Below are 53,627 nucleotides of genomic sequence, written 5' to 3'. Positions count from 1 at the left end.
TACGAGGAAGTCGTCATGGCCGTCGAGTCGGTGTACGGCGTCGACACGGGCATCGACACGACCCGGATCACCAAGCTGGCCCGGATCGTCGAGGAGGCCTCGGACATCCCGGTGCCGGCGAACAAGCCGATCACCGGGCGGAACGCGTTCGCCCACGAGTCCGGCATCCACGCCGCGGGCGTCATCGAGAACGCCGACACGTTCGAGACCGGCGTGATGGCCCCGGAGATGGTGGGCGCGGAGCGCGAGTTCGTGCTGGGCAAACACACCGGCACGCACAGCGTGCGCAAGCACTTGGTGGAGGCCGGCTTCGACCCGACGGACAGCGAGGTCCGGAAGATAACCAAGCGGGTCAAGGAGTACGGCGCCGGCAAGCGGCAGGTGACCGCCGGCGACGTCGAGCGGTTCGCCGAAGAGGCGGGCGTCGCGCGCGAGGAGGAGGTCCGGGTCTGATGGACCCTGCCCCGGCCGGAGCGCCCCCCGAGCGACCGCGAGGACGGTCGCGGGAGCACCCGACCGAGGGGCCGCGCGCCGCCCGGCGCCGCGTCCCCCGACAGGAATTTATACCCCGGCCGCGTTGCCTCGGGCGAGATGCGACGGCGTTCCACGGCCGCGGCGCGCGCGAGCGTCCCGGGAGCCGTCGCGCCGATCATCGTAGGGGTCTGACCCCCTACACTACCCCTTCCTCACCGACGCGACGCACCGCCGAACGCCGGCGGCCGGACCGTTCCCGAACCCCGGAGTGCCGCGCTCGACGGGTCGAGGCCGCCCCCGGCCGCCCCGCGTTCGCAGCGACCGACACGACAACCCGCCAGATGCAACACCGCACACCACCACGACAATGAGCGACACAGCAGCACAGCCGCGATCCGACGTCGACGAGTCGGACGACGGCGCGACCGAGGAACCGACCGACCCGGACGACGGACCGGCCGCGGGCGCCGTCTCGACCGGCGCCGAGTCGGTCGTCGCCGCCCTCGAGGCCGCGGGCGCGAAGACCGCCTTCGGCGTTCAGGGCGGCGCGATCATGCCCGTCTACGACGCCCTGTACGACTCGTCGATCCGGCACGTGACGATGGCCCACGAGCAGGGCGCGGCCCACGCCGCCGACGCGTACGGCGTCGTCGCCGGCGAGCCGGGCCTCTGTATGGCCACGTCCGGCCCGGGCGCGACGAACCTCGTCACGGGCATCGCCGACGCCGACATGGACTCCGACGCGATGGTCGCGCTGACCGGCCAGGTCCCGACGGAGTTCGTCGGGAACGACGCGTTCCAGGAGACGGACACGATCGGGGTCACCCGCCCCATCACGAAGCACAACTACTTCGCGGGCGGGGCCGACACCGTCGGCGACACCGTCGGCGAGGCGTTCGAGCTGTCGCGGGCCGGACGCCCGGGGCCGACCCTCGTCGACCTCCCGAAGGACGTGACGCAGGACGAGACCGATCGGACGCCCGGGCCGGCGACGCCGCCCGCGGGGACCGACCCCGACCCGAACGCCGACGCCGACGCGGTCGAGGCGGCCGCGCGCGCCATCGAGGCCGCCGAGCGTCCCCTCTGTCTGTTCGGCGGCGGCGTCATCAAGGCCGACGCGAGCGACGAGGCGCGGACGTTCGCCCGGAGCTACGGGATCCCCGTGACCACGACGATGCCGGGGATCGGGTCGTTCCCCGAGGACGACGACCTCTCGCTCTCGTGGGCGGGGATGCACGGCACCGGCTACGCGAACCTCGCGATCACTCACACCGACTGCCTGATCGCGGTCGGGACGCGGTTCGACGACCGCCTCACGGGCGGCATCGACACGTTCGCGCCCGAGGCCGAGGTGATCCACGTCGACATAGACCCCGCGGAGATCAGCAAGAACGTCCACGCCGACTACCCGCTGATCGGCGACGCCGGGCGCGTGTTGGACCAGCTGACGGCGGCGGTCCGCGAGGCGCCCGACGCCGCCGCGTGGCGCGAGCGTTGCGAGGAGTGGAAGGAGACGTACCCGCTCACGTACGCGACGCCGGACGACGAGCCGCTGAAGCCGCAGTTCGTCGTCGAGGCGTTCGACGAGGCGACCGACGACGACACCATCGTGACGACCGGCGTCGGGCAACACCAGATGTGGGCCTCGCAGTTCTGGACGTACACGGAGCCTCGCACGTGGGTCTCCTCGCACGGGCTCGGCACGATGGGGTACGGCGTGCCCGCCGCGGTCGGCGCGCGCGTCGCCGCCGACACGATGGGCGAGGAGGACCGCGACGTCGTCTGCTTCGACGGCGACGGCTCCTTCCTAATGACGATGCAGGAGCTGTCGGTCGCGGTCCGGGAGGAGCTAGACGTCACCATCGCGGTGCTGAACAACGAGTACATCGGCATGGTGCGGCAGTGGCAGGACGCCTTCTACGAGGGGCGCCACATGGCGTCCGACTACACGTGGATGCCCGAGTTCGACAAGCTCGCGGAGGCGTTCGGCGCCCTCGGGCTGCGCGTCGACGACTACGACGAGGTCGCGCCCGCGGTCGAGGAAGCGCTCGACTACGAGGGGCCGGCCGTGGTCGACTTCCACGTCGACCCCGGGGAGAACGTCCTGCCGATGGTGCCGAGCGGCGGCGCGAACGGGAAGTTCGCGGCCGCGGAGGACCAGCTATGAGCGGCGACTCCCCGTCCGCCGGCGCGCCGGAGGCCGACTCGCGGCCCCTCCCCGACGAGCAGCCCGGGCCGGACGAGCGCGACCACCCCGAGGGGCGCCGGAATCTGGAGGGGATCCGGATCGACCCGGTCGTCGAGGCCGAACACGAGTCGCGGCGCGCGGTCATCTCGGCGCTCGTCGAGGACGAGCCCGGCGTGCTCGCGTGCGTCTCCGGACTCGTCTCCCGCCGGCAGTTCAACATCGAGAGCCTGACGGTCGGGCCGACGACCGTCGACGGCCACTCGCGGATCACGATGGTCGTCGAGGAGACGGACCCCGGCATCGACCAGATCGAAAAGCAGATGGCGAAGCTGAAGCCGGTCATCTCGGTCGGCGAGGTCGCGGGCGACGCGGTCACCTCGGAGCTCGTCCTGCTGAAGGTCGAGGCCGACGACCCCGCCGCGGTCCACGCCGTCTCCGAGATGTACGACGGCCGGACGGTCGACGCCGGCCCGGACACGATCACGGTCGAGCTCACCGGCGACAAGGCGAGCGTCGACAGCGCGATAAGCGCCTTCGACCGGTTCGGCATCGTCGAGATCGCGCGGACGGGCCCGACCGCCCTCGCGCGCGGCGACACCCCCACGGCGCCAGGAGAGAAACCCGGAACGGCCGGCGAGCCGACGACGCACGACGACTGACACGCGGACCCACGCGGACACAACACGATACACATGACCGAAGACGACACGCAGACGTTCGACTCGACAGTATACTACGACGACGACGCGGACGAGGAGGCCATCGCGCACAAGACGGTGGCCGTCCTCGGCTACGGCTCGCAGGGCCACGCCCACGCGCAGAACCTCGCCGACAGCGGGGTCGACGTGATCGTCGGCCTCCGGGAGGACAGCTCCTCGCGGGCCGCCGCCGAGAGCGACGGGCTCCGCGTCGAGACCCCCGCCGACGCGGCCGCCGAGGCCGACGTGGTGAGCGTCCTCGTCCCCGACACCGTCCAGCCGGACGTGTACGAGAACGCGATCGAACCGAACCTCGACGCGGGCGACACGCTGCAGTTCGCGCACGGGTTCAACATCCACTACAACCAGATCCAGCCGCCGGAGGACGTCGACGTGACGATGGTCGCGCCCAAGTCGCCCGGCCACCTCGTGCGCCGGAACTACGAGAACGACCAGGGGACGCCCGGCCTGCTCGCGGTGTATCAGGACGCGACCGGCGACGCCCGCGACGAGGGGCTCGCGTACGCGGCCGCCATCGGCTGTACGCGCGCCGGCGTCGTCGAGACGACGTTCCGCGAGGAGACCGAGACCGACCTGTTCGGCGAGCAGGCCGTCCTCTGTGGCGGCGTCACCTCGCTCGTCAAGCAGGGGTACGAGACGCTCGTCGACGCGGGCTACTCCCCCGAGATGGCGTACTTCGAGTGCCTCAACGAGCTGAAGCTCATCGTCGACCTGATGTACGAGGGCGGGCTCGGCGAGATGTGGGACTCCGTCTCCGACACGGCGGAGTACGGCGGGCTCACGCAGGGCGACGCGGTCGTCGACGAGCACGCCCGCGAGAACATGGAGGCGGTCTTAGAGAAGGTCCAGAACGGGCAGTTCGCCCGCGAGTGGATCGCCGAGAACCAGGCCGGGCGGCCCTCCTACACGCAGCTCCGGACCGCGGAGAAGAACCACGACATCGAGGCCGTCGGCGACGAGCTGCGCGGCCTGTTCGCGTGGGAGGAGTCGGCCGACGAGGACGAGGAGGAGTCGGCAGAGGTGACCGCCTGATGAGCGAGGGGACGCTGTACGACAAGGTGTGGGACCGACACAAGGTCACCGAACTCCCGAACGGGCAGGACCAGCTGTTCATCGGGCTCCACCTCGTCCACGAGGTGACGAGCCCGCAGGCGTTCGGCATGCTGCGCGAGCGCGATCTCGACGTCGCGTATCCCGACCGGACGTTCGCGACGACGGACCACATCGCGCCCACCGAGGCCGACAAGCGCGAGCGTCCCCTCGCCGACGACCAGGCCGAGGAGATGCTCTCCGCGCTCGAACGCAACGTGAGCGACAGCGGGATCACGTTCTTCGGCTTCGAGTCCGGCAAGCAGGGGATCACTCACGTCGTCGCCCCGGAACTCGGGCTCTCCCAGCCCGGGATGACCGTCGCCTGCGGCGACAGCCACACCGCGACCCACGGCGCGTTCGGCTCCATCGGCGTCGGCATCGGGACGAGCCAGATCCGCGACGTGCTCGCGACCGGCTGTATCGCCGCGGACAAGCAGAAGGTCCGCCGGGTCGACGTCGAGGGCGAGCTCGGCGAGGGCGTCTACGCGAAGGACGTGATCCTGAAAGTGATCCAGGACCTTGGCGTCGACGGCGGCGTCGGGCACGTGTACGAGTACGGCGGCCCCGCCATCGAGGCGCTCGACATGGAGGGCCGGCTCGCGGTGTGTAACATGTCCATCGAGGGCGGCGCCCGCGCCGGCTACATCAACCCGGACGAGACCACCTACGAGTACCTGAAGGGCCGCGAGTACGTCCCCGAGGGCGAGGCGTTCGAGGAGCGCAAGGCGTACTGGGAGTCGATCGCCTCCGACGACGACGCCGAGTACGACGACGTGGTCACCGTCGACGCCGACGGGCTCGACCCGCTCGTCACCTGGGGGATCAACCCCGGACAGGTGATCGAGATCTCGGAGCCGGTCCCGCACCCGGACGACTTCGAGGCCCGGACCGACCGCGAGGCCGCGGCGCAGGCGCTCGACCACATGGAGATCGAGCCCGGCCAGTCGATGCTCGGCTACGACGTCGACGTGGCGTTCCTCGGCACCTGTACCAACGGCCGCCTCTCCGACTTCGAGGAGGCGGCGAAGATCCTGGAGGGGAACACGGTCGACGAGGACGTCCGCGCGCTGGCCGTCCCCGGCTCCGAGACCGTCCGCCAGCAGTGCGAGGAGCGCGGCATCGACCAGACGTTCATCGAGGCCGGCTTCCAGTGGCGCCGCGCCGGCTGTTCGATGTGCCTGGCGATGAACGACGACGCCCTGGAGGGCGACGAGGTGTGCGCCTCCTCGTCGAACCGGAACTTCATCGGGCGGCAGGGGTCGAAGGACGGCCGCACCGTCCTGATGAGCCCCGCGATGGTCGCGGCCGCGGCCGTCGAGGGCGAGGTCGCCGACGCGCGCGAGTACCTCGACGACGGGCCGACCGGGGGCGCCGGCGGCGTCGAGGAGGTGGCCGACTGATGAGCGCGAACGACGCGGACGACTTCCGTCGCACGACGGAGTCGCGCGACGACGCCTTCGCCATCGGTCTCACCGGGGGTGAGACGCGATGAGCGAAGACCAGCACATCACCGAGGTGTCCGGCACGGGGGTCCCGATCCCCGGCGACGACGTCGACACCGACCAGATCCTGCCGGCGAAGTTCATGAAGGAGGTCACGTTCGACAACATGGCGGACTACCTCTTCTACGACGCCCGGCGGGACGACGACGGCGAGTTCAACGACCACCCCCTCAACCGCTTCGAGGGCGCGTCGATCGCGGTCGTCAACTCCAACTTCGGTTGCGGCTCCTCCCGGGAGCACGCGCCGCAGGCGATGATGCGGTGGGGGATCGACGGCGTCGTCGGCGAGTCGTACGCGGAGATCTTCCGCGACAACTGCAAGTCGCTGGGCATCCCGGCGGTCACGACGGACCACGAGACGGTCGTCGAACTCCAGGAGTGGATCGAGGCGAACCCCGACGGCGACATCGACGTGGACGTCGAGAACGAGACCGTCACCTACGGCGACACCGTCATCGACGTCGACGTCGACGACGCGATGCGCGAGGCCTTGGTCGAGGGGATCTGGGACACGACCGCGCTGATGTACTCGAACCGGAGCAAGGTCGACGAGACGGTCGCCGACCTGCCGTACGTCGAGGGGGACGACTGACCGGATGCCCGACGAGATAGTCGTCATCGAGGGCGACGGCATCGGCCGCGAGGTCGTGCCGGCCGCCGTCGAGGTGCTGGAGTCGCTCGACGTCGAGTTCGAGTTCGTCGCCGCCGACGCGGGCGACGCGACGAAGGCGGCGACCGGCGAGGCGCTCCCCGCCGAGACGTACGACCGCGTCGCCGGCGCGGACGCGACGCTGTTCGGCGCGGCCGGCGAGACGGCCGCCGACGTCATCCTCCCGCTGCGCGAGGCGGTCGACTCGTTCGTCAACGTCCGGCCCGCGAAGGCGTTCCCGGGCGTCGACGCCCTCCGCCCGGAGACGGACGTGGTGTTCCTCCGCGAGAACACCGAGGGCGTGTACTCGGGCCACGAGGACCGGCTCTCCGACGACCTCTCGACGCTGACGCGGGTCGTCACGTCGTCGGCCTCGCGCGAGCTAGCGGAGTACGCCTGCGAGTTCGTCCGCGACGGGCGCGGCCCCGCGGGCGACCCCGACGAGGGGTTCACGGTCGCGCACAAGGCGAACGTGATGCGCGAGACGGACGGCCGGTTCCGCGAGGAGGTGCTCGACGTGGCCGCCGACCGCGGCGTCGACGCGGACGAGGAGCTGATGGACGCGTTCGCGACGAAGCTCCCGCTCGACCCGAGCGGGTACGGCGTGGTCGTCTGTCCGAACCTCGCGGGCGACGTGCTCTCCGACCTGGCCGCGGGCCTCGTCGGCGGGCTGGGCCTGCTCCCCTCGGCGAACGTCGGCCACGACAACGCGCTGTTCGAGCCGGTCCACGGGACCGCGCCCGACATCGCCGGCGAGGGGGTCGCGAACCCCACGGCGGCGATCCTCTCGGCGGCCATGCTCCTGGAGTACCTCGGGCACGTCGAGGAGGGCCGGCGGGTGCGCGACGCGGTGGAGGGCGTCCTCTCCGACGGGCCTCGAACCGGCGACCTCGGCGGGTCGGCGACGACCGACGAGGTCACCGCGGCGGTCGTCGACCGCCTGTAAGGCGCGTTTCGCCGCCGATCGGTCCGGCTTCAGCGCTCGCGCCGCCGCGGGCGAACCACAAGACAAGAAACCCTGCGGCCCATCCGGCCGGATATGAGCAACTACGAAGTCGCGATGGAAGCCGCCTGGTTGGTCCGTGACGTCGAGGAGACCGACGACGCCATCGGCGTCGCGGTCAGCGAGGCCGGTAAGCGACTCAACGAGACGGACAAGCAGTACGTCGAGGTCGAGCCCGGCGTCACCGGCTGTCCGGCCTGCGGCGAGCCGTTCGACGCCGCGTTCCTCGCGGCCAACACGGCCCTCGTGGGACTCCTCTTGGAGATCGACATCTTCAACGCCGACAGCGAGGAGCACGCCGAGCGGATCGCGAAAAGCGAGGTCGGCGGCGCGCTCCGGGACGTGCCCCTCGAAGTCATCGACGTCTTCGAGACGGAGGCGGACGAGGACGAGGACGCGCCGGAGCGGTAAACGCGAGCGCGAGATCGGTCGGTGCCGAAAGCTTTTCTAATAACCTCGGGTAATTTAGCGGTATGGAACTGCCGACGCCCCAAGACCTCCGCGAGCGCCGGACCGCGCTGGAGCTGACCCAGAGCGAGCTCGCCGACGCCGCGGACGTCTCCCAGCCCCTCATCGCGCGGATCGAAGGCGGCGACGTCGACCCGCGGCTCTCGACGCTGCGCCGGATCGTCAACGCCCTCCAGGAGGCGGAAGGCGAGGTCGTCCGCGCGGCCGACCTGATGAACGAGACGGTGATCAGCGTCGCGCCGGACGACGCGGTGAGCGGGGCGGTCGAGCTGATGGAGGCGGAGGCGTACTCGCAGCTCCCCGTCCTCCAGAACGGCGTGCCCGTCGGGTCGATCAGCCAGGGCGACGTCGTCCACGCCGGCGAGAACGTCGGCGACCACCCCGTCAGCGAAGTGATGAGCGAGTCGTTCCCGACGGTCGCGCCGTCGGCGACCGTCGACGAGGTCCGGAACCTCCTCGACCACTACAAGGCCGTGATGGTCACCGACGGCGGCGAGACCGTCGGGATCATCACCGAGGCCGACATCGCCGCGCAGCTGTCGTAAGGCCCCGACCCGCGGCCGCGTTCACGACACCAGACGCGGGGCCGCGCTCACTCCTCCCGGCGCTCGGAGAGCCGCTCCCAGATCTCCGTACAGCCCGCGCCGTCTTCCACGTCGTCGAGGTGTCCCCGGTCCGGCTCCTCCTCGTCGCCGTCGCGCTCGTCGTCCCGTCGGGAGCCGCCGCTTCCGTCTCCTCCCGTCTCGTCGTCCGCGGCGCCCCCGTCGGTCATCGTCATGAACTACGCCGACGGCGGTGATAAGGCGTCATTCGGCGGCACGCGACGCCGCCGCTCCGGGGCGGCCGCAACGCTCGCCGGTACCTCGGACGCGACCGTTCAGAGCTCCAGCCCGCGGATCGCGACCGTCGCGTCGCCGTCCGGGGCGTCGACTCCGGCCTCGACGCGGCCGATCACGCGGCCGTCCGTCTCCGCCGCCAGCGACTCCGCCGCGTCCGGCTCGACGGCGGCGACGAAGCCGGTCCCCATGTTGAACGTGCGGTGCATCTCCTCGTCGGAGACGTTCCCCTCGCGCCGAACGAACTCGAAGACGGGTTGGGGGTCGAACGCGTCCTCGACGACGTAGCGGCGGTCGCCGAGGCGTTCGAGGTTCGTCCAGCCGCCGCCGGTCACGTGGGCCGCGCCGCGCACGCCGTGGGCGCGCATCGGGTCGAGGAGGTCGGTGTAGACGGCGGTCGGTTCGAGCAGCGCCTCGCCGAGCGTCTCGTAGCCGTCGAACGGGCAGGGGTCGGCGTACTCGTGGTCGCGCGTCACGGCTTCTCGGGCGAGCGTGAGCCCGTTCGAGTGGATCCCCGACGAGCGCCAGCCGACCAGGGCGTCGCCCGGCTCCGCTCGCCCGTCGAACACGCCGTCCTTCGCGGCGAGGCCGGCGCAGGTGCCCGCCAGGTCGAGCCCGCTGACCACCTCCGGCATCACGGCCGTCTCGCCGCCGACGAGTTCCATGTCCGCGAGCTCGGCGCCGCGGGCGAGCCCCTCGCCGACCTGCTCGGCGAACCGCTCGTCAGGCTCGTCGACCGCGAGGTAGTCGACGAACGCGACGGGGCGGACGCCGGCCGCGACGAGGTCGTTGACGTTCATCGCGACGCAGTCGATGCCGACCGTCGAGTAGTCGCCGAGCGCCTCCGCGACGAGCAGCTTCGTCCCGACCCCGTCGGTCGCCAGCGCGAGGTAGCGGTCGCCGATGTCGAGCAGGCCGGCGTACTCGCTCCCGGAGCCCTCCGCCTCGGTGTCCGCGCCGACCGCGCCGATCAGCGCCGCGGTCGCGGCCTCGCTCGCGTCGATGTCGACGCCCGCGTCCGCGTAGGTGAGTTCGTCGTCGGCGTCCGGTCCCCCGTCGTCGCTCCCGTCGCCCTCGGTCATGTCTGTGGGGGCACGCCCGCGGAGCAAAAACGCACCGTTCCGCTGGGCCCGTCGCGGGCCGGTCGCGTCGCCCGTCAGAACGGCCCGCCGAACCCGAGGCCGAGGACGAAGACGAGCCCGAACGCGAGCAGCGCGGAGGGGACGAAGACGGCGGCCCACACCGGCTTGCTCCACGACAGCACCGTTTTCCCGTCGAGCGGGCCGTACGGGACGAGGTTGAACGCCGCGAGGAACGCGTTGATCGCGATGCCGCGCGCGCCGAGGACCGTGACGATCTCGCTCCCGACGATCCCGCCGAGCGCGAACAGCGGGAAGAAGACGGCCATCAGCCCGAGGTTCACGACGGGGCCGGCCAGCGCGATGTGGCCGTGCTCGCGGGGCGTCAGCCGGCCGCGGTGGTGGACGGCGCCCGGCGCGGCGAAAATGAACCCGAGGAGCGAGCTCATCACGGCGAGGAACAGCATGCTGTTGTCCGCGCGGAACTCCGCGACCTGGTCGTAGTGGACGGCGACGACCTTGTGCGCGACCTCGTGGAGGAGGAAGGCGACCCCGGCCGTCGAGAGGGCGACGAACAGCGGCGGGACCACGCCCGCCGCGAGGATGCGACCGATCCCGCCCGAGCCGCCGACGAAGAACAGCGTGAACGCCACACCGAGGGCGAGCCACGCGACGAGCAGGTCGCGGAGCTCGGTCCCGCTGAAGTACAGGCCGGCGATCCGGCGCCCGGAGACCGCGCTCCCGCCGCTCATGCGATCCCCCCCACGGCGCCGCGGACGAGGTCCGCGCCGTTTATCGCCCCCTCGACGAGCAGCCGGCCGACGTCTTCGACGCCGCCGACCTCGGCGCCGAACATCGCCGGGATGACGTACGCCGCGAACAGGAAGCTGGCGACGATGCTCCCGACGTTCGTCATCGCGACGACGACGATGAGCCGGAACAGCGGCACGTCGAGCATCGCGGAGACCAGCTCGGCGGCCGACCGCGTCTCGTCGGCGAGCAGGTCGTTGAGCGCGCCGATGTCGGCGACGTTGACCGTCAGGCTGCGCAGCTCGACGTAGCCGGTGAACCAGCCGGGCGCGAGCAGCGGGTTGATCGAGGTCAGCCACGCGACCGCGCCGCCGACGCCGGCCGAGAGCCAGCGCGCGCCCGCGACCTTCGCGAACGCGAACGCGAAGACGCCGTTGATCAGGAACCACGCGCCGAACAGGCGGAGCAGGAAGGCGTTCCCGGCCCCGCCCAGCGCGAGCAGGAGGAAGAAGCCGACGAAGCCGACGGTGATCGCGTAGCCGATCGCCTTCTTCCACGGGAGCCCGCGCCCGGACTCCTGGCCGACCAGGCTCTCCATCGGCGGGAGCGTCGCGGGGTCGGCGAGGTAGCCCTCAATTCCCGCCTGATGGCCGGCGCCGACGACGGCCACCACGTCGTGGCCCGCCTCGCGGAGCGCGACGAGCCGGTGGGCGATGAACGCGTCGCGCTCGTCGATGAGCGCCTCCGCGCCGCCCGGGGAGAACTGCCGGAACTCCTCCATCATCATCGTCACCACGTCCGTGTCGGTGAGGTCGGCCTCGTCGAGCTCCTCGATCCCGCCGGCATCGGGGTCGACCTCGCCGCCGGCGAACGCGCCGACCGCAAGCGCGAGGACGGCCCCGACGACGAGCCCGAGGCCGATCCCGATCCCGAAGCCGCCGATGGCGGCCACGGGGAACCCGCCGAGGTACGTCGAGACGAGGCCGTTCGCGACGCCGGTGACCCCGGCCGCGACGCCGGCGGCCAGCCCGGTGCCGGCCGCGGCGTAGAGCCGCTGGTCCGGCGAGAGCGCGAGCGTCCCGACCTGATCGACGGCGATGCCGACGACGAGCGCGACGAGGACGCCCGCGGCGACGCTCGTCAGCACCCCGGTCGTGATCCCGACGGCGCCGCCGAAGAGCCCGATCGCCGGGCCCGCGAGGATCCCGACCATGAGCCCGCCGATCACCCCGGCGACGCGGGGGTCGCTGACGCCGAACGCCAGCCCGCCCACGAGCCGGAGCTTCTCGGGTATCGTCATGCGCGCCCAGAACCGTTGGATCGTCGTCTGGATGTCGCGGTCGACCAAGGCGACGTCGATGCCGAGCGACTCGGCGACGTCGACGGCGGCCTTCATGTCGGCGCCCGGCTCGATGTCGAACCGCTCGCCCAGCTGCGTCTGGACGTACGAGAGCATCCAGTACGCTAGGAACTGGAACACGGTGTTCCCCTTCAGCAGGTCGCCGGCGTCGAGGTCGTCCGGGGTCTCGCCGTTGAGCTGCCGGTAGCGCCCCTCGTCGAGTTCGACGGCGACGACATCGGGCCGCTCCCGCTCTATCGTCTCCTCGACCTCGTCGACGGAGCGCTCCGACACGTGCGCGGTCCCGACGACCGTGACGCTCCCCTCGCCGCCGGAGCGCGCGCGTCGCGTCGCCCCCTCCACGTCGCCGCCGTCGGCCCGCGGGGACCGGTCGGTCGACGGGGGCGCGTCGCCGCTCCCCCGTGACGTCTCTGTCATCACCCGTCGTACTCGGTCGCCGCGTTTAGGGTTTGTGAGTCGATCGCGGGATCCGCCCCGCGAGCGCCGACTCGTCCCCGACGATCCAACAAGTTTGTATCCTCACGCGCCCCATGAGAGCGTATGTCTCGGCTGTTGCCCTCCCTGCCGGACGCGACTCCCGAGGAGCGCGAACCCCGGGTCGTCGGCGTCGACGACGACGAGGCCGACGACCTCATCGCCGCTCTCGGCTCCGAGACGGCGCGGGCCATCCTCTCGACGCTCCACGACCGCCCGGCGACGAAGTCGGAGATCGCCGACGAGGTCGACACCTCGCTCCAGAACGTCCAGTACCACCTCTCGCGGCTCGACGAGGCCGACCTCGTCGACGTGGTCGACACCGCCTACTCGGAGAAGGGCCGCGAGATGGACGTGTACGCCGCTGCGGACGAGCCGCTCGTGCTGTTCGCGGGGGGGTCCGAGGAGTCGACCGGGATCAAGACCGCGCTCATGCGGCTGCTCGGCGGCTACGGGGTCATCGGGCTCGCGGCGGTCGCGGTCCAGCGCCTGCTCGCGGTCGGCTCGCTCGGCTCGCAGTTCACCGCCCGCTCCGGCGGCGGCGACGTGGGAACCGCCACCGCGGACGGCGGCGACGGCGGCGGTCCGACGGTCGAGAGCGTCCCGGACCAGAACACCGCCGCGGAGGGAGCCGACGGCGCGGTCGAGCTCGTCGGCGACCCGGTCGCGCAGTACGCCGTCTCGCTCGTCGAGCCGGGGGCCGTGTTCTTCCTCGGGGCCGCGCTCGTGTTCACGCTCGCGTGGGCGTACTGGTACCGCGCGTCGAACTGAGGCCGCGCGTGGGACAGCTATTCAAGCCGCCGCCACCACGTTCCCGTATGGAACACGAAGCCGAGGTCGTCGGGGTCGGTGCGGGCTCGGCGCCGAGCGGCGACGTCCCGGCGGTGATCCTCTCGGCGCGCGGCGAGTACGTCCCGATATTCGTCAGCGGCGACCAGGCACGGTCGATCGGAATGGCGCTGGAGGGCGAACCGTTCGACCGACCGCTCACGCACGACCTCCTCGTGGACATCCTCACGGAGTTCGGGGGCGCGATCGACCGCGTCCGCGTCGACGACCTCCGCGACGGCACCTTCTACGCGAAGGTCGACGCCGAGCGCTACGACGACGGCGAGCCGGAGCGGTTCGTCTTCGACGCCCGCCCGTCGGACGCGCTCGCGCTGGCGGTCCGCGTCGACTGTCCGATCGTCGTCACCGACGAGGTGATAGACGAGGCGGGTCGGCCGCCGGACTCGATCCGGTTCGACGACGACGGACCCTCCGAGGAGCGGTAGCGTACTCGCGCCGCGTCCGCCGGCCGCCGCCCGTGCCGGAAGCCGGCCGTTCAAGTCGCCGGCCCTCCCACGACTAGCATGGACGAGACGGCCACGCTCGCCTCTTCGCACACCGAGATGACGGAGATGCTGCTCCCGAACGACACGAACAACCTCGGCCGCGCGCTCGGGGGCGCCGTGTTGCACTGGATGGACATCTGCGGCGCCATCGCCGGCATGCGCTTCGCGAACCGGCAGGTGGTCACCGCCTCGATGGACCACGTCGACTTCATCGCGCCCATCGAGATGGGCGAGGTCGCCATCGTCGAGGGGTACGTGTTCAACACCGGCCGGACGAGCGTCGACGTGAAGGTCGACGTGCGCGCCGAGAATCCCCGCACGGACGAGACGCGACGGACGACGACCTCCTACTTCACGTTCGTCGCGCTCGACGACGACGGGCGCCCCACGCCGGTCCCAGACCTGGACTGTCCCACCGAAGACGAGGCGGCCCTCCGCGACGACGCCATGGAGGGGCGCGAGGAGCAGCTCCGGCAGGTGGTCGACCGGTACGACCTCTGAGGGGAGCCGCCCGGCGCCTCACTCCGCGGAGCCGTCGACCACGTCGACGGTCGCGTCCGGGTCCCCGGACGACGCGACCGCGGCCTCGTGCGCCGTCAGCGCGCGCTCCGCGAGGGCGTCGAGCGCCTCGGGGCCGGCCAGGTGAGCCCCGCAGCCGCAGTCGGAGGCGCCGAACCCGTCGATCGGCCCGGGCGGCAGGCGCTCGGCGACCGCGCACTCGACGTCGACGCCGACGCTCCGCACGACGCGGTCGATCCGCGCCGCCGGGCGACTGAGAAGGTAGTCGACGTGCCAGTGTTGGGTCTCGCTGTCGCCGCGCGCGGTCCGGCGGTGCCTGTCGACCCGCGAGAACCCGCCAGGGCCCAGCGCGCTCCCCGTGTAGGCGTACGCGCCCGCCGGGAGCCGGTGGTCGCCGAGCGCCCCCGCCGTCACCGTCGCGTCCGCAGCGAGGCCGACGACGAGCGTGTAGCTGCCGCCGGTCGCGTCGCTCATCGGTCGCTCCCCGTCGCGGCCGCTGTCGGCGCCCCGGTCACGACAGCGCGGCCGGCGCCTCCGAGGCGGCCGTCCGGAGCGATCCCACCAGGTCGCCCGCCTCCTCGTCGAGGCGGTAGGTGTCGTGGAAGTCGTCCGGGTCACGGGCGCGCCCCGACAGCGTCCCGACCACGTCGGCGATGCGGTCGTAGTTGTCGCGGACCAGCCCGCCGACGATCCCGGGGGTGCCCGCGCGGTCGGCCAACTCCTTCGCGGCCGAGCGGCCGGCGTACACGCGGCGCTCTGCGGGGTCGACGAGCACCATCGCGAACGGCCGGGAGCCGAACTGCGCGTCGAGGAACGGCCCGACTGGGTCGGCCTCCCACGGGACCGCGACCACGCCGTCGAGCCGGCGCAGCGCGACCGCCGCGACCGAGCAGTACGGGCAGTCGCCGTCGAAGATCAACACCGGCGCGTCCGCGCCGGCCGGGTCGGTAGACATACGAAAACGTAGGGACTCGACCGGCTTAAGCGGCCGGTCGGGCGAACTCGTTCGGGCGCCGAGCGGCGCCGACTCCGCTCAGTGCGAGTGGCCGAGCGCGTCTTCGAGCGACTGCCCGAAGCGCTCCTCGAACAGCTCCGCGGCGGTCTCCTCCATCTCCGCGATGTCCTCGGGCACGTCGCCCTCACTGTGGTGGACGATGACGTGCGCCTGCTGGGCCATCGCCTGGACGACCACGTCGGAGACGACGGCGGTCGAGGGCTCGCCCTGCTCGCTGAGCACGTCGACGAGGCCGGCGGGCAGTTCGAACGACTCTTCGTCACCGTCGGGGCCGGTGACCGTGTAGGTCTCGGTGTCTCCCATGGACGTGCCTGGCGGCCGGGACATAAGGGTCTGTGGAAACCGGACGCGAACCGGCTCACGCGACGGGAACGTCGGCCGCTCGCCGTCAGCCGTGCGCCGACACGGGCGTTCCGGAGGTCCCGGCGACGAGGACGCTCGCGAGGTACACCGCGATGGCCGTGACGACGATCGATCCCCCGGAGGGCAGCCCGAACCCGATCGAGATCGCGAAGCCGCCCAGCACCGACAGCTGTCCGAAGATCACGCCGAGGTACATCGTCTCGCGGAAGCTCCGCGCGACCTGCGAGGCGGCCGCGACGGGGACGACCAGCATCGCGGCGACGAGGATGACGCCGAGCACCTGCATCGCGCCGACGACGACGACCGCGGTCAGCACCACCAGCAGGGTGTTGTAGCCGGTGACGTTCAGCTGGGCGACCTGCGCGGCCTGCTCGTCGAAGGTGATGAAGAGGAGCTGTTTGTACGCCAGCGCCACGCCCGCGACGACCGCGAGCGAGAGCGCGCCCATCAGGCGCGCGCCCTCCGGCGTGACGACCGCGAGGTTCCCGAACAGGTACCCCTGAATGTTGACGCCCGTGAGCCCGTCGCCGTAGCTGATGATCAGCGTGCCGACCGCGAAGCTCCCGCTGAGCATGATCGCGATGGGCACGTCGCCGTAGGCGTCGGTGCGCTCCGTGAGCCACTGGACCGCGAGCGCGCCGAGGACGCCGACCGCGAGCGCGACGAGCAGCAGCGACCCGTTCCACCCGGTCGAGGAGGTGACGAGGATGCCGACCGCGACGCCCGCGAACGCGGTGTGCGCGAGCGTCTCACCGATCAGCGCCATCTCGCGGTGGACGAGGAACGACCCGACGAGCGGGGCGACGATCCCGACGAGCACCCCCACCGCCATCGACTGCCACATGACCGGGTGCCGGAACACGTTGGTGCCGAGCGCGGCGTCCATCCCCCGACCGACCGAGCGGAACGCGGCGTACAGCTCGCTCGCGACCGGGAGGTCCTGCGCCCAGTAGAGCAGGAGGAACCCGAGCATCCCGACCGCGACGACGGCCGTGATCCCGACGCCCGCGAGCTCGGCGGTCCGGCGTCGGCCCCGACCGCGGGAGGCCGCGTCGCGCGCGGAGCTCTCGCCGTCCGCCGCCGCGGACTCTCCGCTCATCAGTGGTGGTGGTGGACGACCTGTCCGGTCGTGCCGTACGCCTCGGCGAGAGCGTCGCTCTCGACGAACGACTCGGTGTCACCGTGGTGGTACAGCTCGGTGTTGACGCAGGCGATGCGGTTCGCGCGGTCGGTGACGACGCCGATGTCGTGCTCGATGAGGATGATCGTTATCCCGTCGCCGTTGAGCTCGTCGAGGAGCGCGTAGAAGGCGTCGCGCGACTCGGCGTCGACGCCGACGGTCGGCTCGTCGAGCGCGAGCAGGTCCGCGTCGCTCGCCAGGGCGCGAGCGATGTACGCCCGCTGCTTCTGGCCGCCGGACAGCTCCGAGACGAGCCGGTCCGTCAGGTCATCGATGCCGACCGTCTCGATGGCGTCCGCGACGGCGGCGCGGTCGGCCGCGGAGAGCCGCCCCCGCCCGGCGTGCGCGAACCGGCCCATGGTGACGCACTCGCGGACGGTGACCGGCATCGCGCCGCCCCGGCTGGTCGCCTTCTGAGAGACGTAGCCGATCCGGCCGCCGTCGTCGAACTCCTCGACGGGGCGACCGAACAGCTCGACCGACCCCGCGTCGGGCTCGTTGAGCCCGAGCATGAGGTGGAGGAGCGTGGTCTTCCCGGAGCCGTTCGGCCCGACGAGCCCGAGGAACTCCCCCTCTTCGACGGTGAGAGAGACGTCTCTCACGGCGACGGTGTCGCCGTAGGCGAACGTCACGCCGTCGAGGTCGACGATTGCGCTCACTGCGTGTGCCGGATCTGGGTCGGCCGCACGTTTAGCTCTTTTACTCCGCCGCCGGCGCCGTCGGCGGGCCGCGCCGCGGGCGGAGCGAGCGGCGACCGGGTCACTGCGCGCCGAACGCCCGCTCGAAGGCGGGGACGTTGATCTCGGTCATCTGGTCGACGTACCCGTAGCCGGCGTCGTTCCACTCCCGCGTCGTCCCCCCGGCGGGCGTGACGGGGACCGCCTCCGTCGCGTCGCTGTTCTCCACGATCGACTCGGCGAGTCGGGGCGACTGGAAGCGGTCGTACAGCACGACCTCGATCCCCTCGCTGTCGACGATGTCGATCGTGTCGGCGACCTCGGACTGTGTCGGCTCGTTCTGCGGCGAGACCCCGACCGGCGAGTGGAGCCGGAAGCCGTAGCGCGCCTCCAGGTACTGGAAGGAGTTGTGGCCCGCCAACACCGCCACGTCGCGCTCGGCGCGCTCGGCGATCGACTCGAACGCGTCGTCGACCGCGCCGAGTTCCTCGGCGTACGCCTCGGCGTTGGCGGCGTACGCCTCGGCGTGCTCCGGGTCCGCCTCGCCGAGCCCCGCGGCGATCGTCTCGACCATCTCGGCCGCGAGGACCGGGTCGACCCAGACGTGCGGGTCGTGCCGGGTCTCGCCGCCGTGGTCGTGGCCCTCGTGGTCGTGGCCCTCGTGGTCGTCGCCCTCGTGGTCGTCGCCCTCGTGGGTGCCGCCTTCCCCGTCGTGGTCCTCGCCGTCGTGATTGCCGCCCTCTCCGCCGTGGCTGTGGTCCCATTCGAGCAGATCGCCCTCCAGTCCGTCGAGCACGTCGACCACGGCGACGGAGTCGTAGTCGCTCTCCAGCGTCGCCGCGAGGTCCTGCGCCCACGAGAACTCCGGGCTGTCGAGGTAGACGAAGGCGTCCGTCGCGGCGACCTCGGCGGCGAGCGTTCCGTCCGGCGTCCACCCGTGGCCGAGCTGACCCACGTCGACCGGGTCCTCGAAGCTCGCGTGCTCGCCCGCGACCTCGTTGGCCCAGTCGTTGAGGGTGAAGAAGGCGGCGTAGCCCGAGTCGAACCCCTCGGAGCCGCCGGTTCCCCCGCCCGAGCATCCCGCCAGCGACGCCGCCGAGCCCGCGACCGCGAGCCCGGCGCCGCGCCGCAGCACCGACCGCCGTGAGTGAGTCATACCGATCCGTATCGCAGATTAATAGAAAAAGGTTATTATTTCACAAGACATAGTTAATAACTCAGTCGCCGAGAGCGCGCTCGCTTAACAACGCGCCGGCGGCTCCGCGCGCCGGGAACGTCGCTACTCACTACGTGAGGTCGACGACGGTCGCGTCCGCGAGGTCGGCGAGCGTGTCCGGACCGATCGCGAACACAGCGCTGGGCGTCCCGGCGGCGGCGTAGACGGTGTCGTACTCGGCCAACGTCGGGTCGAAGACGGTCGGGAGCGCGGCGTCGTGCCCGATGGGCGGGACGCCGCCGATGCTCCACCCGACGACCTCGCGGACCCGCTCCGGGTCGCCCATCTCGGCGGCGTCGGCCTCGAAGAAGTCGGCGACCGCGTCGAGGTCCAGTCGGTTCGCGCCGCTCGTGATCGCCGCGACGAGCGCCTCCTCTCGGTCGCCGCCGACGAGGGAGACGACGATGGTCGACGCGACGGCGCCCGTCTCGCAGCCGACGGCGTCGGCCGCGGCGGCCGCCGTCTCCGTGCCCGCGTCGAACTCCAGCACGTCGACGTCGACGCCGTGCCGCTCCGCCGCCCGTTCCTCGAACTCCGCCGCGCGTGGATGCATGCGATCTGAGCCGCGGCCCGCCCGTATCAACCCCGCGGAGGCGGTGAAGTCACGTCGCGAGCCGGCGGTCCGGTCAGCGGGTCCGCAGCTCGTCTTTGTCCTTGATCACGCGGGCGTCGCCCTCGCCCGAGGTGACCTCGTTGACGAGGTCGTAGAGGTCGTTCTGGAGGCCGGCCGGGAAGGTGAGCACGCCGACCCACGATCCGTCGTTCTGCCACTCCTCGCGTTCGAGGTCGCCGAACTCGCGGATCTGCGCCTGGCCGGACCCGGCGTAGTCGGCCGGGAGCTGGACCGCCATCGTCACCTCCTCGAACCGGATCGGGATCACCGGCCGCAACGCGTCGAGCGCGTCGTCGACCTGGTTCTCTACGGGCTCCATCGGGTCGATCTGGAACCCGGCCTCCTCCAGGGCGCGCTCGATCCGCTCGGGCGGGTGCGGGGAGTCGTCCATCTGCGGGTTCACGGCGTTGCGCGTGATGGTGGTCACCAGCTGGTTGTGCTTGCGCTCCTGCATCTCCGCGCGCTGCTCGGCGGTGATCTGGATCTCGCCGCGCTCGACGACCTCCGGGATGATCTCCAGCGGGTCCGTGGTGCCGAAGACGGTCTCCAAGTCCTCCTCGGCCGGGCGGTCGCCCCGCGAGGCGTTCTCGAAGACGTCCTCCGCGGCGATGACCTCCGCTAAGTCGTCGTCGAACTCGCCGCGCTTGATCGCGAGCGCGGCGTCGGGGTCGATCAGGACCTCGAACCGCTCCCCGTGTGACTCCAGTCGGGCCGTCACGGCCTCGTCGAGCGATATCATACCGAACGCTACCACCCCCGCGGGCAAAAAGCCTCCCGCCGTCGCCGACCGCCGTGCCGCGTCGTCGCGTCCGCCCTCCGGTCACCGCCCCGGTCGTCGCGTCGTCGCTCCCCCGACTACCCGCCCGCGGAGGGCCGCTCGTCGTCCCAGTCCGCGCGGCACGACGCCGAACAGAAGTGTCGGTGGACGGCGTCGCCGCCGTCGACCCACGTGACCGTTCGGTGTCCGGTCCCCAGCGCCGGCTCGCCGCACGTCGCGCAGGTCGGCGCGGACTCCTCGTCGACGTCCTCCTCGAGCTCCGAGGTCGGATCCACCATACCTCCCCGTACGCCCGGGGACACTTGAACCCGCGAAGGGCGGCAGTTCTGGCCACGGCGGCCGCCGCCGCCCCGGCGGTCCCTCGCTCGGGGCCGCGCGATCGCTACCGCCGCGTCCGGGCGTCGCGGTCCGTCGCCCTGCGAGACGGGTGCCTGACCGTTATCTCTCGGTCGGCGCTCGGGCCGACGACGGTCCGCTCGCGCCCGTCCGGCCACCGCACGTCGACGCGCAGCGGCTCCGCGCCGCCGAGCCCGAAGTGCGCGACCGGCTCCGTCTGACAGAGGCAGCCGCCCCCGGCGTCGACCGTCCGCCGCTGGACGCCCTCGGTCGTCTCCAGGGTGGCGACGGCGCCGCGCGCGGGGGCGCCGTGTCGCGTCGTCGGGCGCACGCGCAGCCACCCGGCGTCGGGCGCCTCGGGGACGCCGTAGGCGGTCACGGGCTGGGCGGCGACCTCGCCGTGGACGACGAGCAGTTCCAGCGCGCCGTCGCCGTCGAGGTCGGCCGCCACCGCGCCGGTGCCGAACCCGTCCGGCTCCGCGGCGGGCCCGAGGTCCGCAGGCTCCCACCGGGGCGGCCCGCCGGACCGGTCCACGCGCTCGAACAGCCGGTTCTCCGCGCCGCAGACGTTGAAGAAGAGCTCCTCGCGGCCGTCGTTGTCGAAGTCCGCGGCGACGACCGTCCGGACGGGGCCCACGTCGCGGAGCGCGTCGGGGGCCACGTCGTCGTAGCCGCCGTCGGGCGAACAGCGGAGCAGCCGGCTCGGCGCCGACTCGTTGCCGACCGCGAGCGCGAACGTCCCGCCCTCGTCGACGACCGCCGCGCCCCGCGTGTCGCCGCCGGGGTCCGAGAGGTCGGGCCCGCCGTCCGTCCGGTCGTAGTGCCCGTCCCGGTTGCTGAACAGCCGGTTCGGTCCCCCCTCGACCCCCGCGAAGAGGTCGCCCTCGCGCGAGCGGTACGGGACCGCGAGCAGCGACCGGCAGCCCCCGTCGACCTCCAGGCCGACCGCCTCGGCCATGTCGGTCACCTCGCCGTCGTCGCCGAGTTCGTAGAACGCGAGCGGGGCGGCGTACCCGGAGACGGCGACCCCGTAGCGACCGGTCCCCAGCCGGTCGAGCGCCGCGACGGACCGCCCGGCGCGCACGTCGATGCGGTCGGCGTTCACCTCGCGCGCGAACACGTCCGTCCAGCGGTACCTGTCGGCCTCTAGGCGACTCAAGAGCAGGTCGGGGTCGCCGCCGTCGACGCCGCGCGCGCAGTTGTGGACGTACACCTCCTCGCACCCGTCGGCGTCGAGGTCGGACGCGCACACCCCCATCCCGTGGCGGGTCCCGTCGGCGACGATGCCGCAGGCGGTGTCGGAAAAGCGGCCGCCCTCGCGGGCGTACAGCCGGTTCGGCTCGCCGTAGCCGGCCACGAAGACGAGCGGCCCGTCGCGGCCGGGCGTCACCGCGACGCCGTACCCGCGCATCGGGCGCCCGTCGTCGACGAGCGCGGACCGCTCCGTGAACATGGCCGCCCGTCACCGCTCCGAGAATATGAACGCACGGGTTGGATACGACCGGTCGCCGGCGGGAGGAAATCCTCGATCGCCCTACAGGTTCCGCTCGATGTACCGGTTTATCCGCGAGACGCGGTCCGCGTCGAACGTCCAGAGGCCGCGCCAGACGCGCGGCTCCGTCTCGACCGCGAGCAGCCCGACGCCCCCCTCGACCCCTCGAACGAGGTCGCTTTCCGGATCGCTCCGCGCGGGGTGCGGTCCCTCCGGGGGCCGGTACACCACGAACCAGCTGTCGGTGAAGTCGGGGTCGTTCCCGGCGTGGATCACCGCGGCGAGGTCCTGCGGGAGTTCGTCGGGCACGCCGTAGAGGTGCGTGTCGACGCCGGTGTCGGCGACGCGCTCGTACACGTCCCGCGTGCCGACCTCGTCGTCGATGCGCGAGAGCCGCTGGAACGACGACCGGAGGGTCCCGTCGCCCGCGGTCCAGGCGACCCGCTCGATGAACCGCGAGATGGTGATGAGCAGCAGCTTCTGTCTGTTCGACTCGGGGTACCCGCGGAGCGTGAACGTCGCGTCGTCGAGGCCGCTTATCACCGAGGGAAGCTCCACGTCGGCGAGCGACCGGCTGCCGGTGATGTACAGGTCGGAGTTGACGAACAGCACGGCGTCGCCGAGCTCGCCGAGCGTCGAGCCGGCGACCACCTCGTCGCCCTCCATGAGCAGCACGAGGTTCTCGATGTCGGAGGGGTCGCCGCCGTCGAACGGCACGTCCTCGTGGCGGCGGAGCACCTCGACGTCGAGCGACGGGACGGCGTTGCCCTCCCCGTCGACGACGGCGTTCGTCGCCAGTTCTCGCGCCGTGAGACCGCCCGTCCGATCGAGCCGCGGGGCTCCGGCGCCGTCGGTCAGCCGGTCGTCGTCCCCGGCGCCGCCCGGGTCGGGGTCGTCCGGACCTCCGACCACACGGCCCTCCACGACCCGCACTGCGTCGTCGCCGAACGTGTCCACGAGCATGTTCAAGATGGGATCCGGGTCGGTTCGGTTGACGACGACCACGGACCGCTCGGGACCGTCGAAGCGATCGAGAAACTGTTCGAGCGTCACGTACCCCCTCTGAGGGGGTTCCCCGCATAAGGATTCCCACGCGGTTATCGGCGCTGAGAACGAGCGCGCAGCCGATGAGACGCGGCGCGAGCGCGGTCCGCGGAGGCGCCGTCTCGGCGGCGTTTACCCCCGGTCATGGACGGCCCCGCCTACGCGCCGAGCGCGTCCTCGAGCAGCTGCAGGGGGTGCTCGATCTCGTAGCCGGTGCCGTGCTCCATCTGCATCGCGCAGGTCGGACACTCCGTCATGCCGACCTCGCCCTCGGCGTCCTCCATGTGCTCGAACATCTCCGCGCCGATCTCCATCGACTTCTCGTACTTCTCTTCCTTCCAGCCGTACGTCCCGGAGATCCCCGAACAGGAGTCGCCCACGTCCTCCATCCGAACGCCGTCGATGTCGCGGAACGTCTCGACCGCCTGCCGGGAGAGCCCCTGATTGCGGGCGTGACACGGCGCGTGGTACGTGAACGCGCGCTCGTCGTCAAGCCCGCCGGCCGCGTCGAGTTCGCCTTCCAGGTCCTCGTGGATCCGGAGGTACTCCAGCGCCTCGAAGGTGTGCTCGGCGAGGTCCTCGATCCCGTGGAGGTCGAACAGCTCCGGGTACTCCTGGCGCAGCGACAATGAACAGGAGGTACACGAGGCGATCACGTCCGCGCCCTCGCCGATGGCCGCGACGAGGTTCTCGACGTTCGTCTCAGCGTGGCGTCGGGCGTCCTTCAGCATCCCGTTCGCGAACATCGGCGTGCCCGAGCACTTCTGTGGCGGCACCATGACCTCGTAGCCGAAGTGCTCGTAGACGCGGACCATCGCCTTCCCGACCTCGGGGGTATTGTAGTTGGAGTAGCAGCCGTGGAAGTAGGCCACCCGCTTGTCGGGGTTCTCCACCTGCGCGCCGCCGCGCGCCTTCCACCACTCGCGGAACGTCTCCGTGGCGAACTCGGGGAAGTCGCGCTCCTTGGGGATCCCCAGCACCTTCTCCATCGCCCACCGGGCGGGCCCGAAGTTCATCGCGAACGACGCCGTCCGCGGGAACATGCTCGCGAGGCTCGCCGACGTGCGGTAGTTGGCGAGGATCCGGTTCCGCACGTACTCCACCGAGAGCTTCTCCATCTGTCGCTCGACGAACTGCCCGCGCGCCTCGTTGTGCATCTGCGAGAGCGGCACTCCGGAGGGGCAGGCGTCGTCGCAGCGCATGCAGTTCGAACAGGAGGTGATCGACTCGTCGATGTCGTGGTCGTCCTTCCGCTTGAGCCGCCACTGCTCCGGGCCCTGGAACTTCGGCCCGGGGAACTCGTCGTCGACCTCCGCGACCGGGCAGGAGGTGTCGCAGCTCGTGCACTTGTAACAGGAGTCGGCCCCCTCGCGGAGGTCGAGGTCGCCGCCGGGGAACACGTCGACGGGGTCGTACGCGTCCGGGTCGAGCTCGGTCGAGTCGCTGCCGCCCGACGCGCTCTCGACGCCGCCGTCGGTGGCGGCGCGCTCCGCGGCGCCGGCCGCGTCCGCGGCCGCCCCCGCGCCGTCGTCCGCGACCTCCCTCTCGTCAGGGACGAATACCGACGGCTGCTCGTCGCGGCCCGCCTCGGGGACGCCCGGGCTCGGCTCCCCGCAGCCGCAGTCCCCGCACCCGGCGCGCCCGCGCCCCCCGTCGCGTCCGCCGCTCGGTTCGGCCGTCCCGTTCGCGTCCCCCCCGTCGCCGTCGTCCGCCGTGTCTCGTGTCATTGGGTCGCCTCCGTCGCCGCCTGCCGCCCGGCCGCGAGGCCGGTCGCGAGCGACACCCCGCTCGCGGACTTCTCCCGCGCCGCGTCCGCGCCGCCGACGACGCCGCCGGCCGCGAACACGTTCTCGTACTGCGCCTCCCCGTCGGCGCCCGTGGGCCGACACCGCTCGTCGGGCCGGACGCCGAACCGCGCGTACGGCTGGTCGCCGAACGCGTCGTCGACGAACCACTCGTACCGGTCGTCGGGCTGTGCGACGCGGAGGTCGAAGACGGGCTCGCGGACGCCCTCGCGGTCGGAGTCGAGCCCCTTCCCGACGAGCCCGCCCGTCGCCAGCACGAACGCGTCCGCGCCGTACGGCGCCGTCCGGCCCTTCCGGTCGACCGCGACCGCCTCGACCCGCCCGTCGCTCGCGGACTCGACGCCGACGACTGGGTTGCCGGTCTCGAACCGCACGCCCTCGGCGTCGAGCGCGTCGAACAGGCGGTCCTCCAAGCGGAGTCCGGGGAGGCTCGGCGGCCCCATCGGCACCTCGAACACGTCGGCGCCGAGCCGGTCGGCGAGCTCCGCGCGCACCTCGTCGCCCCGGTCGTCGCCGAGGAACGCCGGGAAGCCGACGCGCTCGACGCGGTCCACGCCGCCGTCCGCGTCGACCACGTCGTGGAGGTGCGGCGCGACCGCCTTCGCCAGCGCCTCGCGGGCCGGGACGCCGTCGATGTCCTCGTCGTGGTCGAGCGCCTTCGCGAGCCGGGTGATCTTCGCGTCGGCGCGGAACGCCTCCGCGAACTCGACCTCCGCGCCGGCCGCGTCGAACGGGACGCCCGCCGCCTCCAGCCGACCCGCGAAGGCGCGCGCGTCGTACTCGGTCAGCGACCGGAACCCGACGATCAGCATCGGCCGCTCGTCGCTCGCGAGCCCGGCCTCGGCCGCGGCCGGGTACCGCGCGGTCGGCTTCACCGCGCCGCCGAACGTCGGGACGAGCGCGTTGCGGTCGGTGTGGCCCCCGCGGTACGCGTCGCCCGCGAGGTCGTCGAACAGGGCGAGCCCGTCGCGGAGCGCGTCCGCGCCGACCACCCGGTACGGGTGCGACTCCGGCAGCCGCTCGATCCCCTCGAACGGGTCGGCGAGCGGCCCCTCCGGGTCCGGCCACTCGTCGCGGTCGAGCTCGCGGCCCGCGGTCGGCGGCCCGTCGCGGAGCGGCTTCGCCGGCTCGGTCGCCGGGACGTAGCCGAGCGCGTCAATCAGCCCGGAGGCCTGCCGCAGCGTGCTCGCCTTGTGGGAGACGAGGCGCACGTCCGCGCCCTCGCGGGCGGCCGACACCGCGGCCGTGACCGCGGCGAGCCCGCCGCCGATCACGAGCACGTCGCTGTTGATCGCCATCAGCGACCTCCGTCGGCGGCCGCGTCGTCATCCGCGCGACCTCCGTCTGTCGCCGCGTCGTCGCTCGCGCGGCCGCCGTCCGCCGCGGCGGTCCCGGTCTCGCCGTCGGAATCGCCCGGGCTCGGCGCCCCCGCGCCCGCGTCGAACGCGCCGAAGTCGACCGCCTCGTCGAGGTTCGCGGGGTCGCCGTCGCGGTTCATCGTGGTCGCGTGGAGCATGTGGTTCAACATCGCCTGCGAGAGCTGCTCGCCCCACAGGGCGTGGCGCTGGCCCTTCCAGCGCTCCTGGTACAGCTCGTCCTCGGCGTCGCGGACGACCGGCTCGGGGTACTCCTCGGCGAGCTCCGCGGCGATCCGGTGGGTACAGAAGCCGCCCTGGCAGTTCCCCATCGAGGCGCGGGTGCGGAGGCGGACCGCGTTGAGGTCGGAGCCGGCCTCGCCGATCGCGTCCCGGACCTCCGCGCGGGTGACGCTCTCGCAGTTACAGACGATCGGGTTCGGGTCGTACTCGTCGAGCACGTCGTCGGCCCGGGAGCCGAGCCGCTGGCCCGAGCGGCGCGCGACCGGCGAGCGCAGGCCGAACTCGTCCATCAGCTCCTCCATGCGGGCCTCGCTCTCCGAGCCCGGGAGCGGCGCGTCGGCGGTGTCGCAGGTCGCCTCGTGGCCGAGCGTCTCGCACACGTGGTCGGAGATGGACTCGGCCATCATCCGGTAGGTGGTGAGCTTCCCGCCGACGATGGTCGTCATGCCGGGGAGGTCGTCGCGGTCGCCGTGGTCCAAGAGGAAGTAGTCGCGCGTGATGTCGGTCGGGTCCTCGGTGCCCGTTCCCGGAGGCTCGTAGAGCGGGCGAACGCCCCAGAAGGAGCGGAGCGTCCGCGCGTCCCTGAGCTCCGGCACCAGCTCCGAGAGCGTCTCGATCATCAGGTCGACCTCCCACTCCTCCTCGGGGTAGTCCTCCGGGTCGTCCACCTCCTCGTCGGTCGTGCCGAGGATACAGGCGGTCTCGTGGGGGACGATGATGTCGGCGTCGCCCTTCGGCCGGCAGCGGTTGATCACGGTGTCGACCTGCCGGGTGTTCATCACGGTCATCACGCCCTTCGAGGGGCGGACCTCCACGTCGACGCCGGCCATCTCGCCGACGTTGCCCGCCCACGCGCCCGTGGCGTTAACGACGTGGCGCGCGCGGATCTCCTCGGTCGTCCCCGGCTCGCGGTGGACGCGCTTGCCCGGCCCGGTCTCGTGTTCGATCTCGACGCCGACGACTTCCCCGTCTTCGACGAGCACGTCCGTCACCGGGGCGTGGGTCTCGATCCGCGCGCCGTGCTCGCGGGCGTCCGCGGCGTTCGACACGCACAGCCGGAAGGGGTCGACCGCGCCGTCCGGCAGGGCGATCGCCTTCTCCACGTCGCGCGCGAGGTACGGCTCGCGGCGCCGCGCCTCCTCTCCGTCGATCACCTCGACCGGGATGTCACACGCCTTACACCCCTCCAGCTTCTCCTGGAAGTACTCCTCGGAGTCCTCGGGCCGCTTGACGAACATCCCGCCCGTCTCCTCGACGCAGTGGGCCGCGATGTCGCGGAGGACCCTGTTCTCCTCGATACACTCCTTCGCGCTCTTCTGGTCGGAGACCGCGTACCGGCCCCCGCTGTGAAGGAGTCCGTGCATCCGTCCGGTCGTGCCGTGCGTCAGGTTCCCCTTCTCGACGAGGACCGTGTCGAGTCCGCGCCGCGCCAGGTCCCTGACGACGCCGCACCCCGTCGAGCCCCCACCGACGACCACGACGTCCACTTGGCTGTCCATGCGAGGCCCTTGGACCACGTCCACTTTACTTTACCTCCCGGTGGGCCCTAACAGTAACTATCAGGGTCATTCAAGTACTGTAGTCGCTGACGCAGTCGACGGATTTATGTATTAAACTTTTTCACTCGCGTCGGAACCGGGATTCCAACAGGAAGATTATTATGGTAGTACATTATGTTCACGATCGGCGTGGTAGCTTCCGTGAAGATATGCCGCGGCGCGTCTCGCGACCGTCTCGGGTCGGCTCCGGACGGGCCTGACCGATCGGTCGCGCGCCGCGGCGGCGGACGCGAGCCCGAACTCTCCCTCGACGGCGAGGGAGAGCGGGTCATCGCCGCGCACGGACCAGCGCCACAGGAGGGATCCACAACATGACACAGTACGTCGGTGCGATAGACCAGGGGACGACCGGAACTCGATTCATGGTGTTCGACCACGAGGGCCAGGTCGTCGCGAACGCCTACGAACAGCACGAACAGATCTACCCGAACCCGGGCTGGGTCGAACACGACCCGATAGAGATCTGGGAGAACACCCAGCAGGTCGTCCTCGACGGCCTCGCGGACGCGGGCCTCGACGCCGACCAGCTCGACGCCATCGGCATCACCAACCAGCGCGAGACGACGATCGTCTGGGACAAGGACTCCGGGAAGCCGGTCCACAACGCCCTCGTCTGGCAGGACCGCCGGACGACCGACCGCGTCGAGGAGCTCCAAGAGGCGGACAAGGTCGAGGAGATCCGCGAGAAGACCGGCCTCGAGGCCGACGCGTACTTCTCCGCGACGAAGACGGAGTGGATCCTCGACAACGCCGAGCCGCTGAAGATGCAGAGCTCGCGCGGCGGCGACCTGCGCGAGCGCGCCCGCGCCGGCGAACTCGTGATGGGCACCATCGACTCGTGGCTCATCTACAACCTGACGGGCAACCACATCACTGACGTCACCAACGCCTCCCGGACGATGCTGTACAACATCCGGGACCTGGAGTGGGACGACGAGCTGCTCGACGAGTTCGGCGTGCCGAAGGAGATGGTGCCCGAGGTGCGGCCGTCCTCCGACGAGGACTACTACGGCCACACCGACCCGGACGGCTTCCTCGGCGAGGAGGTCCCGGTCGCGGGGGCGCTGGGCGACCAGCAGGCCGCGCTGTTCGGGCAGACCTGCTTCGACGAGGGCGACGCGAAGAACACCTACGGCACCGGCTCGTTCTACCTGATGAACACCGGCACCGACGCCGTCGAGTCCGACCACGGGCTGCTGACGACGATCGGGTTCCAGATGTCCGGCGAGCCCGTCCAGTACGCGCTCGAAGGGTCCATCTTCATCACCGGCGCCGCCATCGAGTGGCTCGAGGACGTCGACCTGATCAACAACGCGGCCCAGACCGCGGAGCTGGCACGGTCGGTCGACTCGACCGACGGCGTCTACATGGTCCCGGCGTTCACGGGGCTCGGCGCCCCGCACTGGGACGGTCGCGCTCGCGGCACCATCGTCGGAATGACGCGCGGGACGAGCAAGGAGCACATCGTGCGGGCGACGCTCGAATCGATCGCCTACCAGACCCGCGACATCGCCGAGGCCATGGAGGCCGACTCCGGCGTGGAGACGACGAGCCTCCGCGTCGACGGCGGCGCGGTCAAGAACAACTTCCTCTGTCAGCTCCAGTCCGACATCATCCAGACGGAGATCGCGCGACCGGAGGTCGACGAGACAACCGCCCTCGGCTCGGCGTACGCCGCCGGGCTCGCGGTCGGCTACTGGGACACCGTCGACGAGCTCCGCGACAACTGGCAGATCGACCGCGAGTTCACCCCGGAGAAGTCGCAGGACGAGGTCGACAAGCTGTACAGCCGCTGGGACGACGCGGTCGAACGCTCGAAGAACTGGGCGATAGACGAGGAGGACGAGTAGATGGGCGTCGAACTGCTCCCGGAGTTGGCCGTCGCGGCCGACACCGTGCTACAGGTCGGCTACGAGCCGGGCGCGCCGACCGACGTGATCGAGAGCCTCACCGACCCGACCATCCTGCTCGGCGCGCTCGCCGGCGGGGCGTTCGGCGCGGCGCTGGGCGCGCTGCCGGCGTTCATCTTCACCGGGTTCCTCGTCATCGGCGGCTCGCTCGGGGGCGGCGGATTCGGCGTCGACGTCGGTTTCGGCCCGGTGTTCGGCCCGCACATCTCGTTCGCGGGCGGCGCCGCCGCGGCCGCGTACGCGGCCGACAAGGGCTACATGGAGTCCGGGTTCGACTACCACAACGCGAAGGACATCGGCTTCGCGCTGGGGAGTAAGCCGGACGTCCTCGCCGTGGGGGCCGTCTTCGGCGTCTTCGGCGTCCTCATCGAACAGATCTCCCGACAGCTCGCGCTCCCGGTCGACCCGATCCCGGTGAGCATCGTCATCAGCGCGCTCGTGGTCCGCGCCGTCTTCGGCTACAGCATCGTCGGCAAGGTCAGCGACAAGGCCGACGGCTACTTCGACATGGGGCCGTTCGAGCGCGAGGAGATGCGCGAGCCCGGCGAGGTCAAAGGCGACGGCGGGAAGGCCAGCGAGGACCGCCTCGCCGTCGAGCCGTGGCTGCCGAACATGTACAAGTGGTCGCACGTCGCCGCGATCGGCTTCTTCACCGGACTCGGCGCGGGCGTCATCACGTACAACATGATCAGCGGCGGGCACGGCCTCATCGCCGTGTTCGCCGGCTTCGGGATCAGCGCGGCGTCGCTGCTGTTCCTGAACCTCGGCGTCGACCGCATCCCGGTCACCCACCACATGACGCTCGCGGGGGCGACCGCGTTCCTCGCGACGTGGCAGGAGGGAATCCTGATGCTCACGGACCTGTCGGCCGGAGACCTGACCGCGCCCCTGGCGTTCGGCGCCGCGCCCGCGCTGCTCTTCGGCGCCCTGTTCGGCGTGTTCGCGGCGCTCGCCGGCGAGGCGTCACAGCGGGTGTTCTACGCGCACGGCGACACCCACCTCGACCCGCCGGCGGCCGCCATCGTCGTCTGGACGCTGACGATCGGCCTGCTGGTCATCGCGGGGCTGCTCAACTGGGGCGTCTGGATCCCCGGCACGGGAATCTAACGCGACCTCACACCCGGCAGCACTTTTTAACATGGAACCTCGCTCACCCGCGGTCGCTCGGAACCGGTCGACGAGCGGCACGCACGATACCACGGCCGAGCGCGCACGTCACTCAGTCGGGGAGCAGCACCGAGAGCCCGAGGAACCCGACGACGCCGACGGCCGCCGCGGCGACGGCGATCGGGACGACCTCGACGCCGAGGGAACGGCCCACGAGCGCGGTCGCGCCGGCCGCGGCGAGCGCGACGCCGGTCGCGCCGTGGTGGAAGCTCCCCGCGGAGGGCTGGTCGGCGATCGTCACCGCGTCGTCGTCGACGAAGGCGCGGACGCCCGCCCAGACGGACGCGAAGCGGACGCCGATCCCGAACGCGGCCGCGGCGATCGAGACGAACTCGATGTCGCCGATCGCGAGCATCCCGGCCCCGAACGCGGCCGCCGTCGACAGGACCGCGACGACCTTGCTCCTGTCGTCGACCGTGTGCAGCGTCTCGACGGCCGCCTCGTTCGACATACCCGTCGTAGTCCGCCCGACGGTCGTATAGGTTTCCATCGCCCCGACCTCGACCGTCGCCCGCGGAGGACCGCGGCGCCGCCCGCCCGCCCGACGGGACGCGGTCGCGAGCCGAACGCGGGGCGTTTAACTGCCCCGGCCGAGACGACGTGGTATGCTAGACCGGATCGGGCTGGACCGGCGGGACCGACGGAACCTCCTCGTCGTGATGGGGGCCGTGGCAGTCGTGACGGCGCTCGTCTCCGAGGGGACGCCCGCGGTCCGGCTGGCGGTCGGCGCGATCGCCGGCGTCATCAGCGGGGTCGTCTTCGTCGTCTCGACGGTCGTCATCAACCGGTACAAGCCCGCCCACTGGTAGGCGGCTCAGGCGAGCGAAGCGGTCCGCCCCGAGGGCCGTCGTCCGGTCCCGATTCGGGGCCGTTTTGTTCGACTATCCCGGAGGGTCGACCGTGAACATCGACGACCGGATCGAGCGGCGGCTCGGCTACGACGCCGGCATGAGCGTCCTCGCCGACTTCGAAGCCGTGTCTCCGGTCAGACACGTCGACTCGCCGGTCGGCCGCGGGCCGGCCATAGAGCGGCTCCTCGACGTGTTCGAACCCGCCTTCTCCGGGTCGCTCCCGCCGAGCGTCTACGTGTACGGACCGAAGGGGAGCGGCAAGTCGGCGGTCGTCTCCGCGCTGTTCGACCGGCTCGCGAGCCACAGCGGCCCGCGCCGGGCGATCCAGACGACTACGCGGGCGGTCGAGCCGACGATTCCCGGGTTCGTGTACGTCGACGCGCGGAACGCCTCGACCCGGTTCCGACTGTACCACGCGATGCTGGCCGCGATGAGCGACGAACACGTCCCCGACCACGGGATCGGTACCGAGGACCTGGCCGACTCGCTGCGCGACGCGATGCGCACCGGGCCCGACCTGGTCGTCGCGGTCGACCACACGAACGAGGCCGAGACGCCGACCGCGGCGACGCTCGTCGACTGGCTCACCGACGTGGGCGAGCAGCTCACGCCGGCCTGTATCGGCCGCGACCCGCCGGACGCGGTCGACTGGGAGCCGGAGACCACCGTCGAGTTCGCGAAGTACCGCCGGCACGTGCTCGTCGAGCTGCTGACGAGCCGGTGTTCGACCGGGCTCGGCCGCGACGCGCTCAGCCACGACCAGATCCGCGAGATAGTCGAGTGGGCCGCGGGCGACGCCCACGACGCGCTCGCCGCCGTGATGGGCGCGGCTGTCAACGCGGAGCGGGCCGGCGCGTCCACGGTCAGAGCGGGCGACGTCGACGCCGGCACCGACGGGGTCCCGCGCCCCTGCGTGGCGCTGGGCCGCGTCCTCGCGCTGCCCGAGAGCCGCCAGCGGCTCCTCTACGAGCTCGCCGGACTCACGGAGGAGGAGCGGTCGACCGTGGGGATGGCGACGGAGGCCATCGCGGGGCGCCCCGGGGTCGACCTGTCGGCGTCGACGGTGCGGCGCGTCCTCTACGAGCTGGCCGACGCCGGCCTGCTCGAACGGGTCACCGTCCACCGGAGCGACGGCAAGGGCCGGCCGCCGAGCCGGCTCGTGCCGCTGTTCCCGACGGTCGTCTTCCGCGAGCTGTTCGACCGCCGCGTCCGGACCGGGTAGCGCCGCTCGACCCCTCGGCTGCGCTCCGCGCTCGTCCCGGGCGGGCGCCCCGCGTGCGGACGGCGCGCGGCCGACCCGACCGCGCTTCGTTCGAACGGAAGACAGTTGTCGCCGAGCCGCCGACTCGGGGTATGGTCCCGCCACTCGCGCTCGACATCGACGGCACGCTGACGACGCCGGACCACCGGATCGACCCGCGGGCCTTCGAGCTGCTGCCCGACTGGGACGCCCCGATAGTCTTCGCCACCGGGAAGGCGTTCCCGTACCCGGTCGCGCTCGCGCACTTCCTCGGCCGCGAGGAGACGGTGATCGCGGAGAACGGCGGCGTCGCGTACGTCGACGGCGAGACGACGGTCGTCGGCGACCCGGACGCGGCGCGGGCCGTCGTCGAGGCGTTTCGCGAGCGCGGCGGCGAGGTCGGGTGGGGGGACGGCGACACGGTGAACCGCTGGCGCGAGACGGAGGTGGCGTGCTCGCCCGACGCCGACGAGGCGCTCCTGCGGGAGGTCGCCGCGGCCGTCGACGACGTGGAGGTCGTCGACACCGGCTACGCCTACCACGTGAAGTCGACGGGCGTGAGCAAGGGGCGGGCGCTCGGCGTCGTCGCCGACGCGCTCGGGCTCGCCGCCGACGAGTTCGTCGCGGTCGGCGACAGCGAGAACGACGTCTCGACGTTCGAGGTCGCCGGCGAGTCGTACGCCGTCGCCAACGCGGACGACGCGGCCCGCGAGGCCGCCGACGAGGTGGTCTCGGAGGGGTTCATGGACGGGACGGCCTCGGTGCTCGACCGGCTGCGCGAGCGCGCGGAGTAGCCGCGGTCACTCCTCGTAGGGGTACCGCGCCGTCGCGCCGCACTCCGTACAGCGGACGACCACGCGCCCGGGTCGCGTCCGGACGCGGCTCGTCTTCCCGGGACGGAGGTAGACGGCGCAGTCGTCGCAGGCGCGCCTAGAGAGTTCGCTGGGAACGCCGCAGCGGTTCCGCTCGGCGATCCGGCGGGCGCGGGCGACGTACTCGCGGGCGCGGTCGTACTCGTCGTCGACGACCGCCTCGCGGGCGAGGGCGAACAGCCGCTCGATCCGCTCCGCCGGGATGCCCATGTCACGGAGGGCGGCGCGCGGCGGCAAAGAGGTTGTTATCCGAGGTGACCGCGGCGCCGCGACGCCCCGGTCGGCCGGTCCGAGACGGCGCGACGGTCGCGACCCGCACGCTTTTTTATCGGTCCACCCCAACCGAGCGGTATGAAGGAATCCCTGATGGACGTGATCTGCTGTCCGCTCGACAAGGCGACCCTCGAACTCGACGCCGACGAGGCGGACGACGAGGAGGTGCTCGCGGGGACGCTCACCTGTACGGAGTGCGGCGAGACGTACCCCATCGAGGACGGGATCCCGAACCTCCTGCCGCCGGACATGCGCGAAGAGGCGGCGGCGTAGCGGACCCGACCGTCCGCCCGCGCTCCGGCGATCGGCCGCCGCGTCTCCGGGAACATCTCGGTCGTGTGAATCTTTTTTTAGTGCGGGGTCGTGGTCCCACTCGTGCCGACACTCGACGTCGAACTGAACGGGGAGGCGGTCCACGACATCGACGCGCCGGACTCGTTCGTCACCGACGGACCGTTCCCGGTCGTGCTCGAGAACAGCGGGCGCTCGACGCACGTCCACCTCCACTTCGACGACGACCTCGACCGGGCGGCCGCGCTCGACGACGGCAACCACTTCGTCGCCGACGAGGCCACCCGCCGCGTCCACGTCTCGACGGCCGACGTCGACGAACCGGTCCGCGGCAAACTGAAGATCGTCACCGGCTACGGCTCGAACACGGCGTACGTCGACGTTCGGATCGACCCGTCGCCCGAGACCCCGAGCGAGTCGGTCGCGGTCGACGAGACCTTCTCGGCGCCCCCGGAGCGGCCCCCGGAGATTCCGCCCGGGCAGCGCGCGGTGAACGCGCTCGACCGCCTCGTCAGGAGCGGCGGGGTCGCGGGCGCGGTCTTCGGGCTCGTCGCGGTCGGCGCCGCGGTCGCGGTCGCGGTCGCCGTCGACAGCGCCCTCGTCTGGCTCGCGGTCGGGCTCGCGCTGATGATCGCGTTCGGCGCGGCGCTGCTCGCCGTGACGTGAGGCGACGGGGAGCGGTTCCCCGAGACCGCCGCCGCCGACTCGCACCTCCGTCTCGGTCGGGATCCGCGCGCTTTTAACCGTCCCGGCGGAACGAATCGCCATGAGCTTCGAGAAGGAGGACGAGGTCGTGCTCCACGACAAACACAGCGAGTACGACGGCGAGACGGGGAAGATCACGCAGGTGATGGAGACGATGTTCGGCGACGCGACGTACACGGTCAGCTTCGAGGACGGCCAGGAGACGGGCGTCCCGGAGGACGCGCTCGACGCCGTCGAGAGCGAGGAGTAACGCCGCCTCCACCCGTACCGCATGCCGAAAGTCCCCTTCCATTACGTCGACCTCCGCGCGTTCTCGTACGCCACGGAGGACGTCAAACGCGTCGAGCAGGCGCTCCGCTCGCTCCTGCCCGAGGACGTCGAACTCGACCGCGTCGAGAACGCGGGCCACCACGGGGACCGGATCGTCGTGCTCTCGGCCCGGGTCGAGCGGGCCGACGAGATGCGCCACGTCCTCGACCGACTCTCCGAGCTGGAGGACCTCGACCGCGTCCTCGACGAGCTCGACGAGCGGGTCGACGACAACTGCGCGCTGTTCCTCCGCGTCGACAAGCAGGCGGCGTTCCGCGGCGACGTCAGGCTCGGCCCGGGGGTCACCGTCCGGACGAAGGTCGAAGCGTACCCGGCGAAAAAGGAGAAGGCGGTCGCGAACGCCCGCGAGACCCTCTCGCGGCTGGCGGACGACGACGGCGACTGACCGCTCCGCACCCCGCGCCCGCACCCGCCCGGTCGCGTGCCCGGCCCGCACCCGCGGCGTGACTTTTTCACCCGCCCCGTCGATATCCGGCTATGAGCGATCCGTTCGTGGTCGTCGGGGCCGACGCGGCGGGGTTGAGTGCGGCCAGTAAGTTCCGACGCGAGGCGCCCGACCGCGAGGTCGTCGTTTTCGAGAAGGGCCGGTGGATATCGTACGCCTACTGCGGGATGCCGTACTTCATCGCGGGCTACGTCGACCGCATGTCGGACCTCCTGTCGCTGTCGCCGAGCGAGGTCGACGAGCGGGGGATCGACCTCCGGCGAGGCCGCGAGGTCGTCGCCGTCGACCCGGACGCGAAGCGCGTGACGGTCGAGACGTCCGACGGCGACCGCTTCGAGCGGGCGTACGGCGACCTGCTCGTCGCCACCGGCGCGCGCGCGACCACCGGTCCCTTCGACGTACGCGGCGTCGACGGCGCGTTCACGTTACACAACATGGACGCGGCCGCCGCCATCGACGCCTACGTCTCCGAGCCGGACGCCTACGACGCGGCCCGCGCAGACGTGAGCGCCGTCGACCGCGAGCGCGTCGACCGCAACGCCGCGATGCCGGCCCCCGAGACCGCCGCGGTCGTCGGCGGCGGGTACGTCGGCGTCGAGGTCGCCGAGGCCCTCACCGAGCGCGGGCTGGACGTCCACGTGTTCCACCGCTCGGGCCACCTCCTCTCGCCGTTCGGGGAGACCGTCGGGAACCGCGTCGAGGCGGCGCTCGAAGCCGAGGGCGTGACCGTCCACACCGACGCCCCGGTCGACGCGCTCGTCGGCGACGGCCGGATCGAGGCGATCGAGGTCGGACGCGGCGGCGGCGAGGCCTCCGAGCGAGTCCCCGTCGACATGGCGGTCGTCGGCGTCGGGATCCGGCCGAACACCGACCTGCTCGCCGGCACCGGGGTCGACCTCGGGCCCGGCGAAGCGGTCCGCGTCGACGATCACGGCCGCACCAGCCTTCCGGACGTGTACGCCGCGGGCGACTGCGCGACCGCGCGCCACGCGGTGACCGGCGAGCCGGACTGGGTCCCGCTCGGCCTCACCGCGAACCGCGCCGGGCGCGCGATCGGGGCGACGGTCGCCGGCGACCCGACGCCGGTCGGCGACATCGCGGGTACGGCGGCGGTGAAGGCGTTCGACGCCGAGGCCGCTCGCGTCGGAATATTGGACCGCGACGAGGCCGAGGCCGCCGGGTTCGACCCGGTGAGCGAGACGGTGACCGCGGGGTCGCGCTCCGGCTACTATCCCGGCGCGGCCGAGACGGACGTGACGCTCGTCGCCGACCGCGACACGGGACGGCTGCTCGGCGGGAGCATCGTCGGTACCGACCGCGCGGCGGTCCGGATCGACACGCTCGCGACCGCCATCGAGGCGGACATGACGGTCCCGGAGATCGAGCGGCTCGACCTCGCGTACGCGCCGCCGTTCAGCCCGGTGTGGGACCCGATACTCGTCGCCGCGAAGGTGTTGAACGGGACGCTCGACGACTGAGACGGGGGGATTCCGTCCCCTACCGCGACGCGGCGATGCGCGAGAAGACGTACCCGACGACCGTCGACGCGGCGCCGACCGCGACCGCGACCGCGACGGCGAGCGCGAGCGGGGCGGTGAACGCGGCGGCGGCCGGGCCGCCGGCGGTGAACGGGAGGACGTACGGCTCCGGGCCGAGTCCCCGGAGGAACGTCCCCGCGAACGGGCCGTACGTCAGCAGGATCGCCGGGAACGCGCCGCCCCCGGTCGCCGCGAACGCGACCGCGGCGACCGCCGTCACCGCGGCCAGGGCCCCGACGACCGCCGGGTCGCCGACGCCGACCGCGGCCGTCGCGTCGAAGGCCGCGTACGACAGCGCGAAGCCGACCGCGCTCCACACCGTCGCCCGCTCGAAGCCGGTCTCGCCGAGGGCGATCCGGCGCAGCGCCGCGCGTCGGGACGCGGCCGCGTCCGCCTCGCTCGCGTCGCTGTCGGTCATTCCGGACGCGTCGCGCCCCGCCCCTCTCGGTCGGGGGTGAGGTTGCCGTGTTCGTCGATCTCGCCCGCGACGACCCGCGTCGAGGAGATGCGCTCGCCGTCCTCCGCCGCCACGTGATCGACGACGACCAGGTCGAGCGGGTCGCGGCCGTGCTCGGCGCGGATCTCGTTGATCCGCTCGCCGCCCGCCTTCGTCTCGGGGGAGACGATCAACGCGTCGAACTCCGGTTCGACCGCGATGCCGGTCGGCTCCGTCAGCTCGCGGATCTCGTAGTCGCGGCCGTGCGCCTCGGCGCGCGGGGCCAGCTCCGCTTCGAGGTCGCGCTCGCGCCGGTCGTAGGGGCGGACGTACCGCTCGACGTGTCGGGTCTCGGGCGCCAGCTCGTCGGAGGTGAGCCCGACGGTGACGTCACCCAGCTCGAACGCCCGTTCGAACAGCTTGCGGTGGCCGTCGTGAACGGGATCGAACGTACCCCCCAGCGCGACGTTCATGCCTCTCCGTTACGCGGGTCGAACTTAAATGGTCCCGAACCGCCGTCGGCGGCTCAGTTCGACGGCTCGTCGCCGCCGCCGTCCGCGTCCGCTTCGCCGTCGCCGACGGGCTCGCCGTCGCCGTCCACGGATATCTGGACGGGCTCGGTGTCGCCGTCGGGCGACTCGCCGCCGAGCCGCCGGTCGAGGTTGAAGACGGCGTTCAGCTCCGCTTGGACGTCGCCGACGACCCCGCGGACGAGGTCGCTCGGCGCGATGGCCTCGTACTCGTAGGGGTTGTTGCCCGCGCCCTCGGCCTTCCGCTTGTCGCGCTCGACGGTGCCCTCGTCGTGGAGCTCGGCGAGCGCCTCGCGGACGGTGCTCGGGTACAGGCCGGTGCCGTCGGCGACCTCGTCGCTCGTGCTGTGCGGGTTGTCGCGGAGGTAGACGTAGATGCGCGCCCGCGTCTCGGTGTCGAGCAGCCACGCGAGCAGGTCGACCACGTTGTCGTCGAACCCCTTCACCGCCCTGTCGGCGCCCTCGCCGAGGCGCTCTTTCGTCTTCCGCAGCTCCTCCCGGGTCCGCTCCGTCGGAGACTCCTCCACGTCGTCTCCCGGTTCGGAGGGTGAATCGTTCGCGGTCATGACAGAGAGTGGGAGCTACGCGGGCAAAAGGGTTTCTCGTCGCTTTCGTTCCGACGGAACGCCGAGAACGCGCCTCGGGGCTTTCGGCCTCGGTGTCAGGGGTTGAGGACGGTGTCAGGGGGCGACGACGAGGTCCGCGCGCAGCGCGTCGGCGCCCGACTCCTCGCGGATCCGGCGCTGGCGCGCGGCGCCGCTCTCGGCCTCGTACACCTCCCGGATGCCGTCGATCCCGAGCCGGTCGCACTCGGCGTCGACCACCTCGCCCAGCGGGGTCGTCCCCTCGCCGTCGCGGTCGACGAACGCGGCGTCGTGTCCGTGCCGGATGGCGCGCCACTTGTTCTCGTCGAGCAGTTCCCTGCGCAGCGACGGGGGCGACTCGCCGTCCTCGTATCGCTCGGCGTAGTCGACGACCAGCGCCCGGACGTACTCGGCGAGCGCGAGGGTCACCTCGGGGTCGCGCTGGGCGTCCGGCGCCCGCACCTCGACCGTGCCGTGGCCGGTGTGGGGGCGCACGTCGAACCACAGCTCGCCGCGGTCCGCGATGGAGTCGGTCTCGACCATCCGGCGCTCGTACCGCCGGAACGCGTCGAAGTCGTCGAACGCCGACGGGATGCCGGTGTTCGGGAGGTTCTCGAACACCTTCGCGCGGGCCGAGGCCAGCCCGGTGTCGAATCCGTTCCAGAACGGGGAGTTCGCCGACAGCGCGAGCAGCACGGGACAGTGCCACCGCAGGCGGTTCGCGACCCAGACGGCCTTGTCCGCGTCGTCGACGCCGACGTGGACGTGGAGCCCCGCGGTCGTGTTCCGGTGTTGCGGGTACTGAATGCGGTCCAGTTGGGCCTGGTACCGGGGCTTCTTCACGTGGTCGAGCTCGCGCCACTTCGCCGCCGGGTGGAGGCCGGCGGCCGCGATCCGATACCCGTCGGCGGCGGCGTGGTCGACGAGCGCCTCGCGGACGGTCGCGAGCGCGTCCGCGGCGTCCGCGGGGTCCGCCATCGTCTCGGTCTGGGCCTCTATCGTGCACTCGAACAGCTCGTGGTCGAACCCCTCCGGCACCGCAGCCGGCGGGTCGCGACCGTACACGAGGTCGTCGGTCCCGGACGTCGGGCGGCCCTCGGCATCGACGATGTAGAACTCCTCCTCGATGCCGAGCGTCCCCATCCGGGAGAACGCGTCCCGCGAACCGAGTTCCATTACCGCCTCGTACCGGTCGCGCGCTCTTATAAGGATTGGAAGACGGAAGACGCGGCGGCGGTCCGGACGCGCGCTCAGAAGCGACCGCACAGTCCGGACGCGCCCCACAAGACACTTGCTGCGTCGAGCGCCGTTCACAGACATGAGCCGACGCCGGTTCGTCGCCGGACTCCTTTCCGCCGGCGCGGCCGCGCTGGCCGGCTGTGCCGGCGACCGCGACGGCGAGTGGGACCCGACGATCGACGGCGAAGAGCCGACGATCCCGCGCGGGGGCGAGGCGACCGTCACGGTCGAGGCCACCGACGCGGGCGGCTTCTCTTTTCGCCCCCCGCCGGACGGCATCACCCTCGGGCTGAGCGCCTCGGAGCGGGAGGTCACCCCGTCGCCGGACTCGGGGGCGGACTCCTATCCGCCGCCGGTGGTTCTGGTCCGGACGTACCAGCGTGACTGTCAGGGTCCCGATCGCCGTCGGCGAGTCCGCCGAGCCGGGCGAGTATCAGTACGGAGTAACCGTTTACCCGGACGCGGACTCCGAGCGAAGCGTCCGCGAATCCTTCCCGATCACCGTCGCCGACGGGTGATCCGGCGTCTCCCCCAGCCTCGTCGGTCGGTGGCGGCATCGGCAGGGCCGGCCGTACCGCTCCCTGCGAACCGGTGTCGAAAAAGCGGCCCGACAGCACCCCGACTCGATCGAAAACGAGTCGGCGGCGCGCCGTCACGCGCCCGGTTCCCCCACCGCGCTCGACACCGTCCCGCTCAGCCGAGGACGTAGCGGAGCTTCGGGAACCGCTCGACGAGCGCCTGCCCCCCGACCTCGATCCGCTCGATGTAGGCGTCCAGTCCGAGGACGCGGCCCGCGCCGAACGCGGCGACGGTGAGGAACACCATCGCGTACACCAGCGTCGAGTCGAACAGCGCGAGCGCCTCGCCGCTCCACCCGCCGAGGTAGAACAGCAGCATCTGGATCGCGCCGCCGAGCGCGGCCAGGCGGACGAACGCGCCCGCGATGAGCGCCGCGCCGATGAGCACCTGCGTGACCGGAACGATCACGTTGACGACCTCCATGAGCGCCGGACTCGACGCCATCGCCCCGTACAGCCCGCTGACCGGGCTCGCCGGGTTGACGTTCGCGAGGTAGCCCGCGGCGTCGAACGGCCACTCGGAGACCTTCCCGAGGCCGGCGAACAGGATCATCCCGCCGATGGTCGCCCGGAGCAGGACGATGAACAGCGCCGACAGCGAGTGCGCCTTCCCCGACAGGGTGATGCCGCCGATCTCGCCGCCGAACTCGTTCGTGGTTTTGGTGGACATAGTGTCTCTCCTCGGTTACCGATACGCCGAATTCCCGTATAAATCGGCGAGCGCGTTCCCTCGCGGCGAGACGGATCCGTGGTGTCCCCCGCATCGGTGGGGTCTTTAAATACCCGTGCCGAACGTTATCGGTCCCGGGCGCTCTCCGACCCGCTCACCACGCCTCGCCGCTCGCGAGGTCCAGGTCGCCGTCGCCCTTCTCCGAGGGACAGACGTCGGCGAGCACGCAGTCGGCGCAGTCGGGGTTGATCGCGGTACACGTCGCGCGGCCGTGGTCGATCATGAGGTGCGTGAACTGCTGCCAGTCGCTCTCGGGGACCACGTCGAGCAGGTCCTGTTCGATCGCTTCCGGACGCTCCTCCTCGGTGATCCCCAGCCGCCGCGTGAGCCGCTGGACGTGGGTATCGACGACGATGCCCTCGACGACGTCGTGGCCGTGTTGGAGGACGACGTTGGCGGTCTTGCGGCCCACCCCCGCGAGATCGGTCAGCTCCGACATCGTGTCCGGCACCTCGCCGCCGTGCTCCTCGGCGATGTCCGCGCACGCCGAGCGGATGTACTTCGCCTTGTTGTTGTAGTAGGTGATCGAGTTTATCGCCTCCGCGAGTTCCTCCTGGGGCGCGCTCGCGTACTCCTCGGGCGTCTCGTACGTCTCGAACAGGTCGGCGCACACCGAGTTCACGCGCTCGTCGGTACACTGGGCGGAGAGGATCACGGCGATGAGCAGCTCCAGCCGGTTCGAGTAGTTGAGCGAGATGGTCGAGTCCGGGTACTCCTCGTAGAGCCGGTCGAGGACTTCCGCGACCTGCTCCTCCCGCGGGTCGAGTGGCGTTCCCATACCGATCCCCTCCGCCCGGGCGACATTGAACGATCCGACTCCGCCCCCCGTTCGCGGGGGGAGGCGTCGCTCGGCCGCCCCGTCTCGACCGAGTAGTAAGACAGTTACCACCCGGCGCGCTGGATGGCGTATGGACGTACTCGACGTCGCGGCGCGCGCGACCGAGACGGGGCCCGTGTGCGACGCCTGTCTCGGCCGGCTCGTCGCCGACCGGAGCTTCGGGCTGTCGAACGCCGACCGCGGCTCGGCGCTCCGGGTGTCGCTCGCGCTGCGCGACGACGAGGACCACGAGGCGGTCGACACCGCGGACTGCTGGGTGTGCGAGGGGCGCTGCGCGGAGTTCGACGACTGGGCCGCCCGCGCCGCCGAGGCGGTCGAGGGGATCGAGTTCGACACGTACAACGTGGGCACGCGCCCGCCGCCGCTGATCGAGGAGAACGAGGCCCTGCTCCGCGCCGACGCCGGCCTCGACGAGGACGCGGGCGAGCCGTTCAAGTCGGAGTTCAACCGCGAGGTCGGCAAGCGGGTCGGGCGGACCACGGGCGCCGAGGTCTCCTTTGACCGCCCGGACGTCCAGTTCACGATCGACCTGGCCGAGGACGCCATCGACGCGAAGGTGAACTCCACGTTCGTCTACGGCCGGTACCGGAAGCTAGAGCGCGACATCCCCCAGACCGAGTGGCCCTGCCGCGAGTGTAAGGGGTCCGGGCGACAGGGCGCCGACCCCTGCGACCACTGCGGCGGCTCCGGCTACCTCTACGACGACAGCGTCGAGGAGTACACCGCGCCGATCGTTGAGGACGTGATGGACGGGACCGAGGCGACGTTCCACGGCGCGGGCCGCGAGGACGTCGACGCCCTCATGCTCGGCACCGGCCGCCCGTTCGTGATCGAGGTCGAGGAGCCGCGCCGGCGCCGGGTCGACACCGACCGCCTCCAGTCGGACATCAACGCGTTCGCCGACGGCGCGGTCGAGGTCGAGGGCCTCCGGCTCGCGACCTACGAGATGGTCGAGCGCGTGAAGGAGCACGACGCCGGGAAGCGGTACCGCGCGCAGGTGGCGTTCGACGCCGACGTCGACGCCGACGCGCTCGCCGACGCGGTCGCGGAGCTGGAGGGAGCGACCGTCGAGCAGTACACGCCGAACCGCGTCGACCACCGCCGCGCGAGCATCACCCGCGAGCGCGACGTGTACGAGGCGACCGCCGAACTCGGCGGCCCGCGGCGCGCGACCGTCGAGATCGGCGGCGAGGGCGGGCTCTACATCAAGGAGCTGATCTCCGGCGACGAGGGACGCACCGAGCCGAGCCTCGCCGGCCTGCTCGGCGTCGGGGCCGAGGTGACGGCGCTCGACGTGCTCGCGGTGGAGGGTGAAGACGAGCCGTTCGAGGACGAGGCGTTCTTCCGGGAGTAGCGCGCCCGCATCCAGGGTCTCCTCGTCCCGAGTCCGGCCCCGCAACGCACCGCCTCGGACCGCGACGGTCTCGGAACCAACGGGATTTATCTGACGAGCGTCAGACGTTCGCACATGAACGGGAGCGACGCCGACGGCGGAAACGCCCGCGAGGGCGGGACGCGAAACGGCGGGGCCCGCGGCGGGTCGGGCGGTTCGGCCGGGACCGGGGGCGCCGGCCACGCGGGCGAGCCCGCGGTCGGCGACCCCGTCATCCGGCCCGCGGTCGAGGAGGGCGGCGGAGTCCCGGCCGCCGCCGACGTGTCGCTGAACGGCGCCGACCGCGCGGACCGCCCCGACCGGGTCTCCTCGGTCCTCGTCGCCGTCGGCCCCGGACCGCACTCGGGCGCGACCGTCGACGTGGCGCGGGAGATTGCCGCCGCGACCGACGCCTGGCTCGAACTGTTCCACGTCGTCCCCTCGGACGCGGCGCTGGCCGACGCCGGCCCGGACGAGGACGCCTCCGGAACGGTCGTCGACGCAGGCGACGCGGACGACACCGACTACGCCGCGGCCGGCGAGCGGCTCCTCGACGCTGCCGAGGACAGGCTCGGCGGGTTCGACCGCGCGGACCGATGGCTCGTCGAGGACCGGACCGCGGCGGGCGCCATCGTCGAGCAGTCCGCGTACTACGACCTCGTCGTCGTCGGCGCGCCGACCACCGGGACGGTCGGCCGCTTCGTCTTCGGCTCCACGACCGACACCGTCATCGGCGACGCGGAGGTCCCCGTCGTCGTCGTCGAAGCCGACGGGTCGCGGGCGCTCGACCCGGCGTAGGGACCGGCCCGTGCCGCCGTCGCTTCTCCGCTCTCGGCCGCCGCTCCCCGCGTTCTTCCGCGTTCTCGAACCACGGTACCGCTTCCCGTCGCGGCGACAGCGTTAAATTAGTGTACATACTTGTACATCACAACGCGGAATATTACATCGGTGGACACAATGAATCTCAACGACACGGTCGAGCGCGTGACGGACGGGGAGGATCTGACCGTAGCCGAGGCGCGCGAGGCCGCGCGGCTGGTCTTCGAGGAGGCGACGGACGCCCAGATCGGGGCGCTGCTCGCCGCGCTCCGGACGAAGGGCGAGACGGAGGCCGAGATCGCCGGCTTCGCGCGGGGGATGCGCGACGCGGCGCGCACGATCGAGCCCGACCGCGACCCGCTCGTCGACACCTGCGGCACCGGCGGCGACGACTACGACACGATCAACGTGTCGACGACCGCCGCCATCGTCGCCGCGGGGGCCGGGGTGCCGATCGCGAAGCACGGCAACTACTCCGTCTCTTCCTCGTCGGGAAGCGCGGACGTGCTGGAGGTCGCGGGCGCCGACGTGGAGGCCGAGCCGCCCGCCGTCGAGGCGGCGATCGAGGCGGACGGGATCGGCTTCATGCTCGCGCCCGTCTTCCACCCGGCGATGAAGGCCGTCATCGGCCCGCGCAAGGAGCTGGGCATGCGGACGATCTTCAACGTCCTCGGGCCGCTCACGAACCCCGCCGGCGCCGACGCGCAGGTGCTCGGCGTCTACGATCCCGACCTCGTGCCCGTCATCGCGCGCTCGCTCGCGCACATGCCCGTCGAGCGCGCCCTCGTCGTCCACGGCGCCGGCATGGACGAGATCGGGATCCACGACGAGACAGTCGCCGCCGAGGTCGACGGCGAGGCGGTGACGGAGCTCACGATCGCGCCGGAGGACCTCGGGCTCGACCGCGCCCCGATCGACGCGGTCGCGGGCGGAAGCCCCGAAGAGAACGCCGCGGACCTGCGCGGGATCGTCGACGGCTCCGTCACGGGCCCGAAGCGCGACCTGATACTGGCGAACGCGGGCGCGGCGATCTACGTCGCCGGCGAGGCCGACACGCTCGCGGCGGGCGTCGAGCGGGCTGCCGAGGCGATCGACTCCGGCGCGGCCGCCGAGAAGTTCGCGGCGCTCTGCGGCGACGGCGAGCCGGCCGACGGCGGGCTCGGGGCGACCGCGGAGGACGACGACTGATGGCCCGGGTGAAGATCTGCGGGCTGACCGACGAGGCCGACCTCCGCGCCGCGGTCGACGCGGGCGCCGACGCGGTCGGCGTGATCACGGAGGTGCCGGTCGACTCGCCGCGCGAGGTCGACCCGGCGACGGCGGCCGAGCTGCTCGCCGCCGTGCCCCCGTTCGTCACCGCGACGCTCGTGACGATGCCCGACTCCGCCGAGCGCGCGGTCGAGCTCGCCCGGACGGTCGCCCCCGACGCGATCCAGCTCCACGGCGAGTGGACGCTCGACGAGCTGCGGTACGTCCGCGCGGAGACGGAACGGAAGGTGCTGCTCACGGTCGACGCCGACGAGCCGGCCCGCGCTGAGGAGCTGGACGGCGCGGTCGACGCGCTGGTCGTCGACTCCACCGACGACTCGGGCGCGGGCGGCACCGGCGAGACGCACGACTGGCGCGCGACCGGCGACCTCGCCGCCCGGCTCACGACCCCGGTCGTGCTGGCGGGCGGGCTCACGGCCGACAACGTCGCCGAGGCGGTCCGCGTCGCCGACCCCTTCGCGGTCGACGTCGCCTCCGGCGTCGAGATCGAGGGCGGACGGAAGGACCACAACGCGGTCGCCCGCTTCGTCGCGAACGCGGGCCGGGAGATGGAGCTGGCATGAGCGACGCGCCCCCGCTTGACCGGACGAAAGCCGAGTTCGTCGACCTCGCGGCCGACGCCCAGCGGCCGGTCGTGGTCCGCGCGTCGGCCGCGCTCGACGCGGACGTGACCCCGCTGGGCGCGTACGCGACCCTCGTCGGCGAGGGGCCGTACGGCTTCCTGCTCGAGTCCGGCGAGAAGGTCGCCTCCAGCGACCCGGACGGCGCGTTTACCGCGGACGGCAAGGCGGACAGGCACGCCCGCTACTCGTTCGTCGGTTACGACCCGGAGGCGATCGTCTCGGTCCACCCCGACCGCACCGAGGTGACCGAGCTGGGGCCGGCCGCCGACTTCGTCGGCGCGGACGGGGACGCGGCCGACGGCGACCTCGGGCCCGCCGCGGGCGACGCGGTCGACCGCGTCCGCGCGGCGTTCCCGGACGCGAGCCTGCGCGGCTTCCCGGACACCGACCGGCAGATCCTCTCGGGCGGCTTCGTCGGGTTCCTCGCGTACGAGGCGGTGTACGACCTCTGGTTGGAGGAGGTCGGCGTCGAGCGCCCCGAGACGGAGTTCCCCGACGCCGAGTTCGCGCTCACGACGCGGACCGTGGTCTTCGACGAGCGGGAGGGCGGCGCCGAGCTGGTGTTCACGCCGGTGATCGGCGTCGACGACGACCCCGCCGCCGTCTACGACGACCTCGTCGCGGAGGCCGAGCGGGTCGCGGCCGAACTGCGCGAGGCCGCGCCGCCCGACCCGGACGGGGTCCGCGTGCGCGAGGAGTCGGCGGACCCGCGCGAGGAGTACGAGGAGGCGGTTCGGACCGCCAAGCGCCACGTCCTCGACGGCGACATCTACCAGGGCGTGATCTCGCGGAGCCGCGAGCTTCGAGGCGAGGTCGACTCGCTCGGGCTGTACGCGGCGCTCCGGGACGTGAACCCCTCGCCGTACATGTACGTGCTCCGGCACGACGACCGGACCGTCGTCGGCGCGAGCCCCGAGACGCTCGTGTCGGTCCAGGGCGATCGCGTCGTCTCGAACCCCATCGCCGGCACCTGTCCACGCGGGACCAGCCCGGTCGAGGACCGCCGGCTCGCGGGCGAGATGCTCGCGGACGGGAAGGAGCGCGCCGAGCACACGATGCTCGTCGACCTCGCGCGCAACGACGTGCGGCGCGTTTCCGAGCCGGGCTCCGTCCGCGTCGAGGAGTTCATGAACGTGCTGAAGTACAGCCACGTCCAGCACATCGAGTCGACCGTGACGGGGACGCTCGCGGCCGACGCCGACGCGTTCGACGCGACGCGCGCGACGTTCCCGGCCGGGACGCTCACCGGCGCGCCGAAGGTGCGCGCGATGGAGATCATCGACGACCTGGAGACGACCCCGCGGGAGGCGTACGGCGGCGGCGTCGGCTACTACTCGTGGACCGGCGACGCCGACTTCGCGATCGTGATCCGGACCGCGACGCTCGACGAGTCGGGCGACGAGTCGGTCGTCGGCGTGCGCGCCGGCGCTGGCCTCGTCGCCGACTCCGACCCCGCGGCCGAGTACGAGGAGACCGAACAGAAGATGGACGGCGTGTTGACCGCGATCGACCGCATTCGCGAGGGCGAAGCGCGGGACTGCGACGCCGACTCGGCGACGCCCGCCGAGGACGACGACGGGGCGCTCGCCACCGGCACGGAGGCGGAGCGATGAAGGTCGCCGTCGTCGACAACTTCGACTCGTTCACCTACAACCTCGTCGAGTACGTCTCCGACCAGACGGTCGGCGGGGGGCCGGTCGCGGTCGACGTGTTCAAGAACACGGCGTCGCTCGACGAGATCGAATCCGCCGAGCCCGACGCCGTGATCATCAGCCCGGGGCCCGGGCACCCGAAGAACGACCGCGACGTGGGCGTGACGATGTCCGTGCTCCGCGACCTGTCGCCGTCGGTGCCGACGCTCGGCGTCTGTCTCGGCTTAGAGGCCGCGGTCTACGAGTACGGCGGGACCGTCGGGCACGCCCCCGAGCCCGTCCACGGCAAGGCGTTCCCCGTCGACCACGACGGGGAGGGCGTGTTCCGCGGGCTCGACCAGGGGTTCCGCGCCGGCCGCTACCACTCGCTGGCGGCGACCGAGGTCCCCGAGGCGTTCGACGTCACGGCCACCACGGACCACGGCGGCGAGTCGATCGTGATGGGGATCCGCCACCGCGAGCACCCGATCGAGGCGGTCCAGTTCCACCCGGAGAGCGTGTTGACCGGATCGGGCCACGACCTCATCCGGAACTTCCTCACCGCCGTCTGAGCGCCCCCTGAGTCAGGCGTCCCCGCCTTCTTCGCCGCCTTCGTTGCCGTCGCCGTCGTCGCCCGGCCCTCCCTCTCCGTTCTCGTCCTCGGCCGGTTCGCCGTCGTCGTCGAGCCCGCGGCCGGCGAGCCCGACGAGGTGGCCGACCTCGGGGAGGACGACCTCGTCGACGCCGAGCCGGACCGCGTTCTCCGAGCCCGGGAGACAGAACACCGGCGTGTCGGAGACGACGCCGGCGACGGCGCGCGAGCCGATGGTCCGCGTGCCGACCTCCTCGTAGGAGAGCCGGCGGAACAGCTCGCCGAACCCGGGGAGCCGCTTCGCGAACAGGCCGCGGACCGCCTCCGGCGTCACGTCGTCGGGCGTGACGCCCGTCCCGCCGGTCGTCACCACCACGTCGGTGTCCCTCCGGCGAGCGAGTCGGTCGACGGTGCCCTGGACGCTGTCGTAGTCGTCCGAGATCAGTTCGCGGACCGACACCTCGTGGCCCGCCTCCTCGAACGCCGCCGCGACGTAGTCGCCGGCCGGATCCTCGTCCGCGCCCCGCGACGAGGAGACCGTGACGACCGCGGCCGCGACGGAGTCCGCGTCGTGGTGGTGATGGTCGTGGTCACCATGGTCGTGATCGTGGTCATCGTGGCCGTGGTCGTGACCGTGGCCATCATAGCCGTCTCCAGAACGGTCGCCGTCGTGGCTATCGTCGCCGTGGTCGGTCATACGTCCGCCTTCGGCGCCCGCGTCAAAACACCTCCCGGTCTCTTCAGGGCCAGTCGTCGCGCGCCTGCTCCTCGGGCGCGTCGTCGTCCGGCTCGCCCGTCGCGAGCGTCCACCCCGCGGCCTCGGCGGCGTCCTCGACCTGGAGGAACTCCCAGCCGGTCGCCTCGGCGACGGCCTCGTCCTCGTCGTCGACGCCGACGAAGACGTGCCGGTCCGTATCGAACTGCCCGCCGATGTTCTCTAAGCTCTCCTCGACGCCGCGCGGGCCGGAGAAGAAGTCCTGTCGCACGCGGTGTTTCCGCGTGAAGTTCGTGACGACGTAGGTGGGCTTCTCGCTGACGACCCCGACGTACTCCGTCCACTGCCGGGCGTTGTTGAACACCGCGTTGGGGTCCGCGAGCGCTTTCAGCGCCTCCAACTCGAACGCCAGCGTCATGTCTGTAGATCCGCCGCTGTCCATGCGCCCCGCTTACCGCCCGCCGGCGAAAACAACTTCGCTTCCGCGTAGCCCGCCGGTCGCCCGGGGTGGGCGGCCGCCGTCACCGCGACCGGACCAGGTAGTAATCGGTGAACTTCACCACGTCGCCGTCGTCGAGGTCGCCTGTCTCGGGCGCCGTCCACGGCTCGCCCGCCAGCTCCCGCACGACGCCCTGCTCGTCGTCGTCCAGTTCGTCGTAGTGGCGGACGCGCGCGTCCGACGGGACGCGGCCGGTGCGGCGGAGCCGCAGCCGTCGCCCGGTGTCTCTGAGCGACATGTGTTACCGTATAACACGATTAATCATAAGCGTTTCGCGGCGGACGTGACGCCGGTCGCCACGAGGGCGACACCCGCGGCTCGATTGCCGAGAAGCGAACGGACGAAGGGTGGCCGCTGTCCGGAGCTACTGCTCGGTCGTCGCCGCGAGGTCGTCGACGGAGAACCCGGGCTCCATGAGGCGGTCCGTCTGTCCGCTCACGTCGCGGCCCTCGCGCATCAGCTCTTTGAACGCAGACTGCGGCGAGAGGTCGCCGATGAGCACGCCGCCGACGACCTTTCCGTCCTTCAGCGCGACGCGGCGCCACTCGTTTTCGCCCGTGGTCGCCTCGACCGAGTCGTCGCCGAGCGTCGGGTGCCCGAACGAGAGGAACGGGAAGTCGAAGTGGGTGATCGAGTACGAGGAGACCCACCGGAACTCGTCGCTGCCGTAGTCGACCATGTTGCGGGCAGCGATGGTGCCCTGCTCCTTCGCGGAGCCCCACGAGCCGTTCTTCGCGTGCTCGCCGAGGATGAGGTCGTTGAACGTGGTGATGTCGCCCGCGGCGAACACGTTGTCGACGTTGGTGCGCATGAACTCGTCGACGACGATGCCGTCGTCGAGTTCCAGCGGCGTGTCCTCGACGAGTTCGGTGTTGAAGTTCAGGCCGATGGCGACGCCGGCGAAGTCGCACTCGTAGCGCTCGCCGTTCGGGTCGACCGCGGCCTCGACGTGGCCCTCGTCGTCGACCTCGAAGCGGTCGACGCCGGAGTCGAAGACCGGATCGACGCCGCGCTCGCGCATCGCTTCGTGCATGATCTCCGCGCCCTCCTCGGAGAGCGCGTAGCGCCACCAGCAGTCGCCGCGCATGAGGTACTTCGCCTCGACGCCCTGCGCGCCGCAGATGGCCGCGAAGTCGATGCCGAGCAGCCCGGCGCCGACGATGACGCCCTTCTCGGCGCCCTCCACGCTCTCTTTGATGTTGCGGGCGTCCTGGAACGTCCAGAAGTGGTGGATACCGTCGGCGTCGGCGTTCTCGACCGGGAGCTGCTGGGGCGTGCCGCCGATGGCGAGCAGGAGGGAGTCGTACTCAAACGTCTCGCCCTCGTGGGTGCGGACCGCGTCCTCGTCCACGTCGATGTCGACGACGACCGTGTTCAGCCGGAGGTCGACGTCGTGCTCGTCGTACCAGTCCTCCTGGTGGATCGAGATCGGGGCCTCGGGGAGCTTCCCCTTCGCGTACTCCTTGATCAGAATCCGGTTGTAGAGGGACTCACCCTCGTCCGTGAGAACCGTGATCTCGGCGTCGGGCGCTTCCTCGCGGAGCGTCTCGGCCGCGGACGCGCCCGCGATACCGTCACCGATGATCACGTACGAATCGCTCATGTCCGGCCGTTCGGATTCATGGTTAATGTGGGTTGTCATCCGCGTCCGGGGGCGTGCGACGGACACGCACGGCCGGAGAAAACGGCCGAAGTGACGCGTTTCCGTCGGAAACTCTCACGCCGGCCGGCGCTCGGGGTCGTCGTCCTGCGCCCCGCCGTGCCGATCGGCGGCTCCGACCGACGACCACCGGCCCTCGCCCCCGGTCAGTGGTCGGCTCCGGCCGGCTCCGCGGGGAAGTCCTTTTCGCCGGCCTCGACGGCGACGTCGAGCCAGTTCTCCGTCGGGACGAGCGGACACTCGTAGGCGTGGTTGTACGCGCACGTGGGGTTGTACGCGAGGTTGAAGTCCACGACCCACTCGCCGTCGACGCGGTCGCGGTCGGGATCCAAGTCGAGGTACCGGCCCGCGCCGTACGTCTCGTCGCCGCTCGTCGCGTCGCGGAACGGTACCCAGAACCGGTCCGCGCCGTCTGCCGGCCGATACGCCTGGAGCGTCGCCGCCTCGCCGTCGACCTCGAAGCGGAACTCCCCCCACCGGCTGTACGTCTGTTCGCCCTCGGCGGTCGTCTCGACGGTCACCGTCTCCTTCTCGTCGTGCTCGTGAAGCGGCAGGACGAACCGGTACGCCGGGTCCGGATCGTAGTACGCCAGTCCGGGGAAGCCGTCGCCCCGCATCGAGACCGGCAGCGGCGACCGCGCCGACTCGCGGAACCGCTCGATTTTCGCCTCCCGCTGCGCCTCCACCTGCGCCGCCCAGTCGTCCGCGGTCTCGGCGTCCATGATTACCTTAGTATTGCGCCGCGCGCACAATAACAATTCCGACCGCGGAACTCTCGACCGCGCCGACGACAGAAGGCACTTATAGCGTTCTCGGGGACGTTGAGCCGTGAACAGACGAACTGCCCTCTCCACCTTGGCGGTCGGTGGATTCGTCGGAGTCGCTGGTTGCCTCGGCAACGTACGTATCGGCGGGGACGACGAACAGGCGGCCCGAGACCGACCGGATCCCGAACTGAACCGGGAGGTCGAGACGGAGGGCGTTGAGGACGGGTCCCGCTCGCAGTTCCAGTGGGGACCGACGCACGCGGGATGCCGTGAGGAGGCGGGACCGACAGACGATGTCGACGTGTTCTGGCGGCGGACGCCGTACCGGTACGATCATTCACAGCCGGTCGTCGTGGGCGATCGGGTGTACGTCTCTTTCTCGGGGGCCTTGTTTCGTCTTGACCTCGCGACCGGCGAGGTACGGTGGTCGACGGAGGTCGGTCACGACGGGTCGTCGACGCCGGCGGTTCGCGACGGCATCGCATACGTGACGGTCTGGAACGGTGGGGACGAGACCGACCGCGGACTGGCGGCCGTCGACGCGGAGAGCGGCGAGGTGATGTGGCGGCGGCTGACCGACACGGACCTGACGACGGCACCGGCGGTGACCGACGAGGGGGTGTTCGTGGGAGGCGGCTACGAGACGCAGACCGTCGCGGCGTTCGACCACGACGGGACCGAACGGTGGCGCAACGACCTCGGCGAGTACGCCTCCGCGCCCGCCGTCGCCGACGGAACCGTCGTCTACGGGGCGGGCGGCCCCCGCGTCGTCGCCTACGACGCCACCTCGGGCGAGGAGCTGTGGACGGCCGACGTCGACGGCGACGCGACCGCGACGCCGACCGTCACCGACGGTCGCGTCCTGGTCGGTACGCGGGCCGGAACGCTGTACGCGCTCGACCTCAGCGACGGCTCGGCGGCGTGGACCGTCGACCTCCCCGGTCCGGTCCGCCGGTCGGCCGCTGTCGCGGACGACCGAGCGGTCGTTCCGACCGAACTC

At 71.7% G+C, this 53,627-nt stretch carries 61 protein-coding genes (2 of these 61 running past the window's edge); 30 read left to right on the top strand and 31 right to left on the bottom strand.

The window, feature by feature from the left end; genetic code table 11:
• From EXE48_RS08285 to relB, 9 genes are all read left to right on the top strand, one after another.
• Positions 1–453, top strand: the end of a protein-coding gene (locus tag EXE48_RS08285) for a LeuA family protein (RefSeq protein ID WP_443984487.1). 729 nt of this gene lie to the left of the window's left edge; the window shows 453 of its 1,182 coding nt (coding positions 730–1,182); the start codon falls outside the window, past its left edge; its stop codon occupies positions 451–453.
• A gap of 388 nt (positions 454–841) precedes the next feature.
• Positions 842–2,641 carry a biosynthetic-type acetolactate synthase large subunit gene (gene ilvB, locus EXE48_RS08280; RefSeq protein WP_137711197.1) on the top strand — a complete coding sequence of 600 codons (1,800 nt, stop codon included), beginning with the start codon at positions 842–844 and terminating at the stop codon, positions 2,639–2,641.
• Entirely contained in the window at positions 2,638–3,321 is a 684-nt protein-coding gene (ilvN, locus tag EXE48_RS08275) for an acetolactate synthase small subunit (RefSeq protein WP_137711196.1), read from the top strand. Before ilvB ends, ilvN begins: the two co-directional genes overlap by 4 nt.
• A 33-nt stretch (positions 3,322–3,354) precedes the next feature.
• The gene (gene ilvC, locus EXE48_RS08270) at positions 3,355–4,413 is read left to right on the top strand and encodes a ketol-acid reductoisomerase (RefSeq protein WP_053772165.1); all 1,059 of its coding nucleotides are present in this window, start codon (positions 3,355–3,357) and stop codon (positions 4,411–4,413) included.
• Entirely contained in the window at positions 4,413–5,873 is a 1,461-nt protein-coding gene (leuC, locus tag EXE48_RS08265; protein WP_137704155.1) for a 3-isopropylmalate dehydratase large subunit, read from the top strand. The genes ilvC and leuC overlap by 1 nt, the downstream gene beginning before the upstream one ends.
• 88 nt (positions 5,874–5,961) lie before the next feature.
• On the top strand, positions 5,962–6,567 hold the full coding sequence (gene leuD / locus EXE48_RS08260; protein WP_053772163.1) for a 3-isopropylmalate dehydratase small subunit: 606 nt from the start codon (positions 5,962–5,964) through the stop codon (positions 6,565–6,567).
• Between the two features lie 4 nt (positions 6,568–6,571).
• Positions 6,572–7,570 (top strand): isocitrate/isopropylmalate family dehydrogenase, encoded by a 999-nt coding sequence (locus tag EXE48_RS08255; RefSeq protein ID WP_137711195.1) that lies wholly within the window; start codon positions 6,572–6,574, stop codon positions 7,568–7,570.
• Between the two features lie 93 nt (positions 7,571–7,663).
• Positions 7,664–8,038 (top strand): DUF555 domain-containing protein, encoded by a 375-nt coding sequence (locus tag EXE48_RS08250; RefSeq protein WP_053772161.1) that lies wholly within the window; start codon positions 7,664–7,666, stop codon positions 8,036–8,038.
• A 62-nt stretch (positions 8,039–8,100) separates the two neighbouring features.
• A complete protein-coding gene (gene relB, locus EXE48_RS08245) occupies positions 8,101–8,640 on the top strand; it encodes a type II toxin-antitoxin system RelB family anti-toxin (RefSeq protein WP_006628588.1) in 540 nt (179 codons plus the stop codon).
• A 47-nt stretch (positions 8,641–8,687) separates the two neighbouring features.
• Here relB and EXE48_RS08240 read toward each other — a convergent pair whose 3' ends face one another.
• The 4 genes from EXE48_RS08240 to EXE48_RS08225 form a co-directional block, all read right to left on the bottom strand.
• Positions 8,688–8,867: a DUF8595 family protein gene (locus EXE48_RS08240; protein ID WP_053772160.1), complete on the bottom strand. Its 180-nt coding sequence runs from the start codon at positions 8,865–8,867 to the stop codon at positions 8,688–8,690.
• Positions 8,868–8,972: 105 nt separating this feature from the next.
• Positions 8,973–10,013 carry a phosphoribosylformylglycinamidine cyclo-ligase gene (gene purM, locus EXE48_RS08235; protein WP_137711194.1) on the bottom strand — a complete coding sequence of 347 codons (1,041 nt, stop codon included), beginning with the start codon at positions 10,011–10,013 and terminating at the stop codon, positions 8,973–8,975.
• Between the two features lie 74 nt (positions 10,014–10,087).
• Positions 10,088–10,762: a metalloprotease gene (locus EXE48_RS08230; RefSeq protein WP_137711193.1), complete on the bottom strand. Its 675-nt coding sequence runs from the start codon at positions 10,760–10,762 to the stop codon at positions 10,088–10,090.
• Entirely contained in the window at positions 10,759–12,537 is a 1,779-nt protein-coding gene (locus tag EXE48_RS08225) for a TraB/GumN family protein (RefSeq protein ID WP_053772157.1), read from the bottom strand. The genes EXE48_RS08230 and EXE48_RS08225 overlap by 4 nt, the downstream gene beginning before the upstream one ends.
• Before the next feature lie 123 nt (positions 12,538–12,660).
• On the opposite strand from EXE48_RS08225, the gene EXE48_RS08220 reads away from it, so the two are divergent.
• The 3 genes from EXE48_RS08220 to EXE48_RS08210 all read left to right on the top strand — a co-directional run bounded on the left by EXE48_RS08220 (position 12,661) and on the right by EXE48_RS08210 (position 14,429).
• Positions 12,661–13,365 carry an ArsR/SmtB family transcription factor gene (locus EXE48_RS08220; RefSeq protein ID WP_053772156.1) on the top strand — a complete coding sequence of 235 codons (705 nt, stop codon included), beginning with the start codon at positions 12,661–12,663 and terminating at the stop codon, positions 13,363–13,365.
• Positions 13,366–13,412: 47 nt separating this feature from the next.
• The gene (locus EXE48_RS08215) at positions 13,413–13,868 is read left to right on the top strand and encodes a bifunctional nuclease family protein (RefSeq protein WP_053772155.1); all 456 of its coding nucleotides are present in this window, start codon (positions 13,413–13,415) and stop codon (positions 13,866–13,868) included.
• A 78-nt stretch (positions 13,869–13,946) separates the two neighbouring features.
• Positions 13,947–14,429, top strand: coding sequence for an acyl-CoA thioesterase (locus EXE48_RS08210; RefSeq protein ID WP_137711192.1), 483 nt, complete (start codon positions 13,947–13,949; stop codon positions 14,427–14,429).
• 18 nt (positions 14,430–14,447) lie between these two features.
• Here EXE48_RS08210 and EXE48_RS08205 read toward each other — a convergent pair whose 3' ends face one another.
• From EXE48_RS08205 to glpA, 14 genes are all read right to left on the bottom strand, one after another.
• Positions 14,448–14,921, bottom strand: a complete 474-nt coding sequence (locus EXE48_RS08205; RefSeq protein WP_137711191.1) for a GIY-YIG nuclease family protein — start codon at positions 14,919–14,921, stop codon at positions 14,448–14,450.
• A 37-nt stretch (positions 14,922–14,958) separates the two neighbouring features.
• The gene (locus EXE48_RS08200) at positions 14,959–15,402 is read right to left on the bottom strand and encodes a thioredoxin domain-containing protein (RefSeq protein WP_137711190.1); all 444 of its coding nucleotides are present in this window, start codon (positions 15,400–15,402) and stop codon (positions 14,959–14,961) included.
• Positions 15,403–15,480: 78 nt separating this feature from the next.
• Positions 15,481–15,765, bottom strand: a complete 285-nt coding sequence (locus EXE48_RS08195) for a DUF7545 family protein (protein WP_121562133.1) — start codon at positions 15,763–15,765, stop codon at positions 15,481–15,483.
• An 85-nt stretch (positions 15,766–15,850) separates the two neighbouring features.
• Positions 15,851–16,924 carry a metal ABC transporter permease gene (locus EXE48_RS08190; protein WP_137711189.1) on the bottom strand — a complete coding sequence of 358 codons (1,074 nt, stop codon included), beginning with the start codon at positions 16,922–16,924 and terminating at the stop codon, positions 15,851–15,853.
• The gene (locus tag EXE48_RS08185) at positions 16,924–17,664 is read right to left on the bottom strand and encodes a metal ABC transporter ATP-binding protein (RefSeq protein ID WP_137711188.1); all 741 of its coding nucleotides are present in this window, start codon (positions 17,662–17,664) and stop codon (positions 16,924–16,926) included. Before EXE48_RS08185 ends, EXE48_RS08190 begins: the two co-directional genes overlap by 1 nt.
• Before the next feature lie 100 nt (positions 17,665–17,764).
• Complete coding sequence (locus EXE48_RS08180; protein WP_137711187.1) at positions 17,765–18,838, bottom strand: metal ABC transporter solute-binding protein, Zn/Mn family; 1,074 nt, start codon at positions 18,836–18,838, stop codon at positions 17,765–17,767.
• Between the two features lie 130 nt (positions 18,839–18,968).
• The gene (locus EXE48_RS08175; protein ID WP_137711186.1) at positions 18,969–19,451 is read right to left on the bottom strand and encodes a YbaK/EbsC family protein; all 483 of its coding nucleotides are present in this window, start codon (positions 19,449–19,451) and stop codon (positions 18,969–18,971) included.
• Between the two features lie 73 nt (positions 19,452–19,524).
• On the bottom strand, positions 19,525–20,250 hold the full coding sequence (locus tag EXE48_RS08170) for a ribosome assembly factor SBDS (protein ID WP_137704159.1): 726 nt from the start codon (positions 20,248–20,250) through the stop codon (positions 19,525–19,527).
• A 116-nt stretch (positions 20,251–20,366) separates the two neighbouring features.
• Positions 20,367–20,567, bottom strand: a complete 201-nt coding sequence (locus EXE48_RS08165) for a DUF7576 family protein (RefSeq protein WP_053772145.1) — start codon at positions 20,565–20,567, stop codon at positions 20,367–20,369.
• Between the two features lie 104 nt (positions 20,568–20,671).
• A complete protein-coding gene (locus EXE48_RS08160) occupies positions 20,672–22,078 on the bottom strand; it encodes a CRTAC1 family protein (protein ID WP_053772144.1) in 1,407 nt (468 codons plus the stop codon).
• Positions 22,079–22,159: 81 nt separating this feature from the next.
• The gene (locus EXE48_RS08155; protein ID WP_137711185.1) at positions 22,160–23,170 is read right to left on the bottom strand and encodes a hypothetical protein; all 1,011 of its coding nucleotides are present in this window, start codon (positions 23,168–23,170) and stop codon (positions 22,160–22,162) included.
• Between the two features lie 149 nt (positions 23,171–23,319).
• Positions 23,320–24,888: an anaerobic glycerol-3-phosphate dehydrogenase subunit C gene (locus EXE48_RS08150; RefSeq protein ID WP_137711184.1), complete on the bottom strand. Its 1,569-nt coding sequence runs from the start codon at positions 24,886–24,888 to the stop codon at positions 23,320–23,322.
• Complete coding sequence (gene glpB / locus EXE48_RS08145) at positions 24,885–26,264, bottom strand: glycerol-3-phosphate dehydrogenase subunit GlpB (protein WP_137711183.1); 1,380 nt, start codon at positions 26,262–26,264, stop codon at positions 24,885–24,887. The genes EXE48_RS08150 and glpB overlap by 4 nt, the downstream gene beginning before the upstream one ends.
• Complete coding sequence (glpA, locus tag EXE48_RS08140) at positions 26,264–28,063, bottom strand: anaerobic glycerol-3-phosphate dehydrogenase subunit GlpA (RefSeq protein WP_137711182.1); 1,800 nt, start codon at positions 28,061–28,063, stop codon at positions 26,264–26,266. Before glpA ends, glpB begins: the two co-directional genes overlap by 1 nt.
• A gap of 371 nt (positions 28,064–28,434) precedes the next feature.
• Between glpA and glpK the strand changes: the two genes are divergently transcribed.
• Positions 28,435–29,973, top strand: coding sequence for a glycerol kinase GlpK (gene glpK, locus EXE48_RS08135; protein WP_137711181.1), 1,539 nt, complete (start codon positions 28,435–28,437; stop codon positions 29,971–29,973).
• Positions 29,974–31,140, top strand: a complete 1,167-nt coding sequence (locus tag EXE48_RS08130; RefSeq protein WP_077152306.1) for a DUF7973 family transport facilitator — start codon at positions 29,974–29,976, stop codon at positions 31,138–31,140. It abuts the gene before it with no gap.
• 112 nt (positions 31,141–31,252) lie between these two features.
• Here the strand turns inward: EXE48_RS08130 and EXE48_RS08125 are convergent, their stop codons facing one another.
• Positions 31,253–31,651 (bottom strand): hypothetical protein, encoded by a 399-nt coding sequence (locus tag EXE48_RS08125; protein WP_137704163.1) that lies wholly within the window; start codon positions 31,649–31,651, stop codon positions 31,253–31,255.
• 154 nt (positions 31,652–31,805) lie between these two features.
• Between EXE48_RS08125 and EXE48_RS08120 the strand changes: the two genes are divergently transcribed.
• From EXE48_RS08120 to EXE48_RS08110, 3 genes are all read left to right on the top strand, one after another.
• Entirely contained in the window at positions 31,806–32,009 is a 204-nt protein-coding gene (locus EXE48_RS08120; protein WP_053772137.1) for a hypothetical protein, read from the top strand.
• Between the two features lie 91 nt (positions 32,010–32,100).
• Positions 32,101–33,273 (top strand): Cdc6/Cdc18 family protein, encoded by a 1,173-nt coding sequence (locus EXE48_RS08115; RefSeq protein ID WP_137704164.1) that lies wholly within the window; start codon positions 32,101–32,103, stop codon positions 33,271–33,273.
• A 131-nt stretch (positions 33,274–33,404) separates the two neighbouring features.
• A complete protein-coding gene (locus EXE48_RS08110; RefSeq protein WP_137711180.1) occupies positions 33,405–34,085 on the top strand; it encodes an HAD-IIB family hydrolase in 681 nt (226 codons plus the stop codon).
• 6 nt (positions 34,086–34,091) lie between these two features.
• Here the strand turns inward: EXE48_RS08110 and EXE48_RS08105 are convergent, their stop codons facing one another.
• Entirely contained in the window at positions 34,092–34,373 is a 282-nt protein-coding gene (locus EXE48_RS08105) for a ribonuclease P protein component 4 (protein ID WP_053772134.1), read from the bottom strand.
• Between the two features lie 141 nt (positions 34,374–34,514).
• Between EXE48_RS08105 and EXE48_RS08100 the strand changes: the two genes are divergently transcribed.
• From EXE48_RS08100 to EXE48_RS08080, 5 genes are all read left to right on the top strand, one after another.
• Positions 34,515–34,709: a methytransferase partner Trm112 gene (locus EXE48_RS08100; protein WP_199236359.1), complete on the top strand. Its 195-nt coding sequence runs from the start codon at positions 34,515–34,517 to the stop codon at positions 34,707–34,709.
• A 102-nt stretch (positions 34,710–34,811) separates the two neighbouring features.
• Positions 34,812–35,393, top strand: a complete 582-nt coding sequence (locus EXE48_RS08095; RefSeq protein ID WP_173228113.1) for a DUF7524 family protein — start codon at positions 34,812–34,814, stop codon at positions 35,391–35,393.
• A gap of 100 nt (positions 35,394–35,493) precedes the next feature.
• Positions 35,494–35,682, top strand: coding sequence for a hypothetical protein (locus EXE48_RS08090; protein ID WP_017342881.1), 189 nt, complete (start codon positions 35,494–35,496; stop codon positions 35,680–35,682).
• A gap of 21 nt (positions 35,683–35,703) precedes the next feature.
• Positions 35,704–36,147 carry an RNA-binding protein gene (locus EXE48_RS08085; protein ID WP_121598950.1) on the top strand — a complete coding sequence of 148 codons (444 nt, stop codon included), beginning with the start codon at positions 35,704–35,706 and terminating at the stop codon, positions 36,145–36,147.
• Positions 36,148–36,239: 92 nt separating this feature from the next.
• The gene (locus tag EXE48_RS08080) at positions 36,240–37,685 is read left to right on the top strand and encodes an FAD-dependent oxidoreductase (RefSeq protein WP_121598949.1); all 1,446 of its coding nucleotides are present in this window, start codon (positions 36,240–36,242) and stop codon (positions 37,683–37,685) included.
• A gap of 19 nt (positions 37,686–37,704) precedes the next feature.
• Here the strand turns inward: EXE48_RS08080 and EXE48_RS08075 are convergent, their stop codons facing one another.
• The 4 genes from EXE48_RS08075 to EXE48_RS08060 all read right to left on the bottom strand — a co-directional run bounded on the left by EXE48_RS08075 (position 37,705) and on the right by EXE48_RS08060 (position 40,471).
• On the bottom strand, positions 37,705–38,163 hold the full coding sequence (locus tag EXE48_RS08075) for a hypothetical protein (protein WP_053772130.1): 459 nt from the start codon (positions 38,161–38,163) through the stop codon (positions 37,705–37,707).
• Positions 38,160–38,654, bottom strand: a complete 495-nt coding sequence (locus EXE48_RS08070; protein ID WP_053772129.1) for a phosphopantetheine adenylyltransferase — start codon at positions 38,652–38,654, stop codon at positions 38,160–38,162. The genes EXE48_RS08075 and EXE48_RS08070 overlap by 4 nt, the downstream gene beginning before the upstream one ends.
• A gap of 53 nt (positions 38,655–38,707) precedes the next feature.
• The gene (locus EXE48_RS08065; protein ID WP_137711179.1) at positions 38,708–39,277 is read right to left on the bottom strand and encodes a winged helix-turn-helix domain-containing protein; all 570 of its coding nucleotides are present in this window, start codon (positions 39,275–39,277) and stop codon (positions 38,708–38,710) included.
• A 114-nt stretch (positions 39,278–39,391) separates the two neighbouring features.
• A complete protein-coding gene (locus EXE48_RS08060) occupies positions 39,392–40,471 on the bottom strand; it encodes a glutamate--cysteine ligase (RefSeq protein ID WP_053772127.1) in 1,080 nt (359 codons plus the stop codon).
• Positions 40,472–40,914: 443 nt separating this feature from the next.
• Between EXE48_RS08060 and EXE48_RS18400 the strand changes: the two genes are divergently transcribed.
• On the top strand, positions 40,915–41,052 hold the full coding sequence (locus EXE48_RS18400; RefSeq protein ID WP_158293647.1) for a hypothetical protein: 138 nt from the start codon (positions 40,915–40,917) through the stop codon (positions 41,050–41,052).
• A 175-nt stretch (positions 41,053–41,227) separates the two neighbouring features.
• Here the strand turns inward: EXE48_RS18400 and EXE48_RS08055 are convergent, their stop codons facing one another.
• Positions 41,228–41,782 carry a DoxX family protein gene (locus EXE48_RS08055; RefSeq protein WP_137711178.1) on the bottom strand — a complete coding sequence of 185 codons (555 nt, stop codon included), beginning with the start codon at positions 41,780–41,782 and terminating at the stop codon, positions 41,228–41,230.
• A gap of 154 nt (positions 41,783–41,936) precedes the next feature.
• Positions 41,937–42,620 (bottom strand): endonuclease III, encoded by a 684-nt coding sequence (gene nth / locus EXE48_RS08050; RefSeq protein WP_121598945.1) that lies wholly within the window; start codon positions 42,618–42,620, stop codon positions 41,937–41,939.
• 130 nt (positions 42,621–42,750) lie between these two features.
• Here nth and EXE48_RS08045 point away from each other — a divergent pair, with 130 nt between their 5' ends.
• The 6 genes from EXE48_RS08045 (at position 42,751) to trpG (ending at position 48,966) form a co-directional block, all read left to right on the top strand.
• Complete coding sequence (locus tag EXE48_RS08045; RefSeq protein ID WP_053772123.1) at positions 42,751–44,034, top strand: tRNA pseudouridine(54/55) synthase Pus10; 1,284 nt, start codon at positions 42,751–42,753, stop codon at positions 44,032–44,034.
• A 114-nt stretch (positions 44,035–44,148) separates the two neighbouring features.
• Complete coding sequence (locus EXE48_RS08040) at positions 44,149–44,850, top strand: universal stress protein (RefSeq protein WP_137711177.1); 702 nt, start codon at positions 44,149–44,151, stop codon at positions 44,848–44,850.
• 159 nt (positions 44,851–45,009) lie between these two features.
• Complete coding sequence (gene trpD, locus EXE48_RS08035) at positions 45,010–46,059, top strand: anthranilate phosphoribosyltransferase (RefSeq protein WP_137711176.1); 1,050 nt, start codon at positions 45,010–45,012, stop codon at positions 46,057–46,059.
• On the top strand, positions 46,059–46,703 hold the full coding sequence (locus EXE48_RS08030) for a phosphoribosylanthranilate isomerase (protein WP_053772120.1): 645 nt from the start codon (positions 46,059–46,061) through the stop codon (positions 46,701–46,703). The genes trpD and EXE48_RS08030 overlap by 1 nt, the downstream gene beginning before the upstream one ends.
• Entirely contained in the window at positions 46,700–48,376 is a 1,677-nt protein-coding gene (gene trpE / locus EXE48_RS08025; RefSeq protein WP_137711175.1) for an anthranilate synthase component I, read from the top strand. The genes EXE48_RS08030 and trpE overlap by 4 nt, the downstream gene beginning before the upstream one ends.
• Entirely contained in the window at positions 48,373–48,966 is a 594-nt protein-coding gene (trpG, locus tag EXE48_RS08020) for an anthranilate synthase component II (protein ID WP_137711174.1), read from the top strand. The genes trpE and trpG overlap by 4 nt, the downstream gene beginning before the upstream one ends.
• A 12-nt stretch (positions 48,967–48,978) precedes the next feature.
• Here the strand turns inward: trpG and EXE48_RS08015 are convergent, their stop codons facing one another.
• The 5 genes from EXE48_RS08015 to EXE48_RS07995 all read right to left on the bottom strand — a co-directional run bounded on the left by EXE48_RS08015 (position 48,979) and on the right by EXE48_RS07995 (position 52,582).
• Positions 48,979–49,683, bottom strand: a complete 705-nt coding sequence (locus tag EXE48_RS08015) for a MogA/MoaB family molybdenum cofactor biosynthesis protein (RefSeq protein ID WP_137711173.1) — start codon at positions 49,681–49,683, stop codon at positions 48,979–48,981.
• A 43-nt stretch (positions 49,684–49,726) separates the two neighbouring features.
• Positions 49,727–50,143 (bottom strand): DUF7124 domain-containing protein, encoded by a 417-nt coding sequence (locus EXE48_RS08010; RefSeq protein WP_121598938.1) that lies wholly within the window; start codon positions 50,141–50,143, stop codon positions 49,727–49,729.
• Positions 50,144–50,222: 79 nt separating this feature from the next.
• The gene (locus EXE48_RS08005) at positions 50,223–50,438 is read right to left on the bottom strand and encodes a DUF7979 domain-containing protein (protein ID WP_233559299.1); all 216 of its coding nucleotides are present in this window, start codon (positions 50,436–50,438) and stop codon (positions 50,223–50,225) included.
• 126 nt (positions 50,439–50,564) lie between these two features.
• A complete protein-coding gene (locus EXE48_RS08000; RefSeq protein WP_137711172.1) occupies positions 50,565–51,803 on the bottom strand; it encodes an NAD(P)/FAD-dependent oxidoreductase in 1,239 nt (412 codons plus the stop codon).
• A gap of 203 nt (positions 51,804–52,006) precedes the next feature.
• A complete protein-coding gene (locus tag EXE48_RS07995; RefSeq protein WP_053772114.1) occupies positions 52,007–52,582 on the bottom strand; it encodes a DUF1684 domain-containing protein in 576 nt (191 codons plus the stop codon).
• A gap of 106 nt (positions 52,583–52,688) precedes the next feature.
• On the opposite strand from EXE48_RS07995, the gene EXE48_RS07990 reads away from it, so the two are divergent.
• A protein-coding gene (locus tag EXE48_RS07990) for an outer membrane protein assembly factor BamB family protein (RefSeq protein WP_137711171.1) crosses the window boundary here: on the top strand, positions 52,689–53,627 show its 5' portion. It continues 285 nt past the right edge of the window; the window shows 939 of its 1,224 coding nt (coding positions 1–939); it begins with the start codon at positions 52,689–52,691; its stop codon lies off the right edge, out of view.

Origin of the sequence: Halorubrum sp. ASP1 (assembly GCF_005435135.1) — an archaeon.
GTDB lineage: Archaea > Halobacteriota > Halobacteria > Halobacteriales > Haloferacaceae > Halorubrum > Halorubrum tropicale.
This window is presented reverse-complemented; position numbering and strand designations above follow the sequence as displayed.

What these genes read in the sequence shown, in the direction of transcription:
- EXE48_RS08255 (WP_137711195.1), top strand. Translation starts at nt 6,572, where the DNA reads ATGCCCGACGAGATAGTCGTCATCGAGGGCGACGGCATCGGCCGCGAG.
- EXE48_RS08030 (WP_053772120.1), top strand. Translation starts at nt 46,059, where the DNA reads ATGGCCCGGGTGAAGATCTGCGGGCTGACCGACGAGGCCGACCTCCGC.
- EXE48_RS08160 (WP_053772144.1), bottom strand. Translation starts at nt 22,078, where the DNA reads ATGTTCACGGAGCGGTCCGCGCTCGTCGACGACGGGCGCCCGATGCGC.
- EXE48_RS08090 (WP_017342881.1), top strand. Translation starts at nt 35,494, where the DNA reads ATGAGCTTCGAGAAGGAGGACGAGGTCGTGCTCCACGACAAACACAGC.
- EXE48_RS08100 (WP_199236359.1), top strand. Translation starts at nt 34,515, where the DNA reads ATGAAGGAATCCCTGATGGACGTGATCTGCTGTCCGCTCGACAAGGCG.
- EXE48_RS08065 (WP_137711179.1), bottom strand. Translation starts at nt 39,277, where the DNA reads ATGACCGCGAACGATTCACCCTCCGAACCGGGAGACGACGTGGAGGAG.
- EXE48_RS08010 (WP_121598938.1), bottom strand. Translation starts at nt 50,143, where the DNA reads ATGGACAGCGGCGGATCTACAGACATGACGCTGGCGTTCGAGTTGGAG.
- EXE48_RS08195 (WP_121562133.1), bottom strand. Translation starts at nt 15,765, where the DNA reads ATGGGAGACACCGAGACCTACACGGTCACCGGCCCCGACGGTGACGAA.
- EXE48_RS08110 (WP_137711180.1), top strand. Translation starts at nt 33,405, where the DNA reads ATGGTCCCGCCACTCGCGCTCGACATCGACGGCACGCTGACGACGCCG.
- EXE48_RS08150 (WP_137711184.1), bottom strand. Translation starts at nt 24,888, where the DNA reads ATGACACGAGACACGGCGGACGACGGCGACGGGGGGGACGCGAACGGG.
- glpB (WP_137711183.1), bottom strand. Translation starts at nt 26,264, where the DNA reads ATGGCGATCAACAGCGACGTGCTCGTGATCGGCGGCGGGCTCGCCGCG.
- EXE48_RS08165 (WP_053772145.1), bottom strand. Translation starts at nt 20,567, where the DNA reads ATGGTGGATCCGACCTCGGAGCTCGAGGAGGACGTCGACGAGGAGTCC.
- EXE48_RS08040 (WP_137711177.1), top strand. Translation starts at nt 44,149, where the DNA reads ATGAACGGGAGCGACGCCGACGGCGGAAACGCCCGCGAGGGCGGGACG.
- EXE48_RS08210 (WP_137711192.1), top strand. Translation starts at nt 13,947, where the DNA reads ATGGACGAGACGGCCACGCTCGCCTCTTCGCACACCGAGATGACGGAG.
- trpD (WP_137711176.1), top strand. Translation starts at nt 45,010, where the DNA reads ATGAATCTCAACGACACGGTCGAGCGCGTGACGGACGGGGAGGATCTG.
- EXE48_RS08000 (WP_137711172.1), bottom strand. Translation starts at nt 51,803, where the DNA reads ATGAGCGATTCGTACGTGATCATCGGTGACGGTATCGCGGGCGCGTCC.
- relB (WP_006628588.1), top strand. Translation starts at nt 8,101, where the DNA reads ATGGAACTGCCGACGCCCCAAGACCTCCGCGAGCGCCGGACCGCGCTG.
- glpK (WP_137711181.1), top strand. Translation starts at nt 28,435, where the DNA reads ATGACACAGTACGTCGGTGCGATAGACCAGGGGACGACCGGAACTCGA.
- glpA (WP_137711182.1), bottom strand. Translation starts at nt 28,063, where the DNA reads ATGGACAGCCAAGTGGACGTCGTGGTCGTCGGTGGGGGCTCGACGGGG.
- EXE48_RS08045 (WP_053772123.1), top strand. Translation starts at nt 42,751, where the DNA reads ATGGACGTACTCGACGTCGCGGCGCGCGCGACCGAGACGGGGCCCGTG.
- ilvN (WP_137711196.1), top strand. Translation starts at nt 2,638, where the DNA reads ATGAGCGGCGACTCCCCGTCCGCCGGCGCGCCGGAGGCCGACTCGCGG.
- EXE48_RS08125 (WP_137704163.1), bottom strand. Translation starts at nt 31,651, where the DNA reads ATGTCGAACGAGGCGGCCGTCGAGACGCTGCACACGGTCGACGACAGG.
- EXE48_RS08080 (WP_121598949.1), top strand. Translation starts at nt 36,240, where the DNA reads ATGAGCGATCCGTTCGTGGTCGTCGGGGCCGACGCGGCGGGGTTGAGT.
- EXE48_RS08250 (WP_053772161.1), top strand. Translation starts at nt 7,664, where the DNA reads ATGAGCAACTACGAAGTCGCGATGGAAGCCGCCTGGTTGGTCCGTGAC.
- trpG (WP_137711174.1), top strand. Translation starts at nt 48,373, where the DNA reads ATGAAGGTCGCCGTCGTCGACAACTTCGACTCGTTCACCTACAACCTC.
- EXE48_RS08070 (WP_053772129.1), bottom strand. Translation starts at nt 38,654, where the DNA reads ATGAACGTCGCGCTGGGGGGTACGTTCGATCCCGTTCACGACGGCCAC.
- EXE48_RS08190 (WP_137711189.1), bottom strand. Translation starts at nt 16,924, where the DNA reads ATGAGCGGAGAGTCCGCGGCGGCGGACGGCGAGAGCTCCGCGCGCGAC.
- EXE48_RS07995 (WP_053772114.1), bottom strand. Translation starts at nt 52,582, where the DNA reads ATGGACGCCGAGACCGCGGACGACTGGGCGGCGCAGGTGGAGGCGCAG.
- EXE48_RS08170 (WP_137704159.1), bottom strand. Translation starts at nt 20,250, where the DNA reads ATGATATCGCTCGACGAGGCCGTGACGGCCCGACTGGAGTCACACGGG.
- EXE48_RS08240 (WP_053772160.1), bottom strand. Translation starts at nt 8,867, where the DNA reads ATGACCGACGGGGGCGCCGCGGACGACGAGACGGGAGGAGACGGAAGC.
- EXE48_RS08120 (WP_053772137.1), top strand. Translation starts at nt 31,806, where the DNA reads ATGCTAGACCGGATCGGGCTGGACCGGCGGGACCGACGGAACCTCCTC.
- ilvC (WP_053772165.1), top strand. Translation starts at nt 3,355, where the DNA reads ATGACCGAAGACGACACGCAGACGTTCGACTCGACAGTATACTACGAC.
- EXE48_RS08230 (WP_137711193.1), bottom strand. Translation starts at nt 10,762, where the DNA reads ATGAGCGGCGGGAGCGCGGTCTCCGGGCGCCGGATCGCCGGCCTGTAC.
- EXE48_RS08015 (WP_137711173.1), bottom strand. Translation starts at nt 49,683, where the DNA reads ATGACCGACCACGGCGACGATAGCCACGACGGCGACCGTTCTGGAGAC.
- leuC (WP_137704155.1), top strand. Translation starts at nt 4,413, where the DNA reads ATGAGCGAGGGGACGCTGTACGACAAGGTGTGGGACCGACACAAGGTC.
- EXE48_RS08215 (WP_053772155.1), top strand. Translation starts at nt 13,413, where the DNA reads ATGGAACACGAAGCCGAGGTCGTCGGGGTCGGTGCGGGCTCGGCGCCG.
- EXE48_RS08005 (WP_233559299.1), bottom strand. Translation starts at nt 50,438, where the DNA reads ATGTCGCTCAGAGACACCGGGCGACGGCTGCGGCTCCGCCGCACCGGC.
- trpE (WP_137711175.1), top strand. Translation starts at nt 46,700, where the DNA reads ATGAGCGACGCGCCCCCGCTTGACCGGACGAAAGCCGAGTTCGTCGAC.
- EXE48_RS08180 (WP_137711187.1), bottom strand. Translation starts at nt 18,838, where the DNA reads ATGACTCACTCACGGCGGTCGGTGCTGCGGCGCGGCGCCGGGCTCGCG.
- leuD (WP_053772163.1), top strand. Translation starts at nt 5,962, where the DNA reads ATGAGCGAAGACCAGCACATCACCGAGGTGTCCGGCACGGGGGTCCCG.
- purM (WP_137711194.1), bottom strand. Translation starts at nt 10,013, where the DNA reads ATGACCGAGGGCGACGGGAGCGACGACGGGGGACCGGACGCCGACGAC.
- EXE48_RS08200 (WP_137711190.1), bottom strand. Translation starts at nt 15,402, where the DNA reads ATGTCTACCGACCCGGCCGGCGCGGACGCGCCGGTGTTGATCTTCGAC.
- nth (WP_121598945.1), bottom strand. Translation starts at nt 42,620, where the DNA reads ATGGGAACGCCACTCGACCCGCGGGAGGAGCAGGTCGCGGAAGTCCTC.
- EXE48_RS08225 (WP_053772157.1), bottom strand. Translation starts at nt 12,537, where the DNA reads ATGACAGAGACGTCACGGGGGAGCGGCGACGCGCCCCCGTCGACCGAC.
- EXE48_RS08085 (WP_121598950.1), top strand. Translation starts at nt 35,704, where the DNA reads ATGCCGAAAGTCCCCTTCCATTACGTCGACCTCCGCGCGTTCTCGTAC.
- EXE48_RS08105 (WP_053772134.1), bottom strand. Translation starts at nt 34,373, where the DNA reads ATGGGCATCCCGGCGGAGCGGATCGAGCGGCTGTTCGCCCTCGCCCGC.
- EXE48_RS08175 (WP_137711186.1), bottom strand. Translation starts at nt 19,451, where the DNA reads ATGCATCCACGCGCGGCGGAGTTCGAGGAACGGGCGGCGGAGCGGCAC.
- EXE48_RS08075 (WP_053772130.1), bottom strand. Translation starts at nt 38,163, where the DNA reads ATGACCGACAGCGACGCGAGCGAGGCGGACGCGGCCGCGTCCCGACGC.
- EXE48_RS08055 (WP_137711178.1), bottom strand. Translation starts at nt 41,782, where the DNA reads ATGTCCACCAAAACCACGAACGAGTTCGGCGGCGAGATCGGCGGCATC.
- ilvB (WP_137711197.1), top strand. Translation starts at nt 842, where the DNA reads ATGAGCGACACAGCAGCACAGCCGCGATCCGACGTCGACGAGTCGGAC.
- EXE48_RS08205 (WP_137711191.1), bottom strand. Translation starts at nt 14,921, where the DNA reads ATGAGCGACGCGACCGGCGGCAGCTACACGCTCGTCGTCGGCCTCGCT.
- EXE48_RS08060 (WP_053772127.1), bottom strand. Translation starts at nt 40,471, where the DNA reads ATGGAACTCGGTTCGCGGGACGCGTTCTCCCGGATGGGGACGCTCGGC.
- EXE48_RS08130 (WP_077152306.1), top strand. Translation starts at nt 29,974, where the DNA reads ATGGGCGTCGAACTGCTCCCGGAGTTGGCCGTCGCGGCCGACACCGTG.
- EXE48_RS08220 (WP_053772156.1), top strand. Translation starts at nt 12,661, where the DNA reads ATGTCTCGGCTGTTGCCCTCCCTGCCGGACGCGACTCCCGAGGAGCGC.